Source organism: Psychromonas sp. L1A2, from assembly GCF_009828855.1.
Lineage (GTDB): Bacteria > Pseudomonadota > Gammaproteobacteria > Enterobacterales > Psychromonadaceae > Psychromonas.
The window spans coordinates 2,191,513-2,249,183 of record NZ_WUAG01000001.1 but is presented as its reverse complement, the minus strand read 5'-3'; the positions used below and the strand labels follow the sequence as shown (position 1 = coordinate 2,249,183).

Here is a 57,671-nt window from a genome sequence, read left to right as displayed (position 1 = left end):
GGTTCGCCATTATTACGTTTACTAAATACAGTTGAAATCAGCAGCAATGCTATTGATCAATTCCGTTTAGGTGTTCAATACGTAAACCGTCCAAACTTAGATTTCCGTGGTTTTGCAGGTACTGTTGCATCAGGTGAAATTCGTGTTGGAGATACTATTGAAGCGTTACCTTCTGGTAAGCAAAGTAAAGTGAAAGAGATTGTTACTTTTGACGGTAACTTAGAAGTTGCATATCAAGGCATGGCAATCACTCTAACACTTGAAGATGAAATTGATATCAGCCGTGGCGATATGATTGTTCGTCCGCATGAAAAGCCACAATCAACTAAAAACTTTGAAGCTGATGTTGTTTGGATGGATGAAACGCCACTAAACGTTGATCGTGAATACATCATCAAAGTTGGTAGTAATACAACGGTAGGTGCTGCTACTTCTGTGAACTATCAAACAGATGTTAATACAATTCAACAGAAACCTGCGACTCAATTAGCTTTAAATGAAATTGGTAGTTGTAACTTTGAAGTCGCAAAAGAAGTTCAGTTTGATGCATATTCAGATAATAGAGCAACAGGTGCGTTCATCATTATTGACCGTTTAACTAATGGTACTGTTGGTGCGGGCATGATTAAACGTCCACTTGAAGCAACTTCTGGCCCTAAATCAGCTTATAGCGAATTTGAAGTTGAATTTAATGCATTAGTTCGCAAACATTTCCCGCATTGGGAAGCAAAAAACATCCTAAAAGGATAATTGCTAAATAGTATTCGGTTGCTAGTGTTAGGCTAGCAACTGAGTACTCTTAACTGATGGCCTATTCATGACTCTTCATTCCTATTTTGTTCTCGCTGTTTTCATCTTCACTATCATCGGTTTAATCAAATTCCAACAACGTCCAAGTTTAGTCTTTGGCGTGGCATTAATGACTTTATTCTCAACACAAATGGTCACAACAGACCAAGTTATTAAAAGCCTTTCTAATCAAGGTCTATTAACGTTAATTCTGTTAATGCTGTGTTCTATTGCCCTTGAAAAAAACCCGTTTATTGCGTTTAGTTGCCATGAAGGTGATTAAACCAAGTTATAATTCAACATGGTTACGATTATTCGGCTTTACTGTTTTTTCATCTGCTTTTTTGAACAATACTGCGGTTGTATCAACTATGTTAGCGCCAATTCGTAACAATCCTAATCACTCTGCAAGTAAGTTATTAATTCCATTATCTTATGCCGCTATTTTAGGTGGTACATTAACCTTAGTTGGGACATCAACTAATCTGATTGTTAACAGTCTTGTACTTGACGCTAATTTACCTTCATTAGGCTTTTTTGACTTTACCTTAGTTGGTTTATGTTTAGTCGGTGCGTGTGGGCTTACATTATATGTATGTCGCTCTTTGCTGCCTGATATTGATATGAAGCTAACTGATGCACCTTCTTATTTTATAGAAGCTAAGGTGAATCCTGATTCTAGTTTAGTGGGCAAAAGTATCGACCAAAACGGTTTACGTCATTTACAGTCTTTATTTTTAGTAGAGATTATGCGTGGTGATTTACAGCTTACGGCGATCACGCCAAATGAAGTGATTCAGGCGAACGATAAACTCATCTTCAGTGGTGACATTTCTAAAGTTAACCAGTTACGTTTATTTGATGGTTTGTCTATTTTTGCTGAAAATAGTGGCTTACCATTAGGTAATTTAAGAGAAGTGGTTGTACGACCTGAAAGTGTATTAAACGGTAATACGTTAAAATCAGTTGGTTTTCGTTCTTTGTTTGATGCCGCTGTTGTTGCTATTAAACGAGATGGTGAAAAAGTGTCAGGGAAAATCGGCAAACTAAAAATAAAACCTGGTGATTTTTTAGTGTTAGCGGTTGGTGAAGATTTTAAATCTCGTCGTAACATACGTAAAAACTTTATATTGTTATCGGATGTCGAACTAGATTCGCGCTTATCAGGTAAAAAAGAACTTTTAGCTATTTTGGGTTTTGTTGCTGCTATCGCTTTAGCTGCGATAGGTATCATCCCTTTATTCAAAGCCGTATTACTATTACTTGGTGTATTACTTTTAAGTGGTTGTCTAACTAGTAGTGAGTTAGTAAGGCGTTTTCCTACTGACATTTGGGTAATTATATCGGCAGCTATTGTTTTATCTTATGCATTACAAAATAGTGGTGTTATAGACAGCTTTACACAAGTTATGAGCAATCATTCAGGCTCATTCAGTCCATTGCTTGCGTTAATTGCAGTGTATGCTGTGACCTTATTGTTGACCGAATTAGTCACTAATAACGCCGCCGCGGCATTGATATTCCCGATTGCTTATGGTCTCGCTACGAGTATTGATGCGAATCCGACTGCCTTTATTATGGCGGTGGCTTTTGGTGCGAGTGCTAGCTTTATCAGTCCTTATGGTTACCAAACGAATCTAATGGTGTTCAATGCTGGGCAGTATAAATTAAACGATTTTATTAAAATTGGTATACCTGTCAGCTTGGTTTATAGCGTGACATGTATTATTGCTATTGTTTTTGTATTTGGTCTATAAGTAGCAAACGTTTATTAATTAAATAAGAAGTAAGTCTTTATTGTGTTTACTAACTTCTGTTATTAGAGAGAAATATTATGAATAACCCGTATATAGAAAAAGATGTTGATGGTGAAAAATCATCTGATGTTGTATGGCATCAAGCGAGCGTTTCACATCAAGACCATTGCCAATTAAACGGCCATAAAGCGGCAGTTTTATGGTTTACAGGCTTGAGTGGTTCAGGTAAATCTACAGTCGCTAATGCGGTTGATTTAATGTTATTTCAGCACCAAGCTAAAACGTATGTGTTAGATGGTGATAATGTACGTCATGGCTTAAATGGTGATTTAGGCTTTTCTGATACTGACCGCATTGAAAATATTCGTCGAGTAGGTGAAGTGTCAAAGCTTTTTGCTGATGCCGGTTTATTAGTCTCTACTGCCTTTATATCACCTTTTATTGCTGATCGTGAAATGGTACGTTCACAGTTACCAGAAGGGCAGTTTATTGAGGTGTTTATTGATACGCCTTTAGCAGTGTGCGAGTCGCGTGATCCAAAAGGTTTATACAAAAAAGCACGTGCTGGCGAAATAAAGAATTTCACTGGTATTGATAGTGCTTATGAAAAGCCAGTTAATCCAGAAATACATGTTGAAACAGATCAAAAGTCTATTCAAGCTTGTGCTCAACAGGTTATTGATTACTTAAAAGAAAATAAGTATTTATAAGGCTTTAATAAGTACTTAATGAAATACTATTATGGTTAATTTATTCTGAGATGTTAGGCATGATGTTTGACAGATAGTTAAATTTTTACAATTATTGTGCATGTAGTATATAAAATTAAAGCCCTCTGAGTCACTTATAGCGAGTCACTCAGAGGGCTTTATTATTTTTAGTCTCTTATTAAGCGTATATTTAATGCTTACAGGCTTAAATGTTAAATTAGATTAATGACTCTTTGATAATTAACTTTTTTGCTCAATTCCGCCTAAGCATAAATATTTAATTTCTAGGTAGTCATCTAATCCGTATTTTGATCCTTCTCTGCCGCTACCTGATTCCTTAATGCCACCAAAAGGTGCTGCAGCATTAGATAATGCTGTTTCATTAATGCCGACCATTCCATACTGTAATGCGTCTGATACCCTCCAGACTTGATTCATATTTTGAGAATAAAAATAAGAAGCTAATCCTGCATCGGTTGCATTTGCTTGCTCAACAACTTCTGTCTCATCTTCAAAAGTCATAATTGAAATGACGGGACCAAATATTTCTGTTTGTGCAATGTCCATTTCATTATTCACATTAGTTAATACCGTAGCAGGGTAGAAACCGTCAGCTTTTAACGAGTCATGTGCTTCGTCTTTATTAGATAGTGTTAATTCTGATTGATATGCTATTTCAGCACCTTGTTCTATTGCTGAGCTGACTAATGAACTGACTTTATCAACGGCTTGTTGCGTAATAAGAGGGCCAATATCAGTTGTCGAATCAAGGCCATTACCTGATTTTATGAGTTTAGTTGCTTCGATAACTTTTTTTGTAAATTCACTTGCGATACTGTTGTGAACAAATACACGATTGATAGCAACACATATTTGTCCTGCATTTTTAAACTTATTAGATATCAAACCATTAACAGCAGCATCAATTTCAGCACTTTCAAATACGATCAATGGGGCATTACCACCTAATTCCATTGACACTTTCTTAACGCCTTCAGCGCATTGTGCGAGTAATGTTTTCCCCACGCCCGTTGAGCCAGTGAAACTGAATTTATTCACTTTAGGGTGCATGGTTAATACTTTACCCACTTCAGCTGATTCGGTGCTAACCACCACATTAAAAATGCCATCGGGTAAACCTGCGACTTTAGCTAAATGGGCTAATGCTAGAGCAGAAAGCGGTGTGTCAGCTGCTGGTTTAATCACAAAGGTACAACCTGCCGCTAAAGCGACAGAAACTTTACGTAAAAGCATCGCACTTGGAAAGTTCCAAGGTGTTATTGACGTCACTACTCCAACGGCTTGTTTATTGACTAATATTTTTTGTTGGCTCGAAAGGGCAGGAATGATATCGCCGTAACTACGTTTACCTTCTTCACTAAACCAGTGTAAGTAGCTCACACCATAACGAATTTCAGACAGTGCTTCAGCAACCGGTTTACCTTGTTCTAATGTTAACAAGCGTGCTAAATCTTGCTCATGTTCTGTAATTAGTTTAGCCCAAGCAGTAAGGTGATCTGCTCGTTCATAGGCTGTTAGTTTAGTCCAACTTGGAAAGGTTGCGGCAGCAGCTTCAACGGCTGTTTCGGCATCATTTTTTTGCGCATTATGAATTGAGTTTAAGCATACCTGTGTGGCAGGATTGATTACTTTGAATTGCTCAGAGGGTTTGTCGGTTGTTAACCAATAACCATTAATGAATGAGCCAGATTTGATCAGTTCTTTATTTTTAATATCATGCATTTAGTTATATCCTACTTAAGTTGTAGTCTATTTAAAATTGGCGCTTTTGGCAGACTATTTGTGCAATAGCGCGATTTGGGTTGTGCTTAATGCCTTCAAAATAAAACAATACATCCCAATCCTTGAAAAGTGTTTTAAGTTCGTCCTTTTTTAATAAAAATTGTTCGCGATGAGGTCTACCAAATACGCGGTTTGCTTCGGTGAATGTTTCATAAATAACAATGCCACCAGGCTGAATCGCTTGTTGAAGTGCGTTGAATAATGGTCGGTGTAAATATCTGAATACAATAATACCCTGTAACTGCATTTTACTGAGTATCATAGCATCGACTTGAGATTCAGACTCAAAGTCTGCACACCAAGTATCCTGTTGAAGAACATTGTCACTGGTAACTAAGCTATCTAATGTTTGCTGTTTAATATCAGCGAATAACACATCAATACCCTGTTCTTTTAAATACAAACCATTTTGACCTTTACCACAAGCCAAGTCTAATACTTGTCCGTGCTTTGGTTTAAAAAGGTGTCCATAGTCTTGTAATAATTGCGCACTTAACATGTTGGTAGCCTCACGACACTTTCAGACATATTTAACATGGTAACGCATGAGACTTTGTTATTAAACCCTTGTAAGAAAATGAGTTTATATTACAGTCTCACACTCAGTTTGATCCATATACGCTAGCATTTTATAGGGGCTCAGCTTAAAAATTAGTGAAAGATAATCGCTATTGGTTATTGTAAGGCTTCGATTAAGTCTCGTACGTTTTTAAGCGGAATGATTTTTTGGTCGCCTTTCACAAACTGTTGCATTGAAGCGTGATAGGCTACAGAAGGAATAAAGATCTGCTTTTTTCCATGGCTTAACGCTTCACGTACACGCGGCACAATTTGTGGTATTTGACGTAATTCTCCTGTTAACGCTAACTCACCGATAAACACTGCATCACTCGGTAAAGGCTTCGAGTTAATTGAGCTGAGCAAGGCAGCTGTTACGGCCATATCGGTTGATGTTTCAGAGTCTGCCATTTTTAAACCGCCTACTAAACTGATATTAATATCGTAATAAGTAGGAATTCCACCGTGTTTTTTTAATACCGCGGTGATTAACGACAAACGGCTGTATGAAACACCGATACAGTTTCTAATTGATTTCTCGCCTTCAACTTCTGTCGCTAAGGCTTGTATTTCAATTAAGAGGTTTCTGGCACCATCTTTAATCACTGAGATAGCAGAGCCTTCAAAGTGCTCTTCACTACCCGATAAAAATAAGCGACTTGGATTATCAACAGAGCGCATGCCTTTTTCGGTCATTTGAAAAATACCCACTTGCTCAGTATCACCAAAACGATTTTTATCGGCACGTAAAATTCGTACAGAAGCATCATTCACTTCAATATGAATCGCCGTATCAATAATATGTTTGAGTGTTTGTGGTCCCGCCATCTGAGAGTTTTTATTTACCTGCCCGACTAAAATTAAAGTAATACCGTGTTGCTTACATAAACGGTTTAATATTTTTGCACAGGTCTTAACTTGAGTGACACCGCCTGCAGAGCCATCCACTGAATTTGATTCAAAGGCTTGGATTGAATCAGCAATTAGAAATTTCACTTTATTTTCAATACATTGATTAACAATATCTTCAATACTGTCAGTATCAGACAGTAAAAAATTATCTTCATTAAAATGTAGGTTTAACCTTTCAATGCCACGTTTAGCCCACTGACTTAAACTTTCTTCTGCGGTGACATATAAAGTGGACATGGTTTGTGACATGACAGAAGCCACTTTAGTGAGTAGGGTAGTTTTACCAGAGCCCGGATCGCCACTAATCAATACTACTGAGCCCAATGTAATGCCATCACCTAATACGCGGTCTAATTCACTTAAACCAGTTGAGACACGTTGTGCATTTTCTACTTGTACCGATGAGATTCGTTGCACGCCATTAGTGGTTACACCGGCATAACCACCGACTTGATTACGATTAATGGCGGCATTAACTGATTTAGTGGTACTCGATGCTTCTCGAAATTCAGTAATGGTATTCCAAGCTTTACATTCGCCGCATTGACCTTGCCATTTAGTATAATCAGCACCACAGTCACTGCATACGTAGGAAATTTTTGTTTTTGCTTTTGCCATGAATTTTTCCGTATTATCAAATCAGACTATATGCCTTATAGTCTCAATAGTCTTAAATGTTTTTTAACATTGTTCTTAGTATGCTGTTGTTTTCAGTTGTTTATTTTTATCTTTTTACTCATCCAACGCTAAATGTTGATTAAATAACTTTATCGCTTGATTGGACTTTGAATAGTCATAACCATGAGAAGTAAGGTGCCTTAGTGCTTTGGTTTTTTGTTTTTGGTCTGCAATCGTTACTTTGAATTTCTTAGAAAGTAACAAACAAGCTTCATCGAGGTCATTAAACGTGGGTGTTGGAAAACCTTCATTATGTGATTCAATGGCTAATGCAATAATATCGAAACTATGGCCTTTAGCCTGTAAGAATCCCATTGCTTTCTGTTTTAGATGTTGAGTGACAATCGCTTCTCGATATTTATTACTTAATAATTGCTGAGCAGCATCAATGTAATTGAACTCATTGTCATCAAATATTTGTTTAATTAACTGTTCGCCAATGCCTTTTAATTTTAAATCTTGTTTTATACGGGTCGCGCCATAACCTTTATTTTGCGAGCCACGAATAAAGGACTCAGTAAAACGTTGGTCATCAAGATAATTGTAATCTAAGCATTCATTGATAACAGTTTCTATCCATTCTTGGTTATCGGTTTTACGTTGAAGCTTTTTTAATAGTTCTGCTTGGCTATGGTCCCGACGTGATAAATGCCAAAAAGCACTTCGACGAACCCCATCAATATCCTTTGCAATCTTAATTGGCTTATTCGCAAACATAATTGACTCGCTTAAGTGTGTTTATATACAGTATAACGTTATATTAAATATTATTACAGGTATCTTGTGTTCATTGAGCAGGGAAGGAACAATTAAAAGGGTTGTATTGTGTCATTATCACCCTATAATATGCGCCCCCAGATTGATATAACAATATAGTTAATTAGGTTAGCTAACCTAAGCTATCACTAAACAGCTGGGGCACATAATAAGCGGGTTCCCTCACCCCGTTGTTACATTAAAAAGTGGCAGTAAAAGCCACAATAAAAAGGTCAAAATATGTTATCACTTTCAAACACGCAAATTCGCCGTGCGCTTACGCTATTGGTTGGATTTCACATCATTATCGTTTGTGCTAGTAATTATCTAGTACAACTGCCATTTACTTTATTTGGATGGCATACCACATGGGGAGCTTTTAGTTTCCCTTTCGTCTACCTTGCGACAGATTTAACCGTTAGAATTTTTGGACAAAAAAATGCGCGTCGTATTATCTTTAAAGCGATGTTACCTGCGTTAGTTGTTTCTTATGTCATCGGTGTACTATTTCATCAAGGAATATTTCAAGGGATGGACTCACTCGCAAACTACAATAGTTTTGTATTGCGTATTGCCGCAGCAAGCTTTGCTGCGTACTTATTTGGTCAATTACTGGATATTAAAGTATTTGCAAATTTACGCCTTACTAAATCTTGGTGGATTGCACCGACAGCATCAACTTTATTGGGTAACTTACTGGATACCTTAATCTTTTTCTCTTTGGCTTTTTACGCTTCAACAGATGAGTTCATGGCAGCGAATTGGCCTGAAATTGCGATGGTAGATTATGGTTTTAAATTGTTAGTGAGTCTGTGTTTATTCTTACCTGCATATGGCGTGTTATTAAAAGTGTTAGAGAAACGTATTATCAAACTGCCAGACCCAGTCTCGTTAGCTTAGAAGCAATACTTTAGAAGTAATGGTTTATCAAAAACACTTTATAAACTATAAAATACTATAAAATTAATCAACCAATAAAAAGTTCAAAGGGAGAGCTTCTTATTGGTTTTTTTAGTGTTAATCCTTTCTTTAATAAATCTTTCTTAAATATTACTTACCCACTTATATCGACTATTACTCATTCGTTATACCTATTGTTAGTGGTTAGCTTTAACCTTACCTTTTAAAAAATAGGATTAATAGTTGTACTTATTAACGGACAATTGCAACTCATCAAATCATAAAGAAGCAATCACTAATGCAGGCACAATAAGTGATGTGAATGAGTGGCTAATACCGTTAAACGTCAACATTTTATGGGAAGTGTATTAGTAACGGGAAGCTAATACCGATCATATTAAATAAGTTATTTTAACAAGTAAAATAGAGCAGTTAATTAATGTAATTGGTATAAGTTTACTTTGAATAAACCTGCTGTAATGAAGACCATTCAATATCTTCCCAACTATCTGGGTTAGGCCATTGCTCAGGGGGAGCTGTTAAATCAAGGTATTCAATCTTAGTGACAGAATCTCCTTCAAATACATTATCAACAACAATCTTTGAGTTTGGTGCAGTACAAATGGTTAAAATAGTTTTTATTGTTAATAATAATGTAGGGTCAACTTGGTCATTCTGACTTTCATAATCATAAATAACTCTAATGCTTTTTTGTTTAGAAACAGGGTGCTTTAATAATAAAAAATATAATAAGCCACCGTGTTTTGATTCTTTAAAACATTTAACTGATTTTACTTTATAGCGTTCAGTTTGTATTTTTTGTGCCGCCAAATCAGCCTTAATATAAGTATAACCACTTTCAGAGGTTGATAACCATCTTCTCGTTGAGTTCAAAGCAAATAATCCAGCAACAATAATAGCGATCGGAAATATAACGGTTGAATAATCACTACTAACACCAATATCAATAGAAGCAAAGGTAGCTAATATTAAGCTACTGATAAACCAAAGAATACAAAAACCAAACAAAGAAAAGACCCAAAATACAGCGGTATTGAGTGCTGCTTTAAGGTAACGTTTTTTAGGTGCTGGTAACGTGCCTAACACTTGAGCTAAATAGAGGTGCTCTATTTCGTTCATCTCACGTAAGTGTTCAGTGTTTGTATTGTTACTCTGGTTATTAGTCTCGTTCATATAGCGCTATCCACCATGATATTGAGTGAATTTATTTTTCTTTCTTCTCTTTATTTTCTTTGTCTTTAGTTTCGTCTCTTACAAATTTTATGTCTGAAAAGCCCATGCGTTCAAATTCATTTGCACGGTAGTTTTTCATGATACCTTGGCCACGTGAACTCATTTCAAGTTGCTTCTCCATCGCCCAAAATGATTTTAAATCAACACCTTCTGCAGCGGCTACCGCTTCAAAAATATCAAAATGTTGGCTGAATGAAAATGCGATGGTTTTTTTAGTGCCTTGATAAAAATAAGTTACTTGGCGTGCCATAAAAATTGTCTCTATAAATAAAAAAAAGGATTTTAACACAGCTTTAAGTGTTGCTATAACATCCTTTTAAATTTAGTGAATGATATGTCTATAATGAAGGAATAAATAGTGAAAATGATTATTTAATATGCAGCTTGAAAGTATTCTATTTATCTTAAAGTGACTGTTTTAGGCATTTTGGATAATTTAATCCCTGAAAATGTTATAAGACTCTGATAATCAGCATTGCATTGCGCATTTTAGTCGTTTTACATTAGCTTATTGATATAATGTTCATAAACTACTCAATCAATTATTGAATCCTGATATTAGTAATTATTCACGAATCAATCGTTTACTCAAATATAAAGGCTTTAATATGTCGCTTAATCTTTCCCACAACAACTTAATGTCTTTAGCTGATCATACATTTAAAAAGTACGCGTCAAATGCGTTTGTATGTAATGTAGGTGAAGATGGTTTAACTTATCAAGAAGCACAACAAAAAGTTATTCAACTGCAAGCAATGTTTAAAGATTTAGGATTAAAGCAAGGTGATAAAATTGCGATATGCAGTGAGAATATGCCACATTGGGGAATCGTTTATTTAGCGATAACTGCAATGGGCGCGATCGCCGTACCTATTTTACCGGACTTCCACACTAATGAAATTCATCACATTATTAAACATTCTGAAGTAAAAGCTATTTTTGTTTCCCATAAGTTAAGCGCTAAATTAAACGAAGATGATTTTAGTTCAAGTTTATCTTATGTTTTCTCATTAGAAACTTTTGATTTGATTGAAGATAAAACACCTAAGCATTCAGAGTTTTTTGTTAAAGGTGTGCAAACGATTGCGCAAATGAAAGACAAAGCAATAAAGTTTGCAAAACAAAAGAAACTACTAAAAATGAGTGAGATAGATAATACGCTAACAATCAATCCAAACGATCTTGCGGTGATTATTTATACGTCAGGGACAACAGGACAATCGAAAGGGGTTATGTTAAGCCATTACAACTTAATGTCTCAACTTTACCAAGCTAACACGCTAACAGACATACACGAAAAAGATCGTTTCCTGTCTATATTGCCTTTAGCGCATACTTTTGAATGTTCGGTTGGTTTCTTAGTCCCTTTTTCAAATGGTGGTTCTATCCATTATATTAATCGTGTACCTTCACCAAAAATCATCTTAGCAGCAATGCAAACCGTTAAACCAACGTGTATGTTAAGCGTGCCACTGGTTATTGAGAAAATTTACAAAAACAAAATATTAGTTGAATTTAATAAAAATAAACTGACTAAGTATTTATATAACAATGTCGGTTTTGTGCGTAAAAAACTGAATAAAATAGCAGGTCAAAAGTTAATGCAAAGCTTTGGTGGTGAAATGAAATTCTTTGGCATTGGCGGTGCTAAATTATCCAGTTACGTAGAACAATTCTTATTAGAAGCTAACTTTCCTTATGCGATTGGTTACGGGTTGACTGAAACCGCGCCTATTATTGCAGGTGCTGTACCCGGAAATACTCGTTTAGGTACGACGGGTATATTTGTACCAGATATCGAATACCGCTTTCTTAAACAAAATGAAGAAGATAAAGAAGGTGAGTTACACGTTCGTGGCCCTAATGTCATGTTGGGTTATTACAAAGAAGAAGAACGTACCAAAGAAGTGTTAGATGAAGATGGTTGGTTTAATACTGGCGATTTAGGCTACGCAGATGAAATGGGTATTTTAACGATTAGTGGTCGTACTAAGAATGTCATTATCAGTTCAAGTGGTGAAAATATTTATCCAGAATCCATTGAAAATGTTATTAATCGCCACTCGTTAGTGATTGACTCAATGGTCTATGAGTTAGATAAAAAACTCGTTGCTAAAATTTACATCGATTATGACTTGTTTGATGAACAACATAACCTTAAAACTGAAACTGATTCAGACTTACACAAAGAGATCCTTGTGCTGTTAGAAGATATTAAAAATGAATCAAATGGACTTTTATCTTCATTTTCTAAGTTGAACTCAGTGGTTGAACAAACAGAACCTTTTATCAAGACACCAACGAAGAAAATTAAACGTTATATGCATATGTAATACCAATCACAATAAATAGCTTATCTATTTTACTTGTTAAAAAAGCCCACTTCCTCGTTATAAATTTCGTAAAGGGAACAGCCATTTACATCAATTTACGCCTTGAATTGAACTGTTTTTCCAGCGCAAAATTTAGATAACATATTTAATGTAATCGGTATAACCTTATAAAATAAAGGTAAGTAGGTAGCTTAAAATCAAATTTACTTAATGTAACTTAACTAATACCAAAAGAATTAATAAGGTGATCATTCTTGCTGGTTAAAATCCCCCCTAACTGCGTTGTGAGTTTTGAAGTGAGAACAACTATCTCCTACAACTCACGCCTTATTAGTGTTAATTTTTCCTGCGCAACCTCTGATCACTTATTTAATTCCATTGGTATAAGTTAAACAGAAGTTATTGATCGAGTAATCTGATTTTTAGCTTATCAATAAAAAATGGAATCAATAAATTTACTTATTGATTCCATTTTTGGGTTTTAAATAAAATTTACAGTTAAATAATAAATCTGATTAACCAGACTTAGAATTTATAACCAAGATTTAAAGATACAGAGCGTCCTGGTGCTGGTATCCGTCCAATGGCAGAAACATCCAATCCTCTAAAGTAATAGTCGTTATCGAATGCATTATTTAAAGCGACGCTCGCTGTTAAGCTTTGTGTCCCTTTCTTATATAATTCAGTTGCCGCTGTTAAATTAACGACAGTATAAGCTGGTAATTCACCGACTTCACCCGTTTCATCTTCCTCAACAGTATTTGCTGAGTCAGAAAATGCTTTACTATAATAGTAAGCACTTAAACCTAAATCAATATCGTTATAGTTGTAAAATGCACTTGCAGAGAGTTGATGTTTTGAAGCATCTTGAAGTTCATTACCTTTGTTATCCCCTTCAAGTTGTTCTGTATCAAGATAATTGTATGAAGCTCGTAAGGTTAATTCTGGTAAATTTTCTGGTGAAAACTGTCCTTCAATTTCAACCCCTTGACTACGAGTTTTACCAATGTTTTCAAATTGTGTACCTGTACTGTTCGACTCTATTTTATCTTTGTTATCAATTCGATATAAGGTTACATTGATACTACTATTATGCGTTGGTGTAAAACGAGTCCCTACTTCATAGTTCCATGAAATTTCAGGGTCTATTGAGTCAATTTGTGTTGTGCTTGTTAAATGGGATACTTGTGGTGTACGTAATGACTTTTGCACATTTGCAAAAGCAAACCATTGCTCAGATAAGGTATAGCCTAGTGTTAAACTAGGTAACACTTCTTTAATGTGCTGTTTTTGTTGTGCGCCGGAGACAACTTCATTATAAGACAAATTAACATCTTCGTATCTTACGCCTGGGGTTACTACAAAACGGTCATCAAAAAATCCAATTTTATTACTTACGTAATAAGCCATTGCATTAGTGGTTACTTTTCTATTACGTATTAGTCTTGGTTCAGTCACACCATCATAAAAAAATCTATTAAGACTTTGATCAATATCTTCATGTACATAACGAGTCCCAACTATCCAATCTTGTGTTATCTCCCCATCAATAAAGGCTGTTGCTCTAGGTTCAATTCCAAAAATCTCAAACTCTCGTGGGGCTGTATGGAATAGTGTTGGAGGGGTTAATGTATTGGCGTCATTTTCAAATGAAAATTCTCGGTCACTTTTATTAGCAAAAGTGATCAGATCAAATTCAGCATAATCAGCAATACCAATATCACCTAATATTTGGTTGTAAGTTGTTGATAAACGTATAGTGTTAGCATCAAATGCATCATTAGTACGTAATGATTGAATTCTATCTTCTTTATAGGCTGCTGGATTTAAGGCTCCAGGTAATTCTGTATCTGCCTCATAATATTGAAGAGTTGTTGCTAATGATTTGTCATCACTAATTTTCCAATTTGTTTGTAACATCCAATTCTGCACATCTGTATCAGAGTGATCTCTAAATGATTCTCCGCTTAAAATATTGCCACTAAAACGAATATCAAAATATTCATTAACTGAGCCACCCGTGCTAAAAGAAGTATCATAAAGTACTTTTTTGTTACCGAAAAAAGTTATCTTTTCATTTAAACTTGTTGTCCATACTTCTGGGATAGGTTTAGAAATAAGATTAATAACACCACTTACATTATTAGGCCCGTATTGCACTGCTGAACCACCACGTACAACATCAATACGATCAATCATTTCTAAAGTTGCAGGAAATAAAGATTGCCCATTATGACTGTACGGAGCGAGACTTAGAGGAATGCCGTCTAATAAGAATTGAGCATGGCCACTGCGGCTTGATGTTACACCACGTATAGATACATTAGGTAGAACACCTGTACCTGTTTCATCTAAGATCTTTACTCCTGGTATTTGTTGAAGTGCTGTGTCAATAGATCGAGCACCTGTTTTTTCCAACTCTTTTGATGTTAAAATACTACGACTACCTGTAAATAATTTAATATCTTCAACTTCTGAATTACCTAAAACACTCGCCGTAACAACAATTGGCTCAATTTGATCTGCTTCATCTGCTTGTACATAGCTTGATATAAGTCCTGTAGTAATAGCAATTGAGAGCGTTGTCATTTTGAAATGAGCTATTTTACCTTTCATTCTTTATTTCCTTATAGTGAGTTATTTAGGCTGTTTTTAAACACTTTAAATAATAGTTTTTAGGTCTTGTCTATTGGGGTAATCGCGCCGTCTTCAGCATGTTTTTGAGTCGTTTGAGCATTAAAATTAACAACAAATAAATTTATGTGGTTGCATTTAAATTATGATTAATTTTACTCGTTATACATCAATAATTAATGGAAAACGGCATAAGTTAAAACCTTTGTTTATCTATTAATATGTTCATGAATTTGAGGATAGATTTACGAACAACCAGTGTTTTAGTGATAAATAATATCTGCATTAACTAAAAGCTAATGATAATCAATTTCATTTATTTCGCAAGGTTTATTAACTATTGTTTTGTAAATAGATGAAGGTGGGTTTATTGATGATCGGCTCATTCATAATAATTGCCTTTAAACCAAAAACATTTTTTAAAGTTGACTGTGAAATGGTTTAAGCTATTGATATCATTTTAATAATTTACTTTCCTCTTTTTTAATAATTTAATACCATCAGCAGTAATAGGAGGTTGGGGGAAAATATGTAGGCTTTTACTTTTTTTATTAATTAATTTGATCAAATGTTAATTATTCAAAGCTACTTTCTTGGTGTGCTTGTTAATACAGAGCGAGATGGCTTTTAATAAAGCAGATTTATCTCAGCCATTAGGGACAATTAGATAGATATCTCGTTTCAGGAGTAGCAGCTTTACATTGTCTAAAAATTATTGGCTTGCAATGAAAGTTAAGATTTTTCATTGCTGAAATCATAATGTAGTTACACCGTGCTTAAATCGACCTAAATACCTAAGTATTATTTGTTATTGAGCTCAGTAATTTCTTTTGCAATTGCTTCAGCAGCTAAAACACCACTGCTTAATGACCATATATTGGGAGATGTTGTAATTAACTGGCCTGATTTTGCGACAGCTAATAACTTCCAAAGTGGATTTTTTTTCCATTTATCGATAACGGTTGTTTCAGTATATTTCCCTACAAATAACCAATCTGGGTTTGTTTTCAAAAATTGCTCAAAGCTTGTTTGTAAGTAAGCTTTTTTGGAATTGTTTATTAACGAACTGCTTAATCCTAATGCTTTAATAACACTGCCTGCATAAGCATATTGACTATGCATCCACATTCCTTTGTCGCTGATAATGGCAAACTGATATGTTTCTTCTGTATTAAGTTGATCTTTAAAATCAGACATTAGTTGGTAGTGTTGTTTCAATCGTAAATTTACGACTTCAGTTTTATCAATGGCAGCTGCAATTTTTTGTACTTCTATTAAATTCTCACGGTAAGTTATACCTCTACTTTTAAGCATCAATGTTGGTGCTATAAGTGATAAACCACTATATATAGAGCTATGGCGACCACTATCGGCAATGATTAAATCAGGTTTAAGAGCTGAAATTGCTTCTAAACTAGGTTGGTAACGAGATCCAACTGATTTCCAATCACTAATGAGGTTTCGAACACTTTTAATGATCCGTGTTTTATCGCCATCATCGGCGATACCAACTGGAGAAACGCCTGCAATAGCAAGTGCATCGACGAACGAGAAAGCCAATACAACAATACGCTTAGGAGTTTTCTCAAGTGTTAGTGTGCCTGATTGGTGTTTAATAGTGACGGCGTTAACTTGAAAACTAAAAAAAATGAGTAGCAGGGCTAATAATATTGAAGGTAAGCGAAAGAACATCTTTAAATCCATTTAACAATAAGATGAAAATGATAACTGTTATCGGGTATGATGTCATTAGATTTTATGGGGTATGCAGGTTGTTTGTATTTATTAATCTACGAATTTTCACATTATTTAAATACAATATTCGTTAGATCTTTCTCTTTCGACCTAGCACCTGTTGACTTCGCCGCTTTCTGGATTTTGCACTTTGAATGGTAACGGGTATATATCAATAACCAAAAGATCACCTTATTTTTAATTTAGAGTACGCCATGCGCATTGTTTATATTGTTTTATTTTGTCATTTTTTAACCGCTTTTACTGCATTAGGTATGCCTTTATTTATGCCGAGAATGTTGGACAGTTTGGTTGAAGGTGAATCGCAATACTTGATAGGTGTTATGTTTATTGTTCCACCTTTGTGTGCTGCTTTAACTGCTCCTTGGTGGGGGCGTTTTGCAGATAAATATGGTAAGAAAAAGTCGTTATTAAGGGCGCAAGGTGGACTAACAATTGGTTTTTTATTATCAGGGTTTGCAGATAATTTATGGCTATTTTGTTTTGGTTTAATAGTACAAGGCATTAGCGGCGGAACACTTGCTGCCTCAAATGCTTACCTTAGTAGCCAATATAAAGGCTTAGCATTAGCTAAAAGTCTTAATTTAACTCAATTTTCAGCTCGTTTAGCATTAGTGACTGGTCCTATCTTATTAGGGTTATTTACACAAATAGCTGAACCGTTAAATATTTATCGTTATTTATCCTTACTGCCTTTGAGTGCATTGTTAGTGAGCCTGTTTTTGCAAAGAGACGATTTAAAAAGTAGAACAATTGTTCACTTAAACAATCAGAAAAACCAAAAAAATACTGTTACTCAATTACTTTTTTTACAGTTTCTATTTTGTTTTTCAATGGTGGTCACTTTTCCCTATTTCTTACCTTATGTACAAACATTAGGAAAAATTAGTGATAGCATAATTGGGTTTTATTATAGTTTGCCTCATCTTGTGTATTTATTATTTGTCTTTTTTATCGGGAAATTAACTTTATCGGCACAAAAGCAAAGTTTATTCGGCTTTTCTCTATTAGGGATAGCTTGTATGGGACAATTTAGTTTACAGAATATGGATAGTCTTATCTATTACCGTCTGTTATTTGGATTAGGTATGTTGCTTTGTTATAGCGGTTTACATTTATTACTCACCCAACAATTACAACAACATCAAGCAGGATTATTTTTCGGACGGTTTGATGCGTGGGGGAAATGGGCTGGCGTTTTAGCTGGATTAATGGCAAGTTTTATTGCTCATTATTTCTCTCTGCATTGGCCTTTTTTAATGTCTAGCTTCGCTTGTTTAATCGCTATTGTCATTTTAGTTACTGACACTAAACAATCGTTTACTCAGAATTATTCGATTATTGATACATAAAAGTACTAAAGAATCTTTAAAATTAAAATTCTGGAATCGATCACACATTACTACTTCTATTTACTCCTAATGCTTTAATCCGACATTATCCTGATTCAAATCAAAGTTGTGAGTGCTCTTTAAATACATTGTAGTTACTAGGTAAACTTTATTAGTCACAGCAATGTCATTAAGGAGCTAAGAATGGAATTTTTCTCTATGTTAATAAATGATCCAGTAGTCGCAGCAGGTGTCGCTGTTATTGTAAGTACAACTGGTATCATAGGTTATATCGCATATTACTTTATCAAAAATGTTATTAACTCTAAGCCACGTTAATTAGACTCTTTATAAATTTATTTTTAGTGAACATTTTCCATATTATTTAAGTACTGTTGATAGATCATAGCTAATGATAATTATCACTGAATAATAGTTATTAGGGAAAATGCAGGTATAATTGTGCCTAGTAATATTTCCGAAAAGAGATTTAAATCATGGCAAAAACTGCATCAGCACTTCACATTCTAGTAAAGCATCAAGATAAAGCAGAAGATATAATTGCTCAGTTAAAGAAGGGCGCTAAATTTCAAACGTTAGCAAAAAAGTATTCTACTTGCCCGTCAGGCAAAAAAGGGGGTGATTTAGGCGAATTCAAAAAAGGTCAAATGGTACCTGCTTTTGATAAAGTCTGTTTTACTGCTGAATTAATCACCCCACACCTCGTAAAAACAAAGCATGGTTGGCATGTAGTCAAAGTGTTATATAGAACTTAAGTTGTTATTTATTTTATGTGATTCCCTTTAAAACTTACTTTCTACGATTCTTTGCGATTTCTAAAATTTGCACATTTTTTTCAATGCTTTTTATTGCACTTCTTTATCTTAGATATTTCATTATTTTTCTAATCATAAAGAAGTAATTATATTATAAAATGATGTTTTTCATTTATTTTTTAAGATATCTATTTGTTTTATGGTTATTTTTTTGATTTTAGCGTTTCTGAGTGTCACAATCAGTTCAGTAAAAATGGATCTCAATTAAGATGTGAAATGATGGTTTAATAATGACAAAAATAATAAACGTCATATTGAATCATTAATCCCAATACCTAGCTAATAAGTGCCTCATTAAAATGAATAACCATGATATTTTAGGGACAAATGACTCTTGGTCAAATAAAGCGATCAGAAAACAATTCAAATTGTTATCGCTTAAAATCCATCCAGATAAATCTGGCTCGAGTGAATTATTTAAAATTGTTCATATTGCTTATAAAAAAGTAATGAACGGTGGAGGTAACGAGCATTTTGTTTATTTGCCTTCTAAAGAAGTTGCCGTCGATGAAACGACACTAGATCCGGAATCATTAAAGATTCAAGTTCTTCAGTTGATCGAAGAAATTAGAATTAAAACAGATTGTTTGGATGAAGCTAATGCACAAATTCGTAAACTGACTGCTGACTCAGATGTCTCTAAAATTGCAGGACAGTTGAAGTTAGCATTAAGTGCTTTATTTATTATGATTGTTGGAGGCTCATTATTACTGATGTCAAATTGGAATAATGTCGATCAGTCAATTACTCCGTCGACACGCTTTTTTCTTAGTACTATGCCTAAGACGTTACCTGAAATACCTAAACTGTTACTTAAATCTAAAACGCGTGATTGGAGTAGTGTTCCTGGATATTCAAAAGAAGGAGATTTTGGCGATTTCATTCTTATCACAGAGTTAGGTATTCCGACGTTAATGTTTAAAATTGATCAAACATTATATAACAGTGAGCAAAAAGCAAAATTAAGAAATGAAAAACACGGTTCTTGTGAAGCAGCATTAGGTATTAATGATTATCAAAAAGTAGGGCTAATAAATCCATTTGCTCGAGCAACCATCGATTCTGATTTTGTGTTCTCTATTTGGTTATTCGATAGTGTTGACCTTGAGATATTTAAAGACTTCAAAACACTCACGTTAATTTGTGATGACTTGATTTACAGTGCAGAGTTAAAACTGAAAAAATAATGGTTAGTTACTAATTAACTTTTCAATTAATGACACTATTACCCACTTCATAGAACTTAGACGTTAAGATCTCTAGATAGGTAATAATGTAGAGTTATAATAGTTTTAGAGATATAGCGGTTTATACTCATAGTTAGTAGTTTGATAGAAAGTTAGATTAGGAGCAAAGGGAGTGGGTATATTGTTATATCCACCTTTGGTCTTTTTTATAATCAATAATATAAGTAGCCTTAATTCCTGACAAATAAATTGATACAGTATTGAGGTTAAGCAACTAATTTTTTACCTTAAACAAATACGAGTCGGTTGATAGCATATTTTTTTAATTTAGAGCTTAACGTTGTGGGCTTTAATCCCAGTAATGCTGCTGCACCATCTTCACCATAAATTTTTCCATTACAATCCCTTAAAGCTTGTTCTAAATTACTTTTCTCCAATTGTTTATGTTGTATTGCACTGATCACATTGGTATTAAGGTTTCGGCTAACAGTACGGCTTTCTATATTTGTTTCTCTGCCTAAAAAATCAAAACTCAATTTATTACTTTTAGACAGAATAACCTGGCGCTCTATAATGTTTTCAAGTTCACGAATGTTGCCCGGCCATGCATAATCTTGTAAATATTGCATTTGCGATAAAGGGACTTTAGGTATTGATTGATTGAGTTGTAAACAAATCTTATCGATGAAGTGTTTTACTAATAAAGGTAAATCATCCATTCGTTCTCGTAATGGCGGTGATTTAATAGGGAATACATTTAACCTAAAATACAGATCTTCTCTAAACTTGTTTTTTTCAACTAACTTTTTTAAATCTCTGTTGGTTGCTGCAATCACTCTCACATCAACATGGCGTGTTTTAGACTCACCGACACGTTCAAATTGTTGTTCCTGTAATACTCGTAATAATTTACCTTGTAGTTGTAGTGGTATTTCGCCTACTTCATCTAAAAAGATAGTGGCGCCATCGGCTAACTCAAAGCGGCCTACTCGATCTGTAATTGCCCCAGAGAAAGCGCCTTTAACGTGGCCAAAAAATTCACTTTCAAATAATTCTGATGGAATGGCTGCGCAGTTAACGCGAATGAGTGGCCTTACTTTACGTTGACTCGCTTCATGGATGGATCGTGCAATAAGCTCTTTACCTGTACCCGATTCTCCAATAATTAACACATTGGCATTAGTGGGGGCGACTAATTCGATTTGGTTCATCATATGTTTGATTTTAATACTTTTACCAATCATGTATTGATGATTAAAATCTGCATTTATCTCTTCAAGTAGATAAGCATTTTCCATCTCTAAGCGTTGTTTAAGGGCATCAACTTCTTTTAGTGCTGTTAATAGTTTATCTTGAGTTCGTTTACGCTCGGTGATATCTCGAAAGATAACGACCGCACCGATTAAAGAACCCTCTTCAGTGAGTGGGGTACTGGTATATTCCACTGGAATCGGTTTGTTTGTTTTCGACCAAAATACTTCGTTATCAACACTGTGTACGGCTCCGTCATTAAAAGCTTCATAAATAGGGCAGGTATGTACTTCATAGTGACTGCCATTAAGGTGTGAGTGATGAATAATGTCATGTATTTTCTTACCCATTAATTCGGGTTTAGTCCAACCCAGAATGTGTTCCGCAGCTGCATTCACAAAAGTGGTTTTACCTTGCGAATCAACACCGTATATACCATCACCGACGGCTGTCAGTAAAAGTTGATTTTGTCGTTCTATTTGCTCAAAAATAGTTTCATCTTTATTCCAATGAAAAAAACCAGATTGATAATTAGATTCAATAATTGCGTTAAAGTGTCGCTTAAAGGTTATATGACTGTCTTCACAACTCAATAAAATATGACTCTTTAATTGAGTGGCATTGATGCCTAAATGTATAGTTTTATGTGCTATATCGATAAACAAATCACTACTCCAAGCTGAACCTTGAGCTAACACTTGTTGTGTAAATAAATGTAACTTGTCTATGCAGCTTTGGAATAGCTGAGTGACTTTCTTTTGTTTTAAATCCCTTTCGTTTAATCCAAATATTTCTTCAGCTAATTGGTTAACTGCCAATACTTGGTTGTTGATCGGGTCAATCAGTAACATGGCCGTTGGAGCGTTTAAGAACAGTTGGTTCAACATATAAGTACAGCCTTATTTTATATCCAAAATTAATAGCTTATGACAAAGCAACTATTAAGCCAGTGTCAACGATATTTCGTCGTGTTAGCAACTGTAAATCGTTGTTCAACGTTTTTTCGTGGTTTTTTATTCCATTAAGTATTTTTAAATTAATTAAAAAACAATAAGTTAATGCTTTCTTGTCTATTGGCATACTTAATGCAATCTATAAAACAGACAACTACTAATTTAATAAAGAAGGTTGTTAGCAGTGGTAGAGCGAGACGTTAGATAATATTGGTTAATATTTTTGCACCATTATCGGGCGGTTTAATCTTAATTACCGTGCTATTTCACACATTATAAAACGGTAAATAAAAACAGTAAGGAAACAAAATGAAAAAAATTGATGTAACTGAAGCAATATTTGCAATTAAAAAAGACAGAGAGCTAACGTGGGAAGCTATTTCTGATGCGATAGGTATGTCTATTGTATGGACGACCTCTGCTTGCTTAGGTATGAACAGTTTTACTGAAGAAACTGCTGATAAATTGATTAAATACTTAGACTTACCGATAGATAGCAAAGCGACTTTGCTTGAGAACCCAACAAAGGAATGGGATAAGGCTGTACCGCAAGATCCATTAATTTACCGCCTTTATGAAGTTGTTGGTGTTTATGGCGATACGTTAAAAGAAGTTATTCAAGAAAAATTTGGTGATGGCATCATGAGTGCTATTGATTTTACAATGGATGTAGACAAACAAGAAGATCCTAAAGGAGATCGAGTGATTGTTACGCTTAATGGAAAGTTTTTGCCTTATAAAGCTTGGTAAAATTTTTAAATAGATTAAGAAATTGAAGATAGGTACGCAAGGATTGTTCCTCAACAAGTACGTTGAATATAAAGGTAAGTGATTTATTAATGTATTTTATATAAACACTTACCAAACTTAAAAGTGAGAAAATTATGTCATATTTAGAACCTACAGAATTTGTTACAAAAATGGTTGATACTGGAGAATCAAAAGTTTTCATGTCAACTAAGGATACGTTAATACGCGCATTTATGGCTGGCGCTATTTTGGGACTGGCAGCGGTATTTGCTATCACAGTTGCAACAAAAACCGGTAGTCCAATATTAGGAGCTTGTTTGTTCCCTGTTGGTTTTATTATGTTGTATCTAATGAAGTTTGACTTGCTAACAGGTGTATTTACTTTAGTACCGTTAGCGTTACTTGATAAACGTTCGGGTGTGACGCTTTCGGGTGTTATGCGAAATTGGGGATTAGTGTTTATTGGTAATTTCGCTGGGGCGATGACCACGGCATTTTTCATGTCATTCATCTTAACTTATGGTTACTCAGCAGATGGTGGTGTTATCGCTGCTAAAGTAAGTAGCATAGGTGAATCTCGTACATTAGGTTATCAAGAACACGGCATCAGTGGCTGGTTTACTATCTTTATACGTGGCATGTTATGTAACTGGATGGTGTCAATGGGCGTTGTTGGTGCACTAATTTCTACTTCAGCAGGTAGTAAAATGGCGGCAATGTGGATGCCAGTTATGTTGTTCTTTTACATGGGTTTTGAACATTCAATTGTTAATATGTTTTTATTCCCATTCTCAATGATCATGGGTGGTGATTTCACTGTTTACGATTATTTACTATGGAATGAAATTCCAACGGTATTGGGTAATTTAGCAGGTGGTTTATTATTAGTTGGTTTACCGTTGTACTACACGCACGTTAAAACATCTGCAACTCGTAAAGTGTTAAACCGTGTTTAATTTTTTTAATCACAGCTTATTTAATTTTCTTTACTAAATAGGTTACAAGATAAAATAAATAATATTCGGAAGGCTCCATGATTAACGTTATGGGGCCTTTTTTGATTTTAATAGAGCATAAATATAAAGCTGATTTTTATCTTTTAATATGAAGTACCTAGTATTAAGCCAATTAAAAGTATCGGTAGATTGTATAGGGCATGATACCTGTGTATATTAGCCTTACATTTTTGTTTTAGTGAACTTAATCTATTGACTGTCAAGCAGCATAAAAACGCAACAACCACTCCAGAAATAAGAGCTTTTATTCGCGCTTCTGAATTGCCGACGGCAGTATTAGCACGCCTTTTAAAAATATCTGAATCTACTGTGCGTAAATGGCGTCAACGTGAAACGCTTGAAGATGCTTCTCATATCCCAAAACATTCTAAAACAACACTTACCTTGCAACAACAATACGTTGTAGTGCAATTACGTACCCATTTGATGCTCTCACTCGACGAGTTATTAAAAGTGTGTCGTCAATTTATTAATGAAAATACTTCCCGTGCAGGCTTACAACGTTGTCTGAAACGACATGGTGTTTCTAAATTAGCCGATATTGATCCGGCTGGTGAATTGATTGAGCTTGAGCAACAGGTAAGCGTTGCGATTCAAGATAATACTTCCGACAAAGTAATGAATTCAGTGGTTAATCCACAAGCTATGTTAGAAGTCCTAAATCAATTGCGCCTCGAAGAACTGAACAAAGAACAAAGCAGTGAGCTTGCTAATCACGCTCGGACAGCGAAAACACGTAGCTTAACCTGTTCAGATGTCGTGCAAGTGAGCGTAACAACGTTGCCTGAATTGGATAAAAAGTCAGATATAAAGTCAGAAAAAAATATTAAGCAACATCGCCTATTAATCGCTAATGATCCTGACAGTCAGTGGGTTTATGTGGATTTATATCAAGACGATGAAGCGGATGCTGCAAGACGTTATATGAAACATGTTTTAAAGCACGCACCTTTCCATATTCGTCGTTTATTAGCGGCAAATTATAATGAATTTTTAAGCAGATTTCATTTGTTGAGTGAACAGTAAAATTCAGCAAATTAATAGTAATGCCATTGGAGAAAATAATGTCAAAAAAGCAAACCACCAACACCGCGTCAGATAAGCGTATTAACTCTCGCTTACAAGAAACGCCGATTGCAATTGTTGGTATGGCTTCGGTTTTTGCGGAGAGTAAAAACCTTGGACAATTTTGGGATACCATCGTTAACTCTGTTAATGGCATTCAAGATGTACCTGAAGATCGTTGGGCGATCGATGACTATTATTCAGCTGATAAAAAAGAAGCGGATAAGAGTTATTGTAAACGTGGTGGTTTCTTACCTGAAATTGACTTTGACCCAATGGAGTTTGGCTTACCGCCGAACATATTAGAATTAACCGATATTACACAGTTAATGGCATTAGTGGTTGCGCGTGACGTACTAGCAGATGCGGGTGTCAGTGAAGAAAGTAGCTTTGACCGCGATAGAATGGGTATTACATTAGGTGTTGGCGGCGGTCAAAAGCAGGGCGGACAATTAATGTCTCGCTTGCAAGGTCCGGTATTAGAAAAAGTATTAAAAGCGTCTGGCTTAAATGCTGAAGATACCAATATCATTGTTGACAAATTTAAAAGTGCTTATATTCCGTGGGAAGAAAATTCATTTCCAGGCATGTTAGGTAATGTTATTGCGGGGCGTATCGCTAACCGTTTTAACTTAGGTGGCACCAACTGTGTGGTTGATGCTGCGTGCGCCGGTTCTTTAGCGGCTATTAAAATGGCGGTGTCAGACCTTTTGGAATATCGTTCAGATATGATGTTATCAGGCGGTATCTGTTGTGATAACTCGCCTTTCATGTACATGTCATTCTCTAAAACACCTGCGTTCACGGATGGCGATTGTATTCGTCCTTTTGATGATAAATCAAACGGTATGATGATCGGTGAAGGCGTGGGGATGATTGCATTAAAACGTTTAGAAGATGCTGAACGCGATGGCGACCGTATCTACTCAGTGATTAAAGGTATTGGTAGTTCGTCTGATGGTAAATTTAAATCTATTTATGCACCACGTCCAGAAGGGCAATTAAAAGCCTTAAAGCGTGCTTATCAAGATGCTGGTTTTGATCCAAGAACGTGTGGATTAATCGAAGCCCATGGTACGGGGACTAAAGCAGGTGATGCTGCTGAGTTCCGAGGTTTAGAATTACTGTTTAGTGAGAATAATGATCAAAAACAGCATGTCGCATTGGGTTCTGTTAAATCACAAGTTGGTCATACTAAAGCAGCTGCAGGGACAGCAGGTTTAATCAAAGCAGCACTGGCATTGCACCATAAAGTATTACCAGCGACCATTAACGTTGATAAACCTAATGAAAACTTAGACATTGAAAATACTCCCCTGTATATCAACTCTGAAACGCGCCCTTGGATGCCTCGTGCTGATGGTATAAAACGCCAAGCAGGTATTAGTTCATTTGGTTTTGGTGGTACTAACTTCCATTTAGTGTTGGAAGAATATACGTCAACTCAACAGGGTGCTTATCGTTTAAATGAAGTTGCACAATCATTCTTAATCGCTGCGAATAGCAAAGCTGACTTAATTAATACGATTGAAGCTGAATTAAAGGCGATCAATGTTGATGTTGAACTGCAACCTTATGCGTTTAACCAGTTAGTTGTTTCTCATCCAGTTAAAAAGATCAAAGAAGATCACGTTCGTTGTGGCTTTGTAGCAAAAAATGCAACACAAGCTAAACAAATGCTTGAACAAATTATTAAACAATTAAAAACTGAACAGAGTAAAGAGTGGTCAACGCCAACCGGTATTTACTATCGAGAACAGGGATTAAAAACAGCCGGTAAAGTCGTAGCTTTATTCTCAGGTCAAGGTTCGCAATATGTCAATATGGGACGCGAATTGGTTTGTCATTTCCCAAGTATGATGGCAAGTCAGGTGTCGATTGATCAACAATTCCATCAAGCTGGCCAAGCTAATTTATCGAATATAGTTTATCCCATTCCTGTGTTCGACGATCAAAAAAGATCTCAGCAGGAGTTGGATTTACGTTTAACACAGTATGCACAACCGGCTATTGGTAGCTTCTCTGTTGGTCTATTTAATACCTTTAAGCAAGCAGGTTTTAAAGCTGATTTTATGGCGGGTCATAGTTTTGGTGAGTTAACTGCATTATGGGCAGCAGAGGTTATTTCAGAAACTGATTACATGGCCTTAGCGATGGCGCGTGGCCAAGCAATGTCATCACCGCAAAACAGTGATCTTGATGCCGGAACGATGGCTGCAGTCATTGGTAATGTCGCAGAGATTGAACTGCAAATTTCAACAATCAAAGATGTTAGTATCGCGAACTATAATGCGAATAATCAAGCAGTGATTGCGGGTAGCAGTGAAGCAATGGCGACAGCCACTTCACAGTTAACTGACAATGGCTTTAAGGTTATTGCATTGCCTGTTTCTGCTGCATTCCACACTCCTTTGGTTGCACATGCACAACAACCATTCGCTAAAGCAATCGATTCTGTCACTTTTAACAAACCTAAGGTAGCTGTTTATGCAAATGCGACTGGTGAAGCACATAGTGAAGACCAAGCGGCTATTAAAACATCGTTAAAAGAACATATTTTACAGTCAGTACAATTTAGTAAAGAAATTAATAATTTATACGATGCTGGTGGACGTATTTTTGTAGAGTTTGGCCCTAAAAATGTGCTGACTCGACTTGTTGATAATATTTTAGGAGATAAAGCAGACGTGTTTAGCATTGCAACCAATAGCAATGCTAAACAAAGTGCTGATTTACAATTACGTCAAGCGGCTATTCAATTAGCAGTATTAGGTGTAGAACTGGATAATATTGACCCATACTCTGCCATTGCTCGTCCAACCATTGCACCTAAAAAGTCACCTTTAGCCATGAAGCTATCAGGCGCCTCTTATGTTAGTCCTAAAACTAAAAAAGTTTTTGAAGATGGTTTAACTGATAACTGGAAAATCTCTAATACACAACCATCAACACCCATTGTAAAAGAAGTGATTAAAGAGATAGTGGTTGAAAAAATTGTAGAAAAGATCGTTTATGTTGATGCTCAAGGTCAGCCGTTAGTGAATCAACCTTCATCGATTCAAGGCTCGTCCATTAAAGAAAGTGCACCAGCTAATAATGACAATCAACAATTAGCTTCAAGTATAGAAAATAGTGTCGATCAATTTGTTAAGCATCAATCTGAATTACTGGCCGTACACCAAGCTTACTTGGAAGGGCCGAATCAATATGCCGATACTTTTAAAAGTGTATTAGCAGCACAAGCGGGTCAACAAACATTACCGGAAGGGTTAGATAGAACGTTAGCGATGTATCATGATTTCCAAACGGAAACATTGCGTGTTCATGAAACGTATCTGAATAATCAAACTGATAATATGCAACAAATGTTGAATACGGTATCAAATACTCAAAGTCATGATGTTATTTCGAATGATGCTGCTTCAAATGCCAGTGAAAATGGTAAAACAACGACACCAACTACTTCAAAAAGTACACCACAAGCAACGCCTGTTAATGCCTTAAATTTACAACAGCAGTTACAAGCTACACATCAAACCATTCAATCCGCTCAAGCTAAACCATCAGTTGATATTCAGCCAGTTAACAAACGGAATGACGAAGTGGTGCCATTAAGTGGTGCATTAAGAGGCTCAGCTCAAGCCATCGAAAACACTATGTTATCAGTAGTGGCTGATAAAACAGGTTATCCAACAGAAATGTTGGAACTAAGCATGGATATGGAAGCGGACTTAGGTATCGATTCTATCAAACGTGTTGAGATTCTAGGGGCGGTGCAAGATGAAATTGCAGACTTACCAGAGTTAGACGCTGAGCAGTTATCACAAATGCGTACCTTAGCGGAGATCGTCACTTACATGAACTCAGTGATGGGATCTGTTGTGTCGAGCTCTGCTAATACTGCATCATCCATCGCTAGTTCAACATCGTCTATCGATACAAAAGCTATTGAAACGACTATGTTATCGGTAGTGGCTGATAAAACAGGTTACCCAACTGAAATGCTAGAACTAAGCATGGATATGGAAGCGGACTTAGGTATTGACTCTATTAAACGTGTTGAGATTCTAGGGGCGGTGCAAGATGAAATCGCCGATTTATCTGAGTTAGATGCTGAGCAATTATCACAAATGCGTACTTTAGCTGAGATCGTCACTTACATGAAATCAGTGATGGGATCTTTTATCTCTAGCCCAGCATCAACTGTTGTTAATTCAGCTACATCTATCGATACAAAAGCTATTGAAAATACTATGTTATCAGTAGTGGCTGATAAAACAGGTTACCCAACAGAAATGTTGGAACTGAGCATGGATATGGAAGCAGACTTAGGTATCGATTCTATCAAACGTGTTGAAATTCTAGGGGCGGTGCAAGATGAAATCGCCGATTTACCAGAATTAGATGCTGAGCAGTTATCACAAATGCGTACCTTAGCGGAGATCGTTACTTACATGAATTCAGTGATGGGAACTGTTGTGTCGAGCTCTGCAGGTGCTGTTAATCCTACTAATGCAACGGCTAACACAGTATCAACTGTCGCTAGTTCAACGTCGTTTATCGATGCACAAGCAATCGACATTAACGTTATTGAAAACACTATGCTATCAGTAGTGGCGGATAAAACAGGTTACCCAACAGAAATGTTGGAATTAAGCATGGATATGGAAGCAGACTTAGGTATCGACTCTATAAAGCGCGTTGAAATTTTAGGGGCGGTACAAGATGAAATTGCCGATTTACCAGAGTTAGACGCTGAGCAGTTATCGCAAATGCGTACCTTAGCGGAGATCGTCACTTACATGGACTCAGTGATGGGATCTGTTGTGTCTAATCCAGTATCACCAGTTGTTAGTTCAACGTCATTTATCGATACACAAGCAATCGGCATTAACGTTATTGAAAATACCATGTTATCAGTAGTGGCGGATAAAACAGGTTATCCAACTGAAATGCTAGAATTAAGCATGGATATGGAAGCGGACTTAGGTATCGATTCTATCAAACGAGTTGAGATTCTAGGTGCAGTACAAGATGAAATCACCGATTTACCAGAATTGGATGCTGAGCAGTTATCGCAAATGCGTACCTTAGCTGAGATTGTCACTTACATGAACTCAGTGATGGAATCTGTTGTTGCTAGCTCTATAGATGCTGTTAATCCTACTAATACAACGACTAATATTGAATCAAGTGTTGCTAGTGCATTGTCGTCTATCGATACACAAACTATCGAAAAGACAATGCTATCAGTAGTGGCGGATAAAACAGGTTACCCAACAGAAATGCTTGAATTGAGCATGGATATGGAAGCAGACTTAGGTATCGATTCTATTAAACGTGTTGAAATTCTAGGGGCGGTGCAAGATGAAATCGCCGATTTACCAGAATTAGACGCTGAGCAGTTATCACAAATGCGTACCTTAGCTGAGATCGTCACTTACATGAATTCAGTAATGGGATCTGTTGTTGTTAGCTCTATAGATGCTGTTAATCCTACTAATACAACGACTAATATTGAATCAAATGTTGCTAGTGCAACGTCGTCTATCGATACACAAACTATCGAAAAGACAATGTTATCAGTAGTGGCGGATAAAACAGGTTATCCAACTGAAATGCTAGAACTAAGCATGGATATGGAAGCGGACTTAGGTATCGACTCTATCAAACGAGTTGAGATTCTAGGCGCAGTACAAGATGAAATCACCGACTTACCAGAATTAGATGCTGAGCAGTTATCGCAAATGCGGACTCTGGATGAAATCATTTGTTATATGCAATCAGTACAAACAGGTCCAATAGTGAATGCTCATTGTTCATTGAATGTTGCGAATGAAGAAACACCTGTTAAGCCAACACCAGAAAAATCGATTGTGCTAGATCCTTCACCAAGTGCAACGGTGGAAATAAAAAAGCTTGCTGCACTTGAGTGTATTAACTCAAGTGTTGAAAACAAACATCTGCTATTAGTAAATGATGGATTAGATAGTGGAGTAGCAACAGCTAACGAATTATCAGCATTAGGTTGGACAGTTACCGTATTAACGCCGAGTTGGGTAAAAAGTAAAATCACTAAAGCCTTTAATAAATCAATTTTACAGGTGAGTTTATCTGAGTTAACTGAGCAAACATTAAACCAGATATTACAAACACAAGCGCAATGGTTGTCAGTTATCTATTTACATCCTAAAACGGCTGTAGAAGGCATTGCCTTTGAGAGTCAGTATAAGAAAGGCTTACAGTTGGCTTTCTTATTGGCTAAGCTAACTAAGCTTAATCAAAACATTAATGAAAAAGATAACGGTGACCGTGCATCGTTTTTAGTGTTAACACGCCAAGGTGGTGATTTTGCTACTCAGAATATTGATAAAAAAGCAGATCTTGTACAAGGTGGCTTATCTGGGTTAGTAAAAACGTTAGCGCATGAATGGGATAATGTGTTTTGCCGTATTGTAGATATTCCCACTAAATATAATGCCAATAAAGTGGCGAAGATTGTCGTTGGTGAATTAAATGATAAACAATGTCTGCCAGTTGAAGTGGGTTTCAACACTGAAGGACGCTTATCTTTAGTTGCAAAAGAAACAGATAGTTATCAATTAGAAAGTGGAAATCAATTAGATCAAGATGCAGTCTTCCTGGTTAGCGGCGGCGCAAAAGGGGTGACAGCGCATTGTGTTATTGAAATTGCTAAGCAGTATCAATGTAAATTTATTTTACTAGGTCGCTCTCGTTATCAAGCGCAAGAAGATAATTGGTCATTAAGTAGTGCCACTGAAGGTTATTTAAAGAAAGCAGCAATGCAACACCTAATAAATAGTGGTGAAAAGCCAAGTCCTAAATTAATTAAGCAGATGATTAGACCTGTATTAGCTAATCGAGAAATCACACAAACATTACAAGCGATTGAAACATTAGGTGGTATTGCTGAATATGTTTCTGCGGATGTATGTGACAAAGAAAAGCTTCAACAGGCTATTAATCCTATCTGTGATTTATGGGGACCAATTACTGGTGTTATACATGGCGCAGGGGTGTTGGCTGATAAGCTTATCGAACAAAAGACATTAGCGGAATTTGACCAAGTTTATAACACTAAAATCGAAGGATTGAATGCCTTATTAGCTTGTTGTGAGTTAGAAAAGCTTAAGCATCTAGTACTATTTTCATCTGCTGCCGGTTTTTATGGCAATCCAGCTCAGTCAGATTATGCAATTGCTAATGAGATCCTTAATAAAGCGGCTTACCGATTTAAGGCGTTATACCCAACAACGCAGGTATTAAGTTTCAACTGGGGTCCTTGGGATGGCGGGATGGTAACACCTGAACTTAAACGTATGTTTGATGAACGTGGTGTTTATATTATCCCTGTACAATCTGGCGCAAGCTTATTAGTCAGTGAATTAGCGGCTAAACATAATCGTTGTGTGCAGATTGTTGTGGGAACTGATATGTCAGGTACTGATAGCGAAAGTATTGTGGATCAAAGTATTGTTGATCAAAAGGCTGATAATGAAAATGTAGTGAGAGAATCAAGTCATCAACAGATTAAAACCTTTAATCATTTAGATAATGCTTTGTTAGTCGATCACAAAATTGATGGTCAGCAAGTCTTACCAACGGTTTGTGCTATTGCATGGTTAAAATCAACCTGTGAGAGCTTATACCCAGAATATCAGTATCAAGGTATTGAAGACTTTAAACTGTTTAAAGGTATTGTTTTTGACGGCTCACAGGCTGGTGAATATGTTATTGATACTAAGATCCTCGATCATAAAGTGCTTAACAGCAAAACAATCAAAGAATCTGACAATACTTTACGTATTGAAGTGACGGTGGGCAGTGAAAATAAACAAGGTAAACCTGTTTTTCATTATAAAAGTACGGTGAATCTTGCTAAACCATTAGTTGAAAATACACCATTAACATATCAAGGTATTTTACCTAAACTCGTTAAAAAACAATCTGTACAAGCAGCATCATTATACGTTGATGGCAGTTTATTTCATGGTCTGAGTCTACAAGGTATTAAGCATATTCATCAATTAGATGATTCAGGCTTATTACTGGAATGTGTTATTGATAAATCAGTTACTCAAGCTCAGGGTGAGTTTTTACTTGAAGAAAGCAATGTTTTTGCCAATGACTTGGTTTATCAAGCGATGTTGGTATGGACAAGTAAGCAGATGGGATCGGGTAGTTTACCTACCAGTACTGCAGCTTGGCAGGTGTTCCGAGAAGTGAAAGTGGATGAATTTTTCTTTATAAAACTCAATATCATTAAAACAACCGGACAAAGTGTATTTGCTGATCTGTTATTGATTGATCAAAATAATAAAATCATCAGTAAAATAACCGCTGCAGAAGTTACATGCAGTGCAAGTTTAAGTGAGTTATTTAAGGCTAGCGCTTAACCATGTTAGTAGTGATTGGTTTGGAGGTAAGTTTTGCTTCAGTCAAAGGGATTGATGCATTCGATTACCATCTTTATAGCAATAAGCCGATCACACTTATAAAGCAAGATGATCTTGGCCTTGTTGATGATACTAATTTATTGCTTGAACGTTTATTAAATACCAATCACTTAGTCGCTTCAGACGTTGAACTTGTTTTATTAAACGGATCTTCAAATGATCTTATCAATAGAATCGGAGTTGCGTTTGCTAATATAATCAATGCACTGTCATTGAATGATGCTTTGTTAACGGCCTATCAGCGAAGTGAAAATAATAAACGTGCTGTTGTCATATTATCTATTAATAAATTACAACGGGATGGCGTTGCTGCTGTTTTAGTGTGTGCTAAATCGCTACTAACAGATGTCAGAATGACTGAACCATTGCTAACGGAAGCTAAAAAAACAGCTCAATCTCTTCAGCAGCTGAGTTTATGCCATGTTTATGCAGAAATTAATGCGCATTCATCTTGCGTTAATGGCAACAAATTAAATGTTATCTCTGACCATATTCAAGGCTTTATCGCTGGCAATCAGTTGCAGCCTGATCAAATTGAATCGTTATTAACAACGTCATCTTTAACGGATCAAACCAATAAAGAACATCAATATCAATGCTTACTGGCATTTGAAAGCCTTAATGCTTCATCTTATGGAGTAGGGTGTAAAGTAGATGATAACGTAAATCATGATGTCACTAATGATGTAACTAATGCAATATCCCCAGAAACGTTAAAACCTAGTTTACTTACAAACAAACCGACATTACTAACAAGTGTTGATTGTATTGAAAACACATCAGGTCATTTTGCTGCAATGATCTCTTTGATTTCATCTGTCTTGTGTTTAGATCAGTATTATCGTTTAGGCTCTAAACAAAGTGTGATTGAAGAAGGTAATTCATTAATCAAAGCACGTTGGGAAGCCTCTGGTTTTTATTGCTTAGCGGATTCTACTAGTTACTTATTTTCTAAAGCATTGCTATCTAAAACGCTATCTAAAAACCAGTTATCTAAAAGCGTGTTAGCTGAAAAGAGTACTAAGCGTTATATGGCTGTGAGTCATATCGAAGACTCATCGCATCAACTAATACTGCTTTCAAAAGATCATGAGGTTTTAAAGCAAAGTACCGACTCTGAAAGTGCATCATCGAAACAGAATGCCATCAACAATGGCTTTCTTGCACAACAAGCTATAAAGCCGGTTATTTTTAGTGCTCAAAGTATTGAACAGCTAATCGACACATTAAAAGAAGCGCTGCTATCTGATGATCTACTCTCTGAAGATCTGTTACATGAAAAGATGAACGAAGGTCTGTCTTCAAAGCCGTATGGTGAACTTAAAAATTTAGCACTATTTAAACAATTTGCTGCGCGTCAATATGCAGAGCATTTATATCAACATCAATCATCTGTAGAAACCAGTGAAGCTGAATCTGGTACTGATGATCACTGTTACTGTGTTGTGTTATTAGCTTGTTCATTTTCGACATTAAAAAAACAACTACAGTTAGCATTATCTGGCATCCCAAGTTCATTAGACAATAATAAACCATGGAAAACACCATGGAATAAACCATGGAAAACACCAGCCGGTAGTTATTTTAGTGCTAAGCCTATTCGCCGAACAGCAAACAAACAACAGCAACCGCTGAGCTTTGTTTACCCAGGAGTGGGGGCGTTATATGTCAATATGGGCAAAGACTTGTTACGTTTGTTCCCCGAAGCCTATCAAGCACTATTAAATATCAGCGATGATTTAGCTTTTAGCCTGCAAGATCAATTAATCACGCCACGTTTAATAAGTAAACCTAACTATAGTCAATCGGCTGAGCTTGAAAAATCACTGCGTTCAGAACTCGCTAATATTGCAGAAGCAGGCGTCAGCTATGCTTGTCTACTAACGACAATATGGCAACAACAATTACAAATAAAGGCGACCTGTGCTGCAGGCTATAGCATGGGAGAGGTAAGCATGTTTGCAGCGCTTGATTGTTGGAAAAAACCTCAGGAAATGAGTCAACGATTACGTGAAAGCCGCATTTTTACAGAGCAGCTTTCAGGGACTTTAAAGCGTTTAGAAAGTGCATGGGGAGTTTCTGTCCCTATTTCTCCTACAGTCGCAACGAGGACAGCTACTACAAAGACTTCAACTACTTCAACTATTTCAACTATTTCAACTACAGATAGTGATGATGGCGTTTGTCATGTGAATGAGAGTGCGACTAACAACAAACCACTGTGGGAGTCTTATCACCTTAAGGCAACCGTTGAGCAAGTTGAATCGCTTATTACTTTATTTCCACGTGTTTATATTACCATTGTTAATACTGATGACAGCCTTGTTATTGCAGGTGATCCTGAACAATGTCTTAAACTAGCTGAACAATTAAAAGTACGTGCGATTGCTTTAAATGTCCCTAATATCATTCATTGTGATTTGGCTAAAAGTGAATATGAGAATATGCAAAAACTCTATTCATTACCGGTTAAACATAAAATATCAACTCAGTTGTATTCAAGCTCTTGTTATTTGCCTGTGCCTCTCACTGAAAAAGCAATTGCAGTCAGTATTAGTAAATGCTTAACAGAACCAGTTGATTTTCCGCGTTTAATAAACAGCATGGCCAAAGCAGGCGAAACAGTTTTCATAGAAATGGGCGCAGGTAAATCCTTAAGCACATGGATTGAGCGTATTCTAAAAAATCAGCAACAAGTGAAGCCTGTTACTTGTTTATCAGTTAATCAGAAAAATTTAGATGACTACAGCGCTATTTTAAAAACCATCGCGCCTTTAATCAGCCTTGGTTACCCAGTTAATTGCCAGTCCTTTTTTAGTGGTTCGTTAATACGTCCCGTTAAGAAACTGACGGCTTCAGTTTTAGTATCATAGAGAGTATTTATGGAAAACATCGCCGTTATAGGTATCGCTAATTTATTTCCTGGCTCAAGCGCTCCAGAAGAGTTTTGGCAGCAGTTATTACAACAGAAAGATAACCGCACACCTATCACTGAAGCGGAGTTAGGCGTTAAGCCTGAACAATATTTGGGTAAGAAGGGCGAAAGTGATAAGTATTACTGTTTGTATGGCGGTTATATCCGTGACTTTCACTTTGATGCAGCCGAATATCTATCAAACAAAGGCTCTGCGAACATTAAGGCGCAGGACTTAAATCAACTAGATGATTTACATCAATGGTCTTTATATGTAACGAAACGTGCGCTGCAAGATGCTGGATATTGGCAAAGTGAACGATTAAAAAATTGTGGCTTAATTTTAGGGAATTTATCTTTTCCTACTAAGCAATCTAATTATTTGTTCATGGATTTGTATCGTGATGTAGTTGAACTTGCTTTACAACAGACGGTACATAAAAACATATTGCTAAACGCCTATGCTGAAACTAAACAAGTCTCAGCAGAAAATGCATTAGTTGCTGGTTACCCTGCAGCTTTATTGGCGCAAGTTAATGGATTAGGTGGTAACTACTTTGCGTTAGACGCAGCCTGTGCATCTTCATGTTATAGCGTAAAATTAGCTTGTGATTATTTGCAAACAGGTAAAGCAGATATGATGTTAGCAGGTGCGGTGTCTGCTGCTGATTCATTGTTTGTTAATATGGGCTTTTCTATCTTCCAAGCGTTTCCTGAAAATAACCGACATGCGCCTTTTGATAAAGACTCTCAAGGCTTATTTGCTGGACAGGGAGCGGGCATGATGTTGCTTAAGCGACATAGTGATGCCATTAAAGATGGTGATAATATTTATGCCGTCATTAAAGGTGGCGCATTAACCAATGATGGTAAAGGGGAGTTTGTCCTTAGCCCGAATAGCAAAGGGCAGGTGTTAGCCTATCAAGAAGCTTATAAAGATGCGCAGATAGACCCATTACATGTTGATTATATTGAATGTCATGCGACAGGTACCCCAAAAGGTGACAAAGTAGAGTTAAGCTCTATGGAGCAGTATTTTAGTCAATATAATCATAAACCTTTGTTGGGCTCAGCAAAATCAAACCTTGGTCATTTGTTAACGGCGGCAGGTATGCCTGCAATGACGAAAGCCATCTATGCTCTAAACAATAAAGTGATTCCGGCCACTATCAATGTTGATAATGCAATTTCTACGCAACAAGCTTATTTCTCAGCGGCACAAATTCCGACAACCACTATTAATTGGCCTGAAAATACGCATAAACCAACTGCTGGAGTGAGTGTCTTTGGATTTGGCGGTAGTAATGCACATCTAGTTCTACAAGCTGGCGACACACCTAATACAAGTAATGACAAAATATTAAATAAAGTCGATAAGCTTGCCATTGTTGGGATGGATTGTCATTTTGGTTCGATAGACAACCTCATTGATTATCAACGCTTATTAACAAGCAATCAAAACGCTTTTAAAGCCTTACCTAAGCAGAGATGGCAGGGAATAGAACAACAAAAATCAGTGTTAAATAAGGTCGGTTTGTCTAACGCACCATTAGGTAACTATGTAAGCGACTTTGAGATTGATTTCTTACGTTTCAAAATTCCACCCAATGATCAAGACAGCTTAATTCCTCAGCAATTATTAATGATGAAGGTCGCCGATAATGCACTTAAAGATGCAAAGGTAATTCCGGGAACTAATGTTGCGGTATTAGTGGCGATGGGATTAGAGCTAGACTTACATCAATATCGAGGAAGAGTGAATTTACACAGTCAAATTCAACAAAGTTTATTGGATCAAGGTATTGAGCTTAACGATCAACAATTAACTGAACTGATTAATATAAGTAAACAAAGCATTAATGAACCTGCTCAGTTAAACCAATATACTAGCTTTATTGGTAACATCATGGCCTCTAGGATTTCAGCATTATGGGACTTTAGTGGCCCTGCATTCACCGTATCAAGCGAAGAAAACTCTGTTTATAAATGTGTTGATATTGCTGATAATTTATTAAAAACAACCGATGTAGAGGCGGTGGTGATCGCAAGTGTTGATCTTGCGGGTAGTTTTGAAAATATCAGTCTAAGACAACGCTTTAACCCTGTTTCTGAAAATGCATCAGTTACTTCAACGCCGGAACAGCAATCTCAATGGTTAGTGGGTGAAGGTGCAGGGGCAATCGTTCTTAAAGCCAGTAATAAGGCCAATCAAGCTGTTACCAGTGAAGGTGTTTACGCCAACATTGAAGCTTGTTTGTTTACTATCAATAACAGCACGTTAAATAGTAATCAAACAGCGAATGATCAACTGATTACGCGCACATTAAAACAAGCAGATATAACGCCAGAGCAAGTCACACAAGTTGAAGCTTTTGCTGTGGGTAACCAACATCAGTTAACGAATGAATATTCAACACTGTCTAATCATTATAAAAATGCCGCTATTGTGTCGTCTAAACAAACTGCAGGACATTGTTATAACGCATCGGGCATGGTGAGTTTAATTGCTAGTGTGTTAGCCGTTAAAAACGCATCATCATCTAACTTCTTGGCTATCAACGGTTTAGGCATGGACAACAGTATTGCGCATCTCATTCTTTCAAATAGCAATGCGACGAAACCGATCATTGCAAAGTCTGACGCTATCAGCAAACCGAGCTTAATTAAAAAGGTGACGTTAGGTGGGAAATCAATATTTGATTCCATTTGTAAAGAACAACACAACCCATTGGTGATACAAATCCAACACAAATTTAATGATAAGTTTGGCAATAAGCTCGACAAACAAATTGATTCAAACACTAAACCTAATTTTAATATTTCTAATGTTGATCCTATGGCTGAAAAAATGCAAAGAAAAGTGACTGAAAAAATGCCAAGAAAAGTACAACTATCTCCTTTAACTGAGGCTGCTTCGAACAATACAAGCAAGTTAAATAAAACAGAATTGACCTCTGAAAATACAGTATTTACTAATGTCAGTCATACTATTAAACAGCAAAGTCAAACCCACCAGGCGTTTTTACGTGCGCGCTTTATGGCAGAAAAACAGATTTCGAGTTTAATTAAACTACAAGCACAAGTTTCTGCTGGTGAAGTTGAAAGTAATTTACAAGAGTCTGATATCGGTTCTCAACTTTTACAGCCTCAATCTATAAAAGATCAACCTATACAGCCTCAACCTTTACAACATCAATTTACAGAGCATCAGCAACAAGCGTCTGTGATGACTGAACCTCAAGAAACGATAAAGCCGTTAGGTGTAATCGCTATTCAAGGGCAGAGTGGTTATCAATACCCTGATTTACAATTAATAGAGCAATACAATAAACCAACAAAAGTGGTGTTTGATACTGCTCAACTTGTTGAATTTGCTGAAGGGGATATTGGGAAAGTATTTGGTGATGAATATAGTGTGATTGATACCTATAAACGTCGTGTTCGTTTACCGACGACAGATTATTTATTAGTAAGCCGCGTTACTGAACTTGATGCGAAGACACATCAATATAAAAAAGCATCGATGTTTACAGAGTATGACATTCCATTAGATGCACCTTTTTTAATTGATGGACAAATTCCATGGTCAGTGTCGGTTGAATCTGGACAGTGTGATTTAATGCTTATCTCTTATATTGGCATCGACTTTCAAAACAAAGGCGAGCGCGTTTATCGTTTATTAGATTGTGAACTGACTTTTTTAGAAGAGATGGCCTTTGGCGGTCAAACGCTACGTTATGAAATTCATATTGATTCTTACGCTAAAAATGGCGAGCAATTGTTGTTTTTCTTCCATTACGATTGTTATGTTGGCGATAAAAAAGTACTGATCATGCGTAATGGCTGTGCAGGGTTCTTTACCGATGAAGAGTTAGCAGACGGGAAAGGTGTGATCAGTACTGCAACGGATAAAGCTCAATTAGATGCGGCTAAAAAATCAGTATTTACACCGTTAATTCACAATACACAAACACACTATAACTACCAAGAGATGTTGAAGCTCGTACAGGGTGATATCAAAGGATGTTTTGGTGATGCCTATGATCAACAAGGTCGTAATCCATCATTGAAGTTTTCATCTGAAAAATTCTTAATGATCGAACGCATTACTAAGATTGATAGAAATGGCGGTCATTGGGGCTTAGGTTTATTAGAAGGTCAAAAAGAACTGTCGCCAGAACACTGGTATTTCCCTTGTCATTTTAAAGATGATCAAGTGATGGCCGGCTCTCTCATGTCTGAAGGTTGTGGGCAAATGGCGATGTTCTTTATGTTGTGGTTAGGTATGAATGGACAGGTTAATAATGCACGTTTTCAACCTATGGCTGGTGAAGCTCAAACGGTTCGTTGTCGAGGCCAAGTGAGACCGCAAACTAATACATTAACTTACCGTATGGAAGTGACTGATATCGGGATGTCTCCACGTCCTTTTATTAAAGCTAATATAGATATTATCCTTGATGGTAAGGTGGTTGTTGACTTTAAAAACCTCTGTATGGAAATTAAAGAGCAAGTCCAGAACAGCCCATGTCCAGTGGAATTACCTACTAACGTCATGCTGATTGGTCAATCACCTGTAAATAAACAATCTCAAAGTAGCTCACTCAATAAAAATATAGAGTCGTCACTTAGTGGTGAGTTGTTGAGTTTAGACACACCAGATGAACGTGGTATTAAACCTTTTGTACATGTTGACCGACCTCTGATGCGTGTTGAGTCTGATTTGACGGCAGCGACTAACAAAGGTGTCGTGCCTATAAAGCATTTCCAAGCGCCATTAATACAAGGACAAAATAGAACCCCTGACAGTGTGCCGTTTACGCCGTGGCATCTATTTGAATTTGCTACTGGTGATATTAGTCAGTGTTTTGGTCCTGACTTTGATGTTTACCAAGGTCGAACACCACCAAGAACGCCCTGTGGTGACTTGCAAGTGGTAACACAAGTCATCGATGTGCAAGGAGAGCGTATGGACTTTAAAACGCCTTCTAGCTGTGTTGCTGAGTATGTTGTACCTGAAGATGCTTGGTACTTTACTAAAAATACTCATCAAGATTGGATGCCTTATTCATTACTAATGGAAATTGCATTACAACCGAATGGCTTTATATCCGCTTACATGGGCACCACATTAAAATACCCAGATAAAGACCTGTATTTCCGTAATTTAGATGGTCACGGTGAGTTAGTTAAACGTATTGATTTACGTGGTAAAACCATTGTCAATAAATCAGTATTATTATCAACAAGCATGGCAGGTGGGGCGATCATTCAAAGTTTTAGTTTTGATTTGAGTGTCGACGGTGAAACTATTTACCGTGGTGGTGCTGTGTTTGGATATTTTAGTGCTGACTCATTAACCAATCAACTTGGCATCGACAACGGTAAGGTCACCTTACCTTGGTTTGTTAACCACAAAATACCACAGGCAAAAATCAAACAAATTGATTTAACGAACAAACAACATAACCTGTTTACAGTAGACGAGAAAAAACCTGCATATCGACTTGCTGGTGGGCAATTAAACTTCGTTGATACCGTGAGCATTGTAGAAGGTGGTGGTGACCATAAACTCGCCTACATCTATGGTGAACGTACTATTGATGCCAGTGATTGGTTCTTCCGTTATCATTTTCATCAAGATCCGGTTATGCCTGGTTCATTAGGTGTTGAAGCTATCATTGAGCTATTACAATGTTATGCTTTGACAAATGACCTAGGGAAACAATTTAAGAATCCTCGTTTTACAACGTCTAATACAAAAGTGGCGTGGAAATACCGTGGACAAATTACACCTTTAAATAAACAGATGAGTTTAGATATTCATCTTACAGAAATTATTACAACCGACTCAGAAGTGTGCTTAGTAGGGGATGCAAACTTATCGAAAGATGGTTTACGTATTTACCAAGTGAAAGATATTGTCCTGAGTATTGTTGAAGCTTAAAGAGAAAAATAATGACGCAAGCAGTGAATAAAACACCATTGATCAGCATTAATAAAGCGAATGTAGATTGGAACTGGTCTGTTAAAGAAGCGAACTTAAAAAAAGATGCAACAAGTTTAAAGAAAGCATTATTGGCGATAGATAAACCGCTCTATTTTGCTAAATTACAAAATGATATTGCGGTATGTCATGAGCTTGCGAACACCAACAATGATGCACAGGCACAAAGCTCAGTCATTGCTTTTGCACAAGCGATTAAAGCAGAAGAATTAGGCAGTGAAACCTTTAAAAAGGCACACAACGTAAAATATGCTTACCATGGTGGTGCAATGGCAAATGGTATTGCTTCCGTTGAATTAGTTATTGCCTTAGGCCAAGCGGGTTTCTTATGTTCATTCGGTGCTGCTGGGTTAATTCCTGATGTCATTGAAGACTCTATTAAACGTATTCAAACAGCATTACCTAACGGTCCTTTTGCGGTGAACTTAATTCATGCTCCAAGTGAAGAAGCATTAGAATCAGGCGCCGTTGAACGTTTCTTAAAGTTAGGCGTTAATACTGTTGAAGCATCGGCTTTTTTGGCTTTAACTGAACATATTGTGCATTACCGTGTTGCAGGGCTGTCACAAAATGCAGACGGTAGTATTAATATTAATAATAAAGTGATTGCCAAAATATCACGTACTGAAGTGGCTGAGAAGTTCATGTCACCGGCACCACAAAAGTTTCTGGATAAGTTATTAGCAGCAGGAAAAATAACAGCATTACAAGCTGAGCTCGCGCTAAAAGTGCCGATGGCGGATGATATTACTGCAGAAGCTGATTCTGGTGGGCACACGGATAACCGTCCATTTCTAACGTTACTGCCGACTATTATTAAACAGCGAGATCAAATTCAAGCTAAATATAACTATGTGGTGCCGCTGCGTGTTGGTGCGGGTGGCGGTATTGGAACACCTGAGTCTGCACTCGCTGCCTATAATATGGGAGCGGCTTATATCGTATTAGGTTCGGTGAACCAAGCTTGTGTAGAAGCAGGTGCGTCAGAACACACTAGAAAATTATTAGCCAATGTTGAAATGGCGGATGTCACCATGGCACCTGCTGCTGATATGTTTGAAATGGGTGTTAAATTACAAGTGGTAAAACGTGGTTCTATGTTTGCTATGCGAGCGAATAAGCTTTATGAATTATATAGTAACTATGCAAGTATCGAAGACATCCCAACACTTGAGCGTGAAAAAATAGAAAAACAAATATTCCGTCAAAATTTAGATCAGGTTTGGGAAATAACCAAAGCATTTTTCCATGAGCGAGATTCGGACATGTTGGCAAGAGCAATCAACGACCCTAAACGTAAAATGGCGCTGATATTCCGTTGGTATTTAGGCCTATCATCACGTTGGTCAAATATTGGCGAAAAAGGACGTGAAATGGATTATCAAATATGGGCAGGCCCGAGTCTAGGTGCGTTTAATAGTTGGGTAAAAGAGTCTTATTTATCTGATTATGAGCAGCGTAAAGCGGTTGATATCGCTTTACACTTGTTAACCGGTGCTGCCTATTTAGCACGAATAAACCAACTCAGCTACCAAGGTGTTTCAGTCCATAGTAGCTTATTAAATTATCAACCTGAGCATTCGTTTGTAACACCATAAAGTACGATCCAATTATTAATAAGGCATTAAATGACCGTTAAAAAACAAAACAATCCATTATTTGGTTTGAAGCTTGAAGTGTTACTGACTGAACTATCAGACCATTATACTTGGCCTGGTTTAAGTGAAGCGCTTTGTATTGATCGCTTTAACTTTCATACTGGGATGAAATCAACGTCTAAATTTTTACGCAATAACCAATGGGCTCGTGAAAAAGTAGAGGTGTTTTATTTATATGAATTTAAAGCGTACCCATATCCTGAGCCTAAATTTTTAGCCAAACCGCCAAGAGATCGTAACATTCCGGAAGAACAATCGCCTGGAGAACCTAATGCGATTACTGATGCATTAATCGATCGTGTTGATATCGCATGTAAATACCGTATTTATGACAAAGTAAGTACGATTAAAGAAGAGCCAGTTTATGACCCAAGTAATCCTTGGGGCGTTAAATAAAACAGCTTATTAAGCTTGTGTATATGCATTAGCATTAGAAAAAGGAATAGAAAATGTTTGCTTGGGAAGTTAAGTTTTTTTCAGAGCTATCAGCTTTACGGTTATATCAAGTCTTAAAACTACGACAAGATATATTTGTACTAGAGCAAACGTGCTTTTATTCAGATATGGATAATCTAGATCAAAAATCAATTCATGTTCTACTCATATCAGAAGAAGATGATGACCTAGTCGCTTATTGCCGAATTTTACCCGCTGGTTTGTCTGATCCTGATGTTGCTATAGGCCGAGTTGTTGTTGCTGAAAATTCACGTAATCAGGGTTTAGCTAAAAAGCTAATGAAAAAAGCAATTGAATTTGTAAATGAAGAGATGCAAGTGCCCGTTATTAAAATTTCAGCACAATCCCATTTACAAACCTTTTATCAATCACTTGGGTTTGTTACTACTTCTGAGCCTTATGATGAAGATGACATTGAGCATATTGATATGAAACTAACTATTTCAATTTAACAGTCAAGCAAGTTACGCTTATTTTAAATCGCCTGATATAATAAGTCAGTAACATAAATGATTTATCGATTTACCCTTAGGAATACAAATACAAATGTCTGCTGAATTACAACAAAATAATCCACTTCACGGTTTAAAAACTGAAATTTTATTGACTGAATTAGTTGAACATTATGGTTGGAAAATTTTATTTGCTGCAACACGCTTCAAATGCTTTGATATCAACCCAACGATTAAAGGAAGTTTAAAGTTTTTACAAAAAACAGAGTGGGCTCGCTTAAAATTAGAGAGCTTTTATTTATATCGTTTTAAACGCATGCCAAAACCTAATGAAGTTGAATTTCATTTGAACCCTAGGGAACGTGGTTTTGAGCATGGTATTGTGCCTCTATCTCCAATGAAACTAACCATTGAGTCCATTGAGTTGTCTCAAGCTAAAGCTGCATCTGCATTCCAAGAGCGTGAAAATGATAAACGACAAAGTCGTCATCGTCATTCAGACCAGCGTAGTGGTCAAGGGAGTAAACACCCAATGCGAGATAATAAAATAAATACTAATAAACCAGAAAAAGATGAACCTAAATACGATCCAAGTAATCCATGGAATACTTAGTATTAATGAGCGACTTTTTATCACTGACTTAGTTCGGTTATGCTAATCAAGGTTACTTATTACTTGTGGTGGTTATAACAAATAGCGGTGCTTGTAAGATAAGTCGATTTATATAAAAAGGGAGTGCTAATTAATGTTAGCGCTCCCTTTTTTACATAAGCTGGTTATTCAGTTATATAGTTTACTTATACCAATCAAAATAAATAGCTTATCTATTTTACTGGTTAAAACAGCCCACTTCCTCGTTGTAAATTTCGTAAAGGAAACAGCGGTTAAAGAATTAACATCTTTTGGTTAATTCTCCGATAGACGATTAACGAGGTTAATCTTTGAAAGGTTCAATTTACGCCTTGAATGGAACTGTTTTTCCAGCGCAAAATTTAGATAACATATTTAATGTAACCGGTATTATAAGTTTAAAATATCATATACTTACCAAGTAATACCTACACTTAAATTATAACGACGATCGGTTTCAGTTGAACGTAATGAGTTAACGCCTTCTTCATAGGTAGCGAAACCAATTCTGAATATATCTGCATTATAAGTGAAGCCTGCTGTGTAAGACCCTTGATATAAGCCCGTCAACAAATCTAATGCTGACCATCTATTCTCAAATACGCGAGCAGAAATACCAATGCGGAGTCTATCTTCAAAGTCATTATTTTTAGTTGAAGCAAAGCTACCAGTGGATGAATCATAATATCTTGTTTTACTCGCATTTAAAGCATCGATATAATCGATAGCAATAACCGTGTGCTTAGAAAAAACCAATTGGGGCTGAATAGAGGCTCCAAAGTTAAGCGTCATGGGTTGTGACCCATAATGGCCATCAAAATCTAATTCTCCGATATTAAGTATACTCATACCAAAAGAAGGTTTCATATTTGTATTTAACTGATAAATAAACCCTAGATCCGCACTTGTTGCTACACCATCATCTTGTAAGTCGTCTTTAATTTTTCCGGTTATATCATCTTCAAATATTAATTCTATTGCAGTTAATACACCTTCATAAGATTGTTGTGTAATGATTTTTAAACCAAAGCCTAGTGAAAGTTCTCCTGCTCTTGAAGGCTGAAAAGTATAAGTAAACGCACCAGTTAAACCACCATAAGATCTAGCTTGTATTTCAACTTCATCTGCATAGGGAGTGAAGTTAGCATCAACTGCAGTTAATAAACCAAGTGACCAAGCATATTGATCACTATTTTTCGTGATAGAGCTATAATTTGAGGCGTCTGCATGTATGGACTTTCCTGAATAATTGGCAATTGTTTTAGCTACTTCAAAACGGTCATCTGTATCTATTGCATCATTTAAATCACTAACAAATGGGCCTGTATCCTTTCCGCCACTTGCTTGTATGGTAAAGAATTCAATGGTTAAATCATCTTTATTGGTTACTTTTGCGATACCAGCAGGATTTGAGAAAAGAGAGCTACTATAACCTCCTACTGAAACATTTGCGCCACCCATAGCCATAGTACGTTGATCTTTATACAAATAATTAAGTTCAGAAGCTTGTACTGAAATGGTAGGTAAAGCGGATAAAATAGTGAGTTTAAGCAGTGAATTATTATTGATTTTCATTACAAAACATCCTTGTTTTTAGCTAAACAGTATCGAGAGATTGTTTTTAACTATATAGAAAATATCATATAAAAGACAAAATAACACAAAATAATAGATGTGTTTTTGTACCGTTTAATGAGGATTTTTATTATTATTGCTATTTCTATAGTTGAACAAGGATGTGCCAGTAAAAATTAGTTCTTTCTTTTTAACATTAAAATTTGCTTTATTAACTTTGATTTCTCTAACTTAGCTAATTCGGTAACTTGTAGGTCTGAGTTAATTAACGATTCAATTTCAGCATCGTCATCTACTGTTTGTGTTTTTTGGAGTACATCATTTAGTTGCTGTTGAAGACGTTTATTTTCAATCTTACATTGCTTAAGCTGTTGCTGTAATTTCTCATCATTTTTACTGCTCGTGTTACCTGCAAAGATGAGCGCTTCTAACGTTTGATTTAAAGGAGCTTGTTTTGCTACTTTTTTAAGTTGTTCACCGGCTTTTATAGAAAGATTGAAGGTAAATAATTTTTTTCCGTTATCACTATCTCGTGATTTTTTACTACGCCAAGCTTTAAACATTTTATTACGTAGTTCTCGACCTTCAGCTGATGTCTCTAGTAATTGACAAAGTTGCTTAAACTTATCCTCGCTCATATCATTAAGATCTAAGTCAATTCCATCAGTCAGTGTTGTTAGTAAGTCACTCTTAGGCATCAAATAGTTTTTTACCCAATGACTATTGGTATCGTTCCATTGGAAGCTCGCAGGGGTCTCAACAGTGACCATATGAATCTCCTTGTGTTATCTTATCTATTAAGTTTACAAAATTAGGATTAAAGCTCTTAAAAACAGAAGCATAATAAGTATTAATTGAAGGTTGTTTTTACCTTTTTAACGCTTTTATAATATATAAAAGAATTAAAAAGGATTTTAAAAAAATTGGTTAGTTGATTATTTTGTTTCGCTATTTATTAACCACATTTTAAATTGTTTTTTCTGTTCAATATCAGCAGCTTTATATTGTTGGATTAAGCTATTGGTTGTTATTTTCTTAACCGAGTTTGAAGTCACCTCGAGATCATTGTCATTATTATAAGTGCTAACTAAACCTTCAATATCACTATAAGGAATAAAGCCATCTCCTTTTAGTTGTTCTGCCGTCTTAACTTGATATTGTTCTTTTTCATTTTCCACGAACCACTCTAGCCCTGTTCTTAACTTTTGAGATGCTTGTGCATAACTATATAATTTATTAGTGGTTATTTCGGTTTTTCCTTGAACATCAACAGTCAGGATATAAGGTCTACTTTCTAATAAGCCTCCATCTCTAAAGTTAGTTGAATACTTAACAACAACTTGTTGATTACCGTCTTCGGCTTTGATGTTTTTTACGCTTAAAAATGAACCTGAGACTTTTGCTCCATTTAATGCTAATACTTGGATGTCCTTGCTTGCCACTATCTCACCAGAAAAAGCAAAAGGGCTGATTGCTAATGTTAAAAATAATCCTGTGAATTTCATGTGTTTTCCTAATTAAAGTGTTTGATCAAAATAAATCGTATAAATGACATCAATATGACAGATCATTAAGCGCTTTGGTATATCAAGATGTGATCTATCACAATAAAATTAAAATAATGTTTAATGTCAGTATAAAGATTGATCATTATCATCCTGAATTGCTTCGTTGACGATAGCTTGCTTTGCAATATTAACGCAACAGAATTTCAATTGAATAACTTTAAGTTATTATAAATATTGATACTCTTTTTGCATTAAAACCCAAATAATAAAACAAAAATGATCTAAAAGAATCCCGTATGGTTAAAATCAATAAAATTTTATTCCTTAACATTGGTGTTTAAGTTGTTATTGCTATAGTCATCGGGACATTGTTGGTGTTGAATTTACCTTTAAATGTTGTGGCAGGAATTAAAAATTAAATTAATACCGATTAGAGTAAATAAGTGATCTAAATTTTCAGTTGTAAGAATGACTTAGTTTAAGGCGTAAATTGAGCCCTTTCAAAGATTAACTTCGTTAATCGTCTGTCGGAGAATGAACTTAAAATTGTTAATACTATAATTTTTTATTTTTAGGAGGTTTACAACGAAGAAATAAGTTATTGAGGGTATCAAAGTAAAAGTATAACTTAAGAAAATTATCTCTTTGCCGATAAATAATTAGAGGCCATTTAAATCAGAGGAAAGTTATGGATATCAAAGTGCTTGCTAGTGTATTGACAGAGCAAACTAAAATTAACACGCTAGATACTGTAAATATTAGTTTACATAAAAAAAATATAGATCAAACAGAGCGTCATGCAACACAGTTGTTAGAGTCTATTCCTCCAATTCCTGAAGGTAGTAAAGGGAATAAAATAGATACGGTTATTTAATTTAGAAAAAATATATTTAGATATTTTATACTAGTTGATTGTTTTGATTTAGTGTTGATATTCACTATTTTATTTCTTTTAATAAAGATTAAAATAAAGTAATAAATCATACAAATTAGATATGTCGTTCAATATATGCAATACATTTTTTCTGTTCTATTTTTATTGATTATTAACTTGCTAACATCACCCATTTAAACATTTTATTTTATCTTTATTGAATAATATTTAATACTAATTACGTTAAACATTCCAGGCAATTTATCACTACATAAAATGAAAATAAAAAAATACCAAACAGTTGTTTGGTATTTTATCTAGTGATATAGGTATCTACTGAATAATTAAATGAAATTAATCTTCAGGATTATCTTCTATCATTTTTTCAGCTGCTTTTACCATATCAGCGCTACCACACATGAATGGTACACGTTGATGTAGTTCAGTTGGGTCAATTTCCATAATACGCTTAGAGCCCGTACTTGCGATACCACCTGATTGCTCAGCTAAGAATGCAATAGGATTACATTCATATAATAAACGTAATTTACCTTCAGGTGCTTGTGCAGTAGAAGGGTACATAAATATGCCTCCCTTCAATAAGTTACGATGGAAATCTGCGACTAATGAACCGATGTAACGAGATGTATAAGGACGGTTATCTTCAGGGACTATTTCTTGGCAGAATTTAATGTATTTTTTAACACCCAATGGGAATTTTAAATAATTACCTTCATTAATCGAGTAACATTTTCCTGTCGTCGGTTGTTTCATATTCTCATGTGATAAATAGAAGACACCTAGAGAAGGATCACATGTAAAGCCATGAACACCATTACCTGTTGTATAAACAAGCATCGTTGAAGAGCCATAAATAACGTAACCTGCAGCAACTTGTTTAATACCAGGCTGTAAGAAGTCTTCAAGAATAACGGGTGTGCCGACAGGGCTAATACGTCTATATATTGAGAAGATAGTACCCACTGAAACATTGACATCGATATTAGAAGAACCATCGAGAGGATCCATCAATACAACATATTTACTGTTTACGCCACGAGCGCTGTCAAAGCTTACAAAATCATCTTCTTCTTCAGAAGCGACACCACAAACTTCTCCGCGTGCTTCTAATGCTGCTTTGAATTTATCATTTGCGTATAAATCTAGTTTTTGTTGTGTTTCACCTTGAATATTTTCAACACCGGTTGAGCCAATAATATTGGCAATACCTGCTTTATTAATCTCACGGTTAACAATTTTAGAAGCTAAACGAATTGCCCCTAATAAACCTGTTAATTCCCCGCTAGCTTCTGGGAAATCATGCTGTTTTTCAATTATGTACTCGCCTAAAGTGATCATATTTTCTCCAATAAGTGTTGGGATTTATTATAATGGAAATAATAAAAGTTGCTTGTCAAAAGGTGTGAGCTAGTTCTGATTAATTGATTTATCAGGCCTATTGTATTACAAATAAATAATTGATGTTTCTATGTCATATGCAACACCGATTATGTCTTTTTACCTTACTAGTAATAATGACAAGATCACAGGAACATTAGGTTTAATTTAGTTTTAATGGGAAGGGGTCGTTGTTATTTGCTTTATTTGTATATAAATTAGGCGATATTTAATGGTGAGATTATCTGTATATGAGTTATCTTCCCTTAATAACTAAGGGAAGATGACTAAAGCTATTTTAACGAAAGGAGTTAAAAGGCTTATCTTGCTTTTCTCGCTTTATTTTTTGCTTTACGTACAACAGAAGGTTTACTTTCTGACTTACGTTTTTCTATTAATTGATTACGTTCTTGTGTCGCTTTATAACGGCTCTTTTTGAACGTTTTACCATCCTGTTGTACTTCCGTTGCACTATCAAATTCATATCCAGGATATACAATACGATCGAACTTTCTGCCGATCAGCGATTCAATGTTATCTAAAAATTGCTCATCTTTAGGGCTAACTAATGAAATTGCATGACCGCTCTTGCCTGCTCGACCTGTTCTTCCTATGCGATGAACATAATCTTCTGCTAAAAACGGTAAGTGGAAATTAACAACATGCGGTAAATCTGGAATATCTAGTCCACGAGCAGCAACATCAGTTGCAACTAGTACACGAACACTACCTTCTGTAAATTGTTGAATCGCTTTATTACGAGCACCTTGTGTTTTATCGCCATGACAAAGCGCGGCTTTAATACCATCTAACTTTAATTCTTGCGCTAGTAAATTAGCACTTTCTTTCGTGCCTGCAAAAACTAAGACTTGTTTCCAGTTTTTCACACCAATCAATTCAGACAATAATTCACGTTTACGTACTTCACTGACCCAGTAAACTTGCTGCTTTACTTTACCTGAGGTTGAGTTCTGTTTAGACGTTTCAATATTTTTAGGTGTATGTAATAACTTATTCGCCAGTGTTTTTACTTTATTTGAGAAAGTAGCAGAAAACATTAATGTTTGATGCTTTTGTTTAATGATGTCGGTAACTTGTTGAATATCTGTTAAAAAACCCATATCTAACATACGGTCAGCTTCATCTAATACTAAATGCTTGATATGTGCTAAATCGACTTGTCTTGCATTAACATGTTCAATCAATCGTCCTGGTGTTGCTACTAAAACATCAACACCTTGTTTTAACATTAATGTTTGTGGAGATACGTTTGCACCGCCTGTGACGACACCGGATGTTAAAGGTAGAAATTGACTATATTGTTCAACATTTTTTGCTACTTGTAAGGCTAACTCTCGTGTTGGTGTGAGAATAAGTACTTTGATGGTACGAGAACGACCAATATTGTCAGGTTGATTTTTAGCTAAAATATCCAATAAAGGTAACGTAAATGCTGCTGTTTTACCTGTTCCGGTTTGTGCACTTGCCAATACATCGTGGCCCGCTTTAATAATTGGAATCGCTTGTTGTTGGATTGGGGTTAGTTTTGAATAACCACATGCTTTAACTGCTTTTAATAGATTTGCAGATAAACCTGCTGCATCAACACTCATAATCACACCCTAATTTGTACGCTATAAAATAATCGCGCAGTATAACAAACTCTGTTTTGTAATGTATTAAAAACATGATGTGAATATTGTTAAGTTTATATTTGCTACTTTAAATGATAATTGATGACAAAATATAATAAATACGTTTAATTTCATGTGAATAGATAGCACTTATTATTCGAATTTAGGATAGATAATTGGTACATATATGCTATTTTTTATTTACAATGTAAACCATTACTGAATATGATGACTGACAGCGAATATTCTTAATCTTATTTTGGAAAATATTATGTCTAATACTTTACTCTCTATTTCACCGGCTAAGTTCTATGAAAAAGTACAAAACAAACACAGTTTTGTATTAAATGTTCTGGCTAACTGGTGTTCTGATTGCACTGAGCAACAAATTAATATTCAAGCATTTTCGAACCTTATGGCAGAAAATCAATTAGAAGTATTACAATTAACAGCTCAAAAAGAGAATAGAGTGTACATTGATGCTGACTATCAAGCATTAATTGAGCAACTAGGCGGGCACGGGTATCCTCGTACTATCTTGGTATTGAAAGGACAAATTGTCAGTAGTGATAATGTAGAAGTGATTTCACTGGATAATTTAACAAAACTTGCAAGTACTTTTAAAAACTTACTGTAATACGTTTTCTTTATTGTGTTTCTACTCTATTGTATTTTTTCCATTTTAACTGTTATGAATTCTTTACTCACCTTTTCATTTTGCTGTTGCAGTTTAAGTGATGATTTAAATACACATTTTAAGGATCAAAATGTCAGCGACTAATGCTTTTCCAGACAATAGAAAAATGACGGTAATATTCAGAATTGAACCAGGATCTCTAGGTCCAGATGGCATGGAGCACGTTACTGAATTTTGTTTATTTGCACAAACGCAATTACAAGCTTGTTCAGTAGAGTATTTGAAGTGGTTTATTGAACCTCGTATCGATAAAACCTTAGGCGAAATAAACTTCCAACTTAATAATAAAGCATTGACCCAAGAACAAGCAGAAAAGTATCTCACTGTACTGGGTGAAAGTTATGAGCACTTTGAAGATCAGCTGGAAAATAATTTAGAAGCGATGATTGATCAATACTTTGGACGTTAGACCATCTATATTAAAAATGATTAAAGAAGGTGAGCCATTCACAAATAGTTGAATGGCTTGAGTGTTTAATTCATTCCTTATTCATATAATCAACCTCAGCTCTGGATAAGCAAAGCGATACAACACCGCTGTTTTAGCGGATTTCTGCGTTAAATTATTTCTCAATAATCCGTTATTGCTTCAATAATTCGCCTTGAACTACACAAAGTTAACGGCACTGCATAGTAAACAATAGTACCTTCTGATTTTAAATATAATTGCACTTTCATTAACCAGAGTTGAGGTTAATCAGTTATTTATTAGCGTTATTCTTTATCTGCTGGAAATACTATCCCTGTCTGTTTACGTACTTCATTGATTATTTGAGCAGTTAGTAATGAGCGTTGTTCAAAAATAGGACTTATTTCTGCATTGGTAATTTGCTTAACAAATGCAATACTTTCATAAGACATACTGTTGTCAGATTGAGGTTTTGTTAAATCAGCTTCAGACTGTAAAGCATGATCCTGGTGAATTATTTGTTGACATTGACCCACATGTTTTATCAATAATGAACCTGCTTCACCTTGAATTTCACTAAACTGGTTTGACGCCGATATTTTAGAATGATCAATCGTCACAGAAAAATCGCCATAATCTAATAGTACGCTACCACAACCATCCACGCCTGAATCTAATAGAACCGCTTGTGCTTTAACAGCGTGTGGTTTGCCAAAGAGAGCAGTAGTTAAAGCAACACAATAATAACCAATATCCATAATCGATCCATTAGAAAAATCAGGGTCAAAAGTATTCGGCTTTTTACCCTCTAGGTAAGCAGGGTATCGAGATGAATACTGACAATAATGGATGTGTGCTTTACGAATTTGGCCTAACTTAGCCAGTGTATCTTGAATAACAGTAAAATTAGGTAAGTGGGCTGTCATATAAGCTTCAAAGAAAATAAGATTGTTTTCTTTGGCTGTTTTATAGAGATCTATTGCTTCTTGGTAAGTTGAACTTAATGGTTTCTCGCATATAACATGCTTACCGTTCTCCAACATGTACTTGCTTTGTTGATAATGAAGAGAGTTAGGGCTGGCTATATAAACCGCATCAATGTTAGTTGAAGTCGCAAGTTGTTGTAAATCATCGAAAGTTTCAATGATAGAACCAACGACAGGAAATTTTTCAGCGAATGTTTGTGCCCTGGTTAATTCTCGAGAATAAACGGCGCTTAATTTCATCACCTGTTTATTGCCTTGCGGAGGATTTAGTGTGCCTTGAATAAATTTTTCTGTGATCCAATTAGTACCAATTACTGCGAACTTGATCATCAACGACTCCGATATTTATATTCAGGAATAACCTTATTACATTTTCAAATATAAGCATTGAAAACAGACTTTTAACATTAAATTTAGCCATAAATTGACTAAATCATCAGGTTATTAACCTTAACAATAAAATCGCATCGAACAAAGTAACAAAGTGTGATAAATATAATGGCTAATTATCTGAATATATAAAGAATAATAATATGCCATCATCTACATTCCAACTTGCCGAACTCTTAGCTAAAGAGTGTCAAATCAACACTAAACAAGCCGAAAGTGCAATTCAATTATTAGATGATGGCAATACCGTGCCATTCATTGCGCGTTACCGTAAACATTTAACACAGTCACTGGATGATAATCAACTACGCTTATTAGAGTCTAAATTGAGTTACTTTAGAGAGTTATCGACGCGTAAAACCAGCATATTAAAAGCGATTGAGAGCCAAGGTAAATTAACAGAATCACTGAAAAAAGAAATTCAATCAATTCAAGATAAAGTAAGTTTAGAGCATTGTTATACCCCTTTTAAATCGGTACGAGTAAGCAAATCAAAACTCGCTGCAGATGCTGGTTTAACGCGTTTAGCTGAACAATTATGGGCATCCCCTAAACAACCTTTAGAACAAATTGCAGCACGTTACATTAATGTTAAACATGGCTTTACAAACAATGAAGAGGTTTTAGAAGGGGCTTTAGCGATTGCGGTTGATAATATAACCCAAGATATTAAGTTACTTGGTTTACTAAAACAGCATTTATTTGAGCAAGCTATGTTCACTTCAACAGTTGTTAAATCTAAAATTAATGAAGCGATAAAATTTAAAGATTACTTTGAATTTAGTGCGCGTTTAAATCGCTTACCAGCACATCGAGTTTTAGCCATGTTACGTGGTAAGTCTGAAGGGTTTTTACGCTTAAAAATTGATGCGGATCCCTTCCAAAAAGATAAGAAATCGTATAGTTATTGTCAAACCTTGATTGCTAAACATTTGAATGTTTACCTCAGTAAAGACGAACAAACATCATGGCATCGCAAAGTGATTAATACTGCATGGTGTACAAAGCTATTAGTTAGCCTTGAAAAGCAATTTTTGGTGCAGTTAAAAGAACAAGCTGATGCAGAAGCTATTGAACAATTTGCTAATAATCTAAGTGCTTTATTGATGGCTTCTCCGGCAGGTGAAAAAGTGACATTAGGCTTAGACCCAGGCTTTAGAAGTGGTTGTAAATTAGCGGTTGTCGATAAAACAGGTAAGTTATTAGATACAGCGACCATCTATCCACATCAACCACAATTACAAACAGAACAAGCTAAACAGACGGTTAGTAAGCTTATTAAACAATACAAAGTAGAGTTAATTGCTATTGGTAACGGCACCGCCTCTCGTGAAAGTGAACAATTTATTGCTGATATTTTGACGTCACTTGATTATGATATTCAGGCGATTTCAGTGAGTGAAGCAGGTGCGTCGGTTTATTCCGCTTCGCAATTAGCTGCAGATGAATTTCCTCAACTTGATGTGACGTTACGTGGTGCTGTTTCTATTGCTCGACGTTTACAAGACCCGTTATCAGAACTGGTTAAAATTGAGGCAAAAGCAATTGGTGTCGGTTTATACCAGCATGATGTTCAACAAAAACTATTAGCGAGTCGTTTACAGGCTGTAGTAGAGGATTGTGTTAACAAAGTCGGTGTTGACCTCAATACGGCTTCACATTGTGTGTTAACACATGTCGCCGGACTCAATGCGACGATAGCTAATAATATCGTTGAATATAGAGAGTTAAATGGGCGTTTCAATTCACGTGATGCATTAAAAAAAGTACCTCGTTTAGGCGCGAAAGCATTTCAACAAGCTGTCGGTTTTTTAACGGTAACGGGTGGCGATAATTGTTTAGATGAGACTATTTTACATCCTGAGCAATATGCAACCGCTAAGGCCCTCGCTACTTTTAACCGTAAAACATTGAAAGAAGTGGTGTTAGCATCTGACACCATCGAATTAACTTTACCAACAAGTAACGGACAACATGCAGTGAGTGGTGAAACCTTACAGCAACAATATCAAGATGTGATGACTATATTAAAAATGTCTCGTCGTGACCCAAGAGATCAATTTCAAAGGGCTCAGTTTGATCAAAGTATTCATAAGATAGGTGATTTAGAAGTAGACCAATTATTACAAGGTGTTGTCACTAATGTCGCTAACTTTGGTGCTTTTATTGATTTGGGAGTCCATCAAGATGGTTTAGTGCATATCTCTATGCTCAGCGATCGCTTTGTGGATGACCCACATAAAATAGTAAAAGTAGGGCTGATTGTTAATGTAAAAATAGTGAGTGTCGATGTTGAACGCAAACGGATAGCATTAACCATGAAAGCAATTCAACAACCGACATGAGTTTCTATGACGGAGACTAAAATATGAAAGTA

General features: G+C 35.9%; 39 protein-coding genes (1 of these 39 running past the window's edge). 24 read left to right on the top strand and 15 right to left on the bottom strand.

From position 1 onward, the window contains the following. The 4 genes from cysN to cysC all read left to right on the top strand — a co-directional run. Positions 1–750, top strand: the 3' portion of a protein-coding gene (gene cysN, locus GQR59_RS09480; protein WP_160061931.1) for a sulfate adenylyltransferase subunit CysN. Its footprint begins 660 nt before the window's first position; only the last 750 of its 1,410 coding nucleotides appear in the window; its start codon lies beyond the left edge, outside the window; its stop codon occupies positions 748–750. Positions 751–817: 67 nt separating this feature from the next. Beyond that, positions 818–1,072 (top strand): hypothetical protein, encoded by a 255-nt coding sequence (locus GQR59_RS18915; protein ID WP_328600603.1) that lies wholly within the window; start codon positions 818–820, stop codon positions 1,070–1,072. Then, positions 1,026–2,546, top strand: coding sequence for an SLC13 family permease (locus GQR59_RS09475; protein ID WP_328600602.1), 1,521 nt, complete (start codon positions 1,026–1,028; stop codon positions 2,544–2,546). Before GQR59_RS18915 ends, GQR59_RS09475 begins: the two co-directional genes overlap by 47 nt. Before the next feature lie 77 nt (positions 2,547–2,623). After that, a complete protein-coding gene (cysC, locus tag GQR59_RS09470; protein WP_160061929.1) occupies positions 2,624–3,256 on the top strand; it encodes an adenylyl-sulfate kinase in 633 nt (210 codons plus the stop codon). Between the two features lie 240 nt (positions 3,257–3,496). Here the strand turns inward: cysC and GQR59_RS09465 are convergent, their stop codons facing one another. The 4 genes from GQR59_RS09465 to GQR59_RS09450 all read right to left on the bottom strand — a co-directional run bounded on the left by GQR59_RS09465 (position 3,497) and on the right by GQR59_RS09450 (position 7,924). Beyond that, a complete protein-coding gene (locus GQR59_RS09465; RefSeq protein WP_160061927.1) occupies positions 3,497–4,999 on the bottom strand; it encodes an NAD-dependent succinate-semialdehyde dehydrogenase in 1,503 nt (500 codons plus the stop codon). Positions 5,000–5,030: 31 nt separating this feature from the next. Continuing rightward, a complete protein-coding gene (locus tag GQR59_RS09460; RefSeq protein ID WP_160061925.1) occupies positions 5,031–5,558 on the bottom strand; it encodes a methyltransferase domain-containing protein in 528 nt (175 codons plus the stop codon). Positions 5,559–5,734: 176 nt separating this feature from the next. After that, positions 5,735–7,147 (bottom strand): DNA repair protein RadA, encoded by a 1,413-nt coding sequence (gene radA / locus GQR59_RS09455; protein WP_160061923.1) that lies wholly within the window; start codon positions 7,145–7,147, stop codon positions 5,735–5,737. Between the two features lie 114 nt (positions 7,148–7,261). Continuing rightward, positions 7,262–7,924 carry a regulatory protein RecX gene (locus GQR59_RS09450; RefSeq protein WP_160061921.1) on the bottom strand — a complete coding sequence of 221 codons (663 nt, stop codon included), beginning with the start codon at positions 7,922–7,924 and terminating at the stop codon, positions 7,262–7,264. Between the two features lie 279 nt (positions 7,925–8,203). Here GQR59_RS09450 and GQR59_RS09445 point away from each other — a divergent pair, with 279 nt between their 5' ends. Next, positions 8,204–8,863 (top strand): 7-cyano-7-deazaguanine/7-aminomethyl-7-deazaguanine transporter, encoded by a 660-nt coding sequence (locus GQR59_RS09445; RefSeq protein WP_160061919.1) that lies wholly within the window; start codon positions 8,204–8,206, stop codon positions 8,861–8,863. A gap of 456 nt (positions 8,864–9,319) precedes the next feature. Here the strand turns inward: GQR59_RS09445 and GQR59_RS09440 are convergent, their stop codons facing one another. Then, entirely contained in the window at positions 9,320–10,057 is a 738-nt protein-coding gene (locus tag GQR59_RS09440) for a hypothetical protein (protein WP_160061917.1), read from the bottom strand. Between the two features lie 31 nt (positions 10,058–10,088). Then, on the bottom strand, positions 10,089–10,367 hold the full coding sequence (locus GQR59_RS09435) for a DUF2960 domain-containing protein (protein WP_160061915.1): 279 nt from the start codon (positions 10,365–10,367) through the stop codon (positions 10,089–10,091). 358 nt (positions 10,368–10,725) lie between these two features. Between GQR59_RS09435 and GQR59_RS09430 the strand changes: the two genes are divergently transcribed. Beyond that, complete coding sequence (locus tag GQR59_RS09430; protein WP_160061913.1) at positions 10,726–12,450, top strand: AMP-binding protein; 1,725 nt, start codon at positions 10,726–10,728, stop codon at positions 12,448–12,450. A gap of 525 nt (positions 12,451–12,975) precedes the next feature. Here the strand turns inward: GQR59_RS09430 and GQR59_RS09425 are convergent. Further along, positions 12,976–15,066, bottom strand: a complete 2,091-nt coding sequence (locus GQR59_RS09425) for a TonB-dependent receptor family protein (RefSeq protein ID WP_160061911.1) — start codon at positions 15,064–15,066, stop codon at positions 12,976–12,978. An 819-nt stretch (positions 15,067–15,885) separates the two neighbouring features. Then, on the bottom strand, positions 15,886–16,776 hold the full coding sequence (locus GQR59_RS09420; protein WP_160061909.1) for a Fe(3+) dicitrate ABC transporter substrate-binding protein: 891 nt from the start codon (positions 16,774–16,776) through the stop codon (positions 15,886–15,888). Between the two features lie 257 nt (positions 16,777–17,033). On the opposite strand from GQR59_RS09420, the gene GQR59_RS09415 reads away from it, so the two are divergent. From GQR59_RS09415 to GQR59_RS09405, 4 genes are all read left to right on the top strand, one after another. Beyond that, entirely contained in the window at positions 17,034–18,191 is a 1,158-nt protein-coding gene (locus GQR59_RS09415) for an MFS transporter (RefSeq protein WP_160061907.1), read from the top strand. Positions 18,192–18,374: 183 nt separating this feature from the next. Beyond that, a complete protein-coding gene (locus tag GQR59_RS18845) occupies positions 18,375–18,509 on the top strand; it encodes a hypothetical protein (protein ID WP_268892983.1) in 135 nt (44 codons plus the stop codon). Positions 18,510–18,667: 158 nt separating this feature from the next. Continuing rightward, the gene (gene ppiC / locus GQR59_RS09410; protein ID WP_025564430.1) at positions 18,668–18,946 is read left to right on the top strand and encodes a peptidylprolyl isomerase PpiC; all 279 of its coding nucleotides are present in this window, start codon (positions 18,668–18,670) and stop codon (positions 18,944–18,946) included. Between the two features lie 359 nt (positions 18,947–19,305). Then, the gene (locus tag GQR59_RS09405; protein ID WP_160061905.1) at positions 19,306–20,193 is read left to right on the top strand and encodes a J domain-containing protein; all 888 of its coding nucleotides are present in this window, start codon (positions 19,306–19,308) and stop codon (positions 20,191–20,193) included. A 287-nt stretch (positions 20,194–20,480) separates the two neighbouring features. On the opposite strand, the gene GQR59_RS09400 is transcribed toward GQR59_RS09405, so the two are convergent. Further along, the gene (locus GQR59_RS09400; RefSeq protein WP_160061903.1) at positions 20,481–22,331 is read right to left on the bottom strand and encodes a sigma 54-interacting transcriptional regulator; all 1,851 of its coding nucleotides are present in this window, start codon (positions 22,329–22,331) and stop codon (positions 20,481–20,483) included. Positions 22,332–22,706: 375 nt separating this feature from the next. Here GQR59_RS09400 and cynS point away from each other — a divergent pair, with 375 nt between their 5' ends. From cynS to GQR59_RS09350, 10 genes are all read left to right on the top strand, one after another. After that, complete coding sequence (gene cynS / locus GQR59_RS09395; protein ID WP_160061901.1) at positions 22,707–23,147, top strand: cyanase; 441 nt, start codon at positions 22,707–22,709, stop codon at positions 23,145–23,147. Between the two features lie 134 nt (positions 23,148–23,281). Next, on the top strand, positions 23,282–24,103 hold the full coding sequence (locus tag GQR59_RS09390; RefSeq protein WP_025564422.1) for a formate/nitrite transporter family protein: 822 nt from the start codon (positions 23,282–23,284) through the stop codon (positions 24,101–24,103). 252 nt (positions 24,104–24,355) lie between these two features. After that, positions 24,356–25,189, top strand: a complete 834-nt coding sequence (locus GQR59_RS09385; protein WP_160061899.1) for a helix-turn-helix domain-containing protein — start codon at positions 24,356–24,358, stop codon at positions 25,187–25,189. A 38-nt stretch (positions 25,190–25,227) separates the two neighbouring features. Continuing rightward, positions 25,228–33,645 (top strand): type I polyketide synthase, encoded by an 8,418-nt coding sequence (locus GQR59_RS09380; protein ID WP_160061897.1) that lies wholly within the window; start codon positions 25,228–25,230, stop codon positions 33,643–33,645. A gap of 2 nt (positions 33,646–33,647) precedes the next feature. Beyond that, the gene (locus GQR59_RS09375; protein ID WP_160061896.1) at positions 33,648–36,578 is read left to right on the top strand and encodes a hypothetical protein; all 2,931 of its coding nucleotides are present in this window, start codon (positions 33,648–33,650) and stop codon (positions 36,576–36,578) included. Between the two features lie 9 nt (positions 36,579–36,587). Next, complete coding sequence (locus GQR59_RS09370; protein ID WP_160061895.1) at positions 36,588–42,566, top strand: hotdog fold thioesterase; 5,979 nt, start codon at positions 36,588–36,590, stop codon at positions 42,564–42,566. An 11-nt stretch (positions 42,567–42,577) separates the two neighbouring features. Next, the gene (locus GQR59_RS09365; RefSeq protein WP_160061894.1) at positions 42,578–44,224 is read left to right on the top strand and encodes a PfaD family polyunsaturated fatty acid/polyketide biosynthesis protein; all 1,647 of its coding nucleotides are present in this window, start codon (positions 42,578–42,580) and stop codon (positions 44,222–44,224) included. A 30-nt stretch (positions 44,225–44,254) separates the two neighbouring features. Then, entirely contained in the window at positions 44,255–44,680 is a 426-nt protein-coding gene (locus GQR59_RS09360; RefSeq protein ID WP_160061893.1) for a VF530 family protein, read from the top strand. A gap of 53 nt (positions 44,681–44,733) precedes the next feature. Further along, complete coding sequence (locus tag GQR59_RS09355; RefSeq protein WP_160061892.1) at positions 44,734–45,192, top strand: GNAT family N-acetyltransferase; 459 nt, start codon at positions 44,734–44,736, stop codon at positions 45,190–45,192. A gap of 94 nt (positions 45,193–45,286) precedes the next feature. Further along, complete coding sequence (locus GQR59_RS09350; protein ID WP_160061891.1) at positions 45,287–45,805, top strand: VF530 family DNA-binding protein; 519 nt, start codon at positions 45,287–45,289, stop codon at positions 45,803–45,805. A 432-nt stretch (positions 45,806–46,237) separates the two neighbouring features. On the opposite strand, the gene GQR59_RS09345 is transcribed toward GQR59_RS09350, so the two are convergent. From GQR59_RS09345 to GQR59_RS09335, 3 genes are all read right to left on the bottom strand, one after another. Next, positions 46,238–47,398: a hypothetical protein gene (locus tag GQR59_RS09345; protein WP_160061890.1), complete on the bottom strand. Its 1,161-nt coding sequence runs from the start codon at positions 47,396–47,398 to the stop codon at positions 46,238–46,240. A 176-nt stretch (positions 47,399–47,574) separates the two neighbouring features. After that, complete coding sequence (locus GQR59_RS09340) at positions 47,575–48,168, bottom strand: hypothetical protein (RefSeq protein ID WP_160061888.1); 594 nt, start codon at positions 48,166–48,168, stop codon at positions 47,575–47,577. 165 nt (positions 48,169–48,333) lie between these two features. Continuing rightward, the gene (locus tag GQR59_RS09335; protein WP_160061886.1) at positions 48,334–48,903 is read right to left on the bottom strand and encodes a DUF2057 family protein; all 570 of its coding nucleotides are present in this window, start codon (positions 48,901–48,903) and stop codon (positions 48,334–48,336) included. Positions 48,904–49,594: 691 nt separating this feature from the next. Here GQR59_RS09335 and GQR59_RS09330 point away from each other — a divergent pair. Next, a complete protein-coding gene (locus GQR59_RS09330) occupies positions 49,595–49,780 on the top strand; it encodes a hypothetical protein (RefSeq protein WP_160061884.1) in 186 nt (61 codons plus the stop codon). A 354-nt stretch (positions 49,781–50,134) separates the two neighbouring features. Here GQR59_RS09330 and fbp read toward each other — a convergent pair whose 3' ends face one another. Then, complete coding sequence (fbp, locus tag GQR59_RS09325) at positions 50,135–51,139, bottom strand: class 1 fructose-bisphosphatase (RefSeq protein WP_160061882.1); 1,005 nt, start codon at positions 51,137–51,139, stop codon at positions 50,135–50,137. 359 nt (positions 51,140–51,498) lie between these two features. Continuing rightward, the gene (locus GQR59_RS09320) at positions 51,499–52,791 is read right to left on the bottom strand and encodes a DEAD/DEAH box helicase (protein ID WP_160061880.1); all 1,293 of its coding nucleotides are present in this window, start codon (positions 52,789–52,791) and stop codon (positions 51,499–51,501) included. A gap of 292 nt (positions 52,792–53,083) precedes the next feature. Here GQR59_RS09320 and GQR59_RS09315 point away from each other — a divergent pair, with 292 nt between their 5' ends. Together GQR59_RS09315 and GQR59_RS09310 are read left to right on the top strand one after the other, a co-directional pair. After that, a complete protein-coding gene (locus tag GQR59_RS09315) occupies positions 53,084–53,449 on the top strand; it encodes a thioredoxin domain-containing protein (protein ID WP_160061878.1) in 366 nt (121 codons plus the stop codon). A 130-nt stretch (positions 53,450–53,579) separates the two neighbouring features. Next, complete coding sequence (locus GQR59_RS09310; protein ID WP_160061876.1) at positions 53,580–53,918, top strand: hypothetical protein; 339 nt, start codon at positions 53,580–53,582, stop codon at positions 53,916–53,918. A 305-nt stretch (positions 53,919–54,223) separates the two neighbouring features. On the opposite strand, the gene GQR59_RS09305 is transcribed toward GQR59_RS09310, so the two are convergent. After that, positions 54,224–55,234, bottom strand: coding sequence for a Gfo/Idh/MocA family protein (locus GQR59_RS09305; protein ID WP_160061874.1), 1,011 nt, complete (start codon positions 55,232–55,234; stop codon positions 54,224–54,226). A gap of 203 nt (positions 55,235–55,437) precedes the next feature. On the opposite strand from GQR59_RS09305, the gene GQR59_RS09300 reads away from it, so the two are divergent. Then, the gene (locus GQR59_RS09300) at positions 55,438–57,639 is read left to right on the top strand and encodes a Tex family protein (RefSeq protein WP_160061872.1); all 2,202 of its coding nucleotides are present in this window, start codon (positions 55,438–55,440) and stop codon (positions 57,637–57,639) included. The last annotated feature ends 32 nt before the right edge of the window (positions 57,640–57,671 follow it).

What these genes read in the sequence shown, in the direction of transcription:
- GQR59_RS18915 (WP_328600603.1), top strand. Translation starts at nt 818, where the DNA reads ATGACTCTTCATTCCTATTTTGTTCTCGCTGTTTTCATCTTCACTATC.
- cysC (WP_160061929.1), top strand. Translation starts at nt 2,624, where the DNA reads ATGAATAACCCGTATATAGAAAAAGATGTTGATGGTGAAAAATCATCT.
- GQR59_RS09465 (WP_160061927.1), bottom strand. Translation starts at nt 4,999, where the DNA reads ATGCATGATATTAAAAATAAAGAACTGATCAAATCTGGCTCATTCATT.
- GQR59_RS09460 (WP_160061925.1), bottom strand. Translation starts at nt 5,558, where the DNA reads ATGTTAAGTGCGCAATTATTACAAGACTATGGACACCTTTTTAAACCA.
- radA (WP_160061923.1), bottom strand. Translation starts at nt 7,147, where the DNA reads ATGGCAAAAGCAAAAACAAAAATTTCCTACGTATGCAGTGACTGTGGT.
- GQR59_RS09450 (WP_160061921.1), bottom strand. Translation starts at nt 7,924, where the DNA reads ATGTTTGCGAATAAGCCAATTAAGATTGCAAAGGATATTGATGGGGTT.
- GQR59_RS09445 (WP_160061919.1), top strand. Translation starts at nt 8,204, where the DNA reads ATGTTATCACTTTCAAACACGCAAATTCGCCGTGCGCTTACGCTATTG.
- GQR59_RS09440 (WP_160061917.1), bottom strand. Translation starts at nt 10,057, where the DNA reads ATGAACGAGACTAATAACCAGAGTAACAATACAAACACTGAACACTTA.
- GQR59_RS09435 (WP_160061915.1), bottom strand. Translation starts at nt 10,367, where the DNA reads ATGGCACGCCAAGTAACTTATTTTTATCAAGGCACTAAAAAAACCATC.
- GQR59_RS09430 (WP_160061913.1), top strand. Translation starts at nt 10,726, where the DNA reads ATGTCGCTTAATCTTTCCCACAACAACTTAATGTCTTTAGCTGATCAT.
- GQR59_RS09425 (WP_160061911.1), bottom strand. Translation starts at nt 15,066, where the DNA reads ATGAAAGGTAAAATAGCTCATTTCAAAATGACAACGCTCTCAATTGCT.
- GQR59_RS09420 (WP_160061909.1), bottom strand. Translation starts at nt 16,776, where the DNA reads ATGTTCTTTCGCTTACCTTCAATATTATTAGCCCTGCTACTCATTTTT.
- GQR59_RS09415 (WP_160061907.1), top strand. Translation starts at nt 17,034, where the DNA reads ATGCGCATTGTTTATATTGTTTTATTTTGTCATTTTTTAACCGCTTTT.
- GQR59_RS18845 (WP_268892983.1), top strand. Translation starts at nt 18,375, where the DNA reads ATGGAATTTTTCTCTATGTTAATAAATGATCCAGTAGTCGCAGCAGGT.
- ppiC (WP_025564430.1), top strand. Translation starts at nt 18,668, where the DNA reads ATGGCAAAAACTGCATCAGCACTTCACATTCTAGTAAAGCATCAAGAT.
- GQR59_RS09405 (WP_160061905.1), top strand. Translation starts at nt 19,306, where the DNA reads ATGAATAACCATGATATTTTAGGGACAAATGACTCTTGGTCAAATAAA.
- GQR59_RS09400 (WP_160061903.1), bottom strand. Translation starts at nt 22,331, where the DNA reads ATGTTGAACCAACTGTTCTTAAACGCTCCAACGGCCATGTTACTGATT.
- cynS (WP_160061901.1), top strand. Translation starts at nt 22,707, where the DNA reads ATGAAAAAAATTGATGTAACTGAAGCAATATTTGCAATTAAAAAAGAC.
- GQR59_RS09390 (WP_025564422.1), top strand. Translation starts at nt 23,282, where the DNA reads ATGTCATATTTAGAACCTACAGAATTTGTTACAAAAATGGTTGATACT.
- GQR59_RS09380 (WP_160061897.1), top strand. Translation starts at nt 25,228, where the DNA reads ATGTCAAAAAAGCAAACCACCAACACCGCGTCAGATAAGCGTATTAAC.
- GQR59_RS09375 (WP_160061896.1), top strand. Translation starts at nt 33,648, where the DNA reads ATGTTAGTAGTGATTGGTTTGGAGGTAAGTTTTGCTTCAGTCAAAGGG.
- GQR59_RS09370 (WP_160061895.1), top strand. Translation starts at nt 36,588, where the DNA reads ATGGAAAACATCGCCGTTATAGGTATCGCTAATTTATTTCCTGGCTCA.
- GQR59_RS09365 (WP_160061894.1), top strand. Translation starts at nt 42,578, where the DNA reads ATGACGCAAGCAGTGAATAAAACACCATTGATCAGCATTAATAAAGCG.
- GQR59_RS09360 (WP_160061893.1), top strand. Translation starts at nt 44,255, where the DNA reads ATGACCGTTAAAAAACAAAACAATCCATTATTTGGTTTGAAGCTTGAA.
- GQR59_RS09355 (WP_160061892.1), top strand. Translation starts at nt 44,734, where the DNA reads ATGTTTGCTTGGGAAGTTAAGTTTTTTTCAGAGCTATCAGCTTTACGG.
- GQR59_RS09350 (WP_160061891.1), top strand. Translation starts at nt 45,287, where the DNA reads ATGTCTGCTGAATTACAACAAAATAATCCACTTCACGGTTTAAAAACT.
- GQR59_RS09345 (WP_160061890.1), bottom strand. Translation starts at nt 47,398, where the DNA reads ATGAAAATCAATAATAATTCACTGCTTAAACTCACTATTTTATCCGCT.
- GQR59_RS09340 (WP_160061888.1), bottom strand. Translation starts at nt 48,168, where the DNA reads ATGGTCACTGTTGAGACCCCTGCGAGCTTCCAATGGAACGATACCAAT.
- GQR59_RS09335 (WP_160061886.1), bottom strand. Translation starts at nt 48,903, where the DNA reads ATGAAATTCACAGGATTATTTTTAACATTAGCAATCAGCCCTTTTGCT.
- GQR59_RS09330 (WP_160061884.1), top strand. Translation starts at nt 49,595, where the DNA reads ATGGATATCAAAGTGCTTGCTAGTGTATTGACAGAGCAAACTAAAATT.
- fbp (WP_160061882.1), bottom strand. Translation starts at nt 51,139, where the DNA reads ATGATCACTTTAGGCGAGTACATAATTGAAAAACAGCATGATTTCCCA.
- GQR59_RS09320 (WP_160061880.1), bottom strand. Translation starts at nt 52,791, where the DNA reads ATGAGTGTTGATGCAGCAGGTTTATCTGCAAATCTATTAAAAGCAGTT.
- GQR59_RS09315 (WP_160061878.1), top strand. Translation starts at nt 53,084, where the DNA reads ATGTCTAATACTTTACTCTCTATTTCACCGGCTAAGTTCTATGAAAAA.
- GQR59_RS09310 (WP_160061876.1), top strand. Translation starts at nt 53,580, where the DNA reads ATGTCAGCGACTAATGCTTTTCCAGACAATAGAAAAATGACGGTAATA.
- GQR59_RS09305 (WP_160061874.1), bottom strand. Translation starts at nt 55,234, where the DNA reads ATGATCAAGTTCGCAGTAATTGGTACTAATTGGATCACAGAAAAATTT.
- GQR59_RS09300 (WP_160061872.1), top strand. Translation starts at nt 55,438, where the DNA reads ATGCCATCATCTACATTCCAACTTGCCGAACTCTTAGCTAAAGAGTGT.